This window comes from Streptomyces sp. NPDC048018, assembly GCF_043202995.1.
Classification (GTDB): Bacteria; Actinomycetota; Actinomycetes; order Streptomycetales; family Streptomycetaceae; genus Streptomyces.
In genome coordinates this window covers 627,408-685,078 of record NZ_JBIDBK010000003.1, presented here as the reverse complement: position 1 = coordinate 685,078, position 57,671 = coordinate 627,408, and the positions used below count along the sequence as shown (strand labels likewise).

At 75.0% G+C, this 57,671-nt stretch carries 43 protein-coding genes, 1 tRNA gene and 2 pseudogenes; 31 read left to right on the top strand and 15 right to left on the bottom strand.

Features of this window, described 5'->3' with window-relative positions; all coding sequences use genetic code 11:
* Positions 1 to 18: 18 nt before the first annotated feature.
* Positions 19 to 675 carry a TetR/AcrR family transcriptional regulator gene (locus tag ACGF1Z_RS14260; RefSeq protein ID WP_393003540.1) on the top strand — a complete coding sequence of 219 codons (657 nt, stop codon included), beginning with the start codon at positions 19 to 21 and terminating at the stop codon, positions 673 to 675.
* Positions 676 to 700: 25 nt separating this feature from the next.
* On the opposite strand, the gene ACGF1Z_RS14255 is transcribed toward ACGF1Z_RS14260, so the two are convergent.
* From ACGF1Z_RS14255 to ACGF1Z_RS14240, 4 genes are all read right to left on the bottom strand, one after another.
* Positions 701 to 1,069, bottom strand: a complete 369-nt coding sequence (locus ACGF1Z_RS14255) for a BlaI/MecI/CopY family transcriptional regulator (protein WP_393003538.1) — start codon at positions 1,067 to 1,069, stop codon at positions 701 to 703.
* Between the two features lie 255 nt (positions 1,070 to 1,324).
* Positions 1,325 to 2,149 carry an NUDIX hydrolase gene (locus ACGF1Z_RS14250; protein ID WP_393003536.1) on the bottom strand — a complete coding sequence of 275 codons (825 nt, stop codon included), beginning with the start codon at positions 2,147 to 2,149 and terminating at the stop codon, positions 1,325 to 1,327.
* Complete coding sequence (locus ACGF1Z_RS14245) at positions 2,146 to 2,877, bottom strand: hypothetical protein (RefSeq protein ID WP_393003534.1); 732 nt, start codon at positions 2,875 to 2,877, stop codon at positions 2,146 to 2,148. The genes ACGF1Z_RS14250 and ACGF1Z_RS14245 overlap by 4 nt, the downstream gene beginning before the upstream one ends.
* 214 nt (positions 2,878 to 3,091) lie before the next feature.
* Positions 3,092 to 3,610: a hypothetical protein gene (locus ACGF1Z_RS14240; RefSeq protein WP_393003532.1), complete on the bottom strand. Its 519-nt coding sequence runs from the start codon at positions 3,608 to 3,610 to the stop codon at positions 3,092 to 3,094.
* Positions 3,611 to 3,865: 255 nt separating this feature from the next.
* On the opposite strand from ACGF1Z_RS14240, the gene ACGF1Z_RS14235 reads away from it, so the two are divergent.
* From ACGF1Z_RS14235 to ACGF1Z_RS14215, 5 genes and pseudogenes are all read left to right on the top strand, one after another.
* Positions 3,866 to 4,267, top strand: coding sequence for a nuclear transport factor 2 family protein (locus ACGF1Z_RS14235; RefSeq protein WP_393003530.1), 402 nt, complete (start codon positions 3,866 to 3,868; stop codon positions 4,265 to 4,267).
* Between the two features lie 437 nt (positions 4,268 to 4,704).
* Positions 4,705 to 5,280, top strand: a complete 576-nt coding sequence (locus ACGF1Z_RS14230) for a DinB family protein (RefSeq protein ID WP_393003528.1) — start codon at positions 4,705 to 4,707, stop codon at positions 5,278 to 5,280.
* Between the two features lie 412 nt (positions 5,281 to 5,692).
* A pseudogene (locus tag ACGF1Z_RS14225) lies at positions 5,693 to 6,484 on the top strand (Tat pathway signal sequence domain protein); the annotation flags it as partial.
* Positions 6,458 to 7,186: a discoidin domain-containing protein gene (locus ACGF1Z_RS14220; protein WP_393004173.1), complete on the top strand. Its 729-nt coding sequence runs from the start codon at positions 6,458 to 6,460 to the stop codon at positions 7,184 to 7,186. The pseudogene ACGF1Z_RS14225 and the gene ACGF1Z_RS14220, both read left to right, overlap by 27 nt.
* Before the next feature lie 139 nt (positions 7,187 to 7,325).
* Positions 7,326 to 8,147, top strand: a complete 822-nt coding sequence (locus ACGF1Z_RS14215) for an arylamine N-acetyltransferase (protein ID WP_393003526.1) — start codon at positions 7,326 to 7,328, stop codon at positions 8,145 to 8,147.
* A gap of 7 nt (positions 8,148 to 8,154) precedes the next feature.
* Here the strand turns inward: ACGF1Z_RS14215 and ACGF1Z_RS14210 are convergent, their stop codons facing one another.
* Positions 8,155 to 8,673 carry a hypothetical protein gene (locus ACGF1Z_RS14210; protein ID WP_393003524.1) on the bottom strand — a complete coding sequence of 173 codons (519 nt, stop codon included), beginning with the start codon at positions 8,671 to 8,673 and terminating at the stop codon, positions 8,155 to 8,157.
* Positions 8,674 to 9,212: 539 nt separating this feature from the next.
* On the opposite strand from ACGF1Z_RS14210, the gene ACGF1Z_RS14205 reads away from it, so the two are divergent.
* The 18 genes from ACGF1Z_RS14205 (at position 9,213) to ACGF1Z_RS14120 (ending at position 35,838) form a co-directional block, all read left to right on the top strand.
* Complete coding sequence (locus ACGF1Z_RS14205; RefSeq protein ID WP_393003522.1) at positions 9,213 to 9,542, top strand: TfoX/Sxy family protein; 330 nt, start codon at positions 9,213 to 9,215, stop codon at positions 9,540 to 9,542.
* A gap of 450 nt (positions 9,543 to 9,992) precedes the next feature.
* Positions 9,993 to 10,077: transfer RNA gene (locus ACGF1Z_RS14200), tRNA-Leu, on the top strand.
* Positions 10,078 to 10,558: 481 nt separating this feature from the next.
* Positions 10,559 to 12,403, top strand: coding sequence for a non-ribosomal peptide synthetase (locus ACGF1Z_RS14195; RefSeq protein ID WP_393003520.1), 1,845 nt, complete (start codon positions 10,559 to 10,561; stop codon positions 12,401 to 12,403).
* Positions 12,400 to 13,860 carry a condensation domain-containing protein gene (locus ACGF1Z_RS14190; RefSeq protein ID WP_393003518.1) on the top strand — a complete coding sequence of 487 codons (1,461 nt, stop codon included), beginning with the start codon at positions 12,400 to 12,402 and terminating at the stop codon, positions 13,858 to 13,860. The genes ACGF1Z_RS14195 and ACGF1Z_RS14190 overlap by 4 nt, the downstream gene beginning before the upstream one ends.
* Positions 13,861 to 13,867: 7 nt before the next feature.
* Positions 13,868 to 14,905 (top strand): sugar phosphate isomerase/epimerase family protein, encoded by a 1,038-nt coding sequence (locus ACGF1Z_RS14185; RefSeq protein ID WP_393003516.1) that lies wholly within the window; start codon positions 13,868 to 13,870, stop codon positions 14,903 to 14,905.
* Positions 14,902 to 19,869, top strand: coding sequence for an amino acid adenylation domain-containing protein (locus tag ACGF1Z_RS14180; RefSeq protein ID WP_393003514.1), 4,968 nt, complete (start codon positions 14,902 to 14,904; stop codon positions 19,867 to 19,869). The genes ACGF1Z_RS14185 and ACGF1Z_RS14180 overlap by 4 nt, the downstream gene beginning before the upstream one ends.
* Entirely contained in the window at positions 19,866 to 23,363 is a 3,498-nt protein-coding gene (locus tag ACGF1Z_RS14175; RefSeq protein ID WP_393003512.1) for a thioester reductase domain-containing protein, read from the top strand. Before ACGF1Z_RS14180 ends, ACGF1Z_RS14175 begins: the two co-directional genes overlap by 4 nt.
* Positions 23,360 to 24,217, top strand: coding sequence for a 3-hydroxyacyl-CoA dehydrogenase family protein (locus ACGF1Z_RS14170; protein WP_393003510.1), 858 nt, complete (start codon positions 23,360 to 23,362; stop codon positions 24,215 to 24,217). The genes ACGF1Z_RS14175 and ACGF1Z_RS14170 overlap by 4 nt, the downstream gene beginning before the upstream one ends.
* Positions 24,214 to 24,468, top strand: coding sequence for an acyl carrier protein (locus ACGF1Z_RS14165; protein WP_393003508.1), 255 nt, complete (start codon positions 24,214 to 24,216; stop codon positions 24,466 to 24,468). The genes ACGF1Z_RS14170 and ACGF1Z_RS14165 overlap by 4 nt, the downstream gene beginning before the upstream one ends.
* Complete coding sequence (locus ACGF1Z_RS14160) at positions 24,465 to 25,586, top strand: acyl-CoA dehydrogenase family protein (RefSeq protein ID WP_393003506.1); 1,122 nt, start codon at positions 24,465 to 24,467, stop codon at positions 25,584 to 25,586. Before ACGF1Z_RS14165 ends, ACGF1Z_RS14160 begins: the two co-directional genes overlap by 4 nt.
* Complete coding sequence (locus tag ACGF1Z_RS14155) at positions 25,583 to 26,557, top strand: 3-oxoacyl-[acyl-carrier-protein] synthase III C-terminal domain-containing protein (protein WP_393003504.1); 975 nt, start codon at positions 25,583 to 25,585, stop codon at positions 26,555 to 26,557. The genes ACGF1Z_RS14160 and ACGF1Z_RS14155 overlap by 4 nt, the downstream gene beginning before the upstream one ends.
* Before the next feature lie 2 nt (positions 26,558 to 26,559).
* Complete coding sequence (locus ACGF1Z_RS14150) at positions 26,560 to 27,687, top strand: HAD-IIIC family phosphatase (RefSeq protein WP_393003502.1); 1,128 nt, start codon at positions 26,560 to 26,562, stop codon at positions 27,685 to 27,687.
* Positions 27,684 to 28,997, top strand: a complete 1,314-nt coding sequence (locus tag ACGF1Z_RS14145; RefSeq protein ID WP_393003500.1) for an MFS transporter — start codon at positions 27,684 to 27,686, stop codon at positions 28,995 to 28,997. The genes ACGF1Z_RS14150 and ACGF1Z_RS14145 overlap by 4 nt, the downstream gene beginning before the upstream one ends.
* Complete coding sequence (locus ACGF1Z_RS14140) at positions 28,994 to 29,815, top strand: thioesterase II family protein (protein ID WP_393003498.1); 822 nt, start codon at positions 28,994 to 28,996, stop codon at positions 29,813 to 29,815. The genes ACGF1Z_RS14145 and ACGF1Z_RS14140 overlap by 4 nt, the downstream gene beginning before the upstream one ends.
* Positions 29,812 to 30,009 carry an MbtH family NRPS accessory protein gene (locus tag ACGF1Z_RS14135; protein WP_393003496.1) on the top strand — a complete coding sequence of 66 codons (198 nt, stop codon included), beginning with the start codon at positions 29,812 to 29,814 and terminating at the stop codon, positions 30,007 to 30,009. The genes ACGF1Z_RS14140 and ACGF1Z_RS14135 overlap by 4 nt, the downstream gene beginning before the upstream one ends.
* Positions 30,006 to 31,259 carry a cytochrome P450 gene (locus tag ACGF1Z_RS14130; RefSeq protein ID WP_393003494.1) on the top strand — a complete coding sequence of 418 codons (1,254 nt, stop codon included), beginning with the start codon at positions 30,006 to 30,008 and terminating at the stop codon, positions 31,257 to 31,259. The genes ACGF1Z_RS14135 and ACGF1Z_RS14130 overlap by 4 nt, the downstream gene beginning before the upstream one ends.
* Positions 31,260 to 31,325: 66 nt before the next feature.
* Complete coding sequence (locus tag ACGF1Z_RS14125) at positions 31,326 to 34,601, top strand: amino acid adenylation domain-containing protein (RefSeq protein ID WP_393003492.1); 3,276 nt, start codon at positions 31,326 to 31,328, stop codon at positions 34,599 to 34,601.
* A 13-nt stretch (positions 34,602 to 34,614) separates the two neighbouring features.
* Entirely contained in the window at positions 34,615 to 35,838 is a 1,224-nt protein-coding gene (locus ACGF1Z_RS14120) for a condensation domain-containing protein (protein WP_393003490.1), read from the top strand.
* Positions 35,839 to 35,971: 133 nt separating this feature from the next.
* On the opposite strand, the gene ACGF1Z_RS14115 is transcribed toward ACGF1Z_RS14120, so the two are convergent.
* The gene (locus ACGF1Z_RS14115) at positions 35,972 to 36,976 is read right to left on the bottom strand and encodes an aldo/keto reductase (RefSeq protein ID WP_393003488.1); all 1,005 of its coding nucleotides are present in this window, start codon (positions 36,974 to 36,976) and stop codon (positions 35,972 to 35,974) included.
* A gap of 205 nt (positions 36,977 to 37,181) precedes the next feature.
* On the opposite strand from ACGF1Z_RS14115, the gene ACGF1Z_RS14110 reads away from it, so the two are divergent.
* Entirely contained in the window at positions 37,182 to 38,834 is a 1,653-nt protein-coding gene (locus tag ACGF1Z_RS14110) for a sigma-70 family RNA polymerase sigma factor (protein ID WP_393003486.1), read from the top strand.
* A gap of 247 nt (positions 38,835 to 39,081) precedes the next feature.
* A pseudogene (locus ACGF1Z_RS14105) lies at positions 39,082 to 39,669 on the top strand (DUF998 domain-containing protein); the annotation flags it as partial.
* Positions 39,670 to 39,724: 55 nt separating this feature from the next.
* On the opposite strand, the gene ACGF1Z_RS14100 reads toward ACGF1Z_RS14105, so the two are convergent.
* Positions 39,725 to 40,543 carry an SDR family NAD(P)-dependent oxidoreductase gene (locus tag ACGF1Z_RS14100; RefSeq protein WP_393003484.1) on the bottom strand — a complete coding sequence of 273 codons (819 nt, stop codon included), beginning with the start codon at positions 40,541 to 40,543 and terminating at the stop codon, positions 39,725 to 39,727.
* Between the two features lie 241 nt (positions 40,544 to 40,784).
* Here ACGF1Z_RS14100 and ACGF1Z_RS14095 point away from each other — a divergent pair, with 241 nt between their 5' ends.
* Entirely contained in the window at positions 40,785 to 42,206 is a 1,422-nt protein-coding gene (locus tag ACGF1Z_RS14095) for an amidase (protein WP_393003482.1), read from the top strand.
* Positions 42,207 to 42,395: 189 nt separating this feature from the next.
* On the opposite strand, the gene ACGF1Z_RS14090 is transcribed toward ACGF1Z_RS14095, so the two are convergent.
* Entirely contained in the window at positions 42,396 to 43,508 is a 1,113-nt protein-coding gene (locus ACGF1Z_RS14090) for an alpha/beta hydrolase (protein ID WP_393003480.1), read from the bottom strand.
* Between the two features lie 450 nt (positions 43,509 to 43,958).
* On the opposite strand from ACGF1Z_RS14090, the gene ACGF1Z_RS14085 reads away from it, so the two are divergent.
* Positions 43,959 to 45,356, top strand: a complete 1,398-nt coding sequence (locus ACGF1Z_RS14085) for an APC family permease (RefSeq protein ID WP_393003478.1) — start codon at positions 43,959 to 43,961, stop codon at positions 45,354 to 45,356.
* Positions 45,357 to 45,423: 67 nt separating this feature from the next.
* Here the strand turns inward: ACGF1Z_RS14085 and ACGF1Z_RS14080 are convergent, their stop codons facing one another.
* Positions 45,424 to 46,908 (bottom strand): MFS transporter, encoded by a 1,485-nt coding sequence (locus tag ACGF1Z_RS14080; RefSeq protein ID WP_393003476.1) that lies wholly within the window; start codon positions 46,906 to 46,908, stop codon positions 45,424 to 45,426.
* Positions 46,909 to 47,043: 135 nt separating this feature from the next.
* Between ACGF1Z_RS14080 and ACGF1Z_RS14075 the strand changes: the two genes are divergently transcribed.
* Positions 47,044 to 47,484 (top strand): MarR family winged helix-turn-helix transcriptional regulator, encoded by a 441-nt coding sequence (locus tag ACGF1Z_RS14075; protein ID WP_393003474.1) that lies wholly within the window; start codon positions 47,044 to 47,046, stop codon positions 47,482 to 47,484.
* 16 nt (positions 47,485 to 47,500) lie between these two features.
* Here the strand turns inward: ACGF1Z_RS14075 and ACGF1Z_RS14070 are convergent, their stop codons facing one another.
* Complete coding sequence (locus tag ACGF1Z_RS14070; protein WP_393003472.1) at positions 47,501 to 48,526, bottom strand: TolB family protein; 1,026 nt, start codon at positions 48,524 to 48,526, stop codon at positions 47,501 to 47,503.
* 113 nt (positions 48,527 to 48,639) lie between these two features.
* Positions 48,640 to 49,524 (bottom strand): alkaline phosphatase family protein, encoded by an 885-nt coding sequence (locus tag ACGF1Z_RS14065; protein WP_393003470.1) that lies wholly within the window; start codon positions 49,522 to 49,524, stop codon positions 48,640 to 48,642.
* 223 nt (positions 49,525 to 49,747) lie between these two features.
* Here ACGF1Z_RS14065 and ACGF1Z_RS14060 point away from each other — a divergent pair, with 223 nt between their 5' ends.
* Entirely contained in the window at positions 49,748 to 53,287 is a 3,540-nt protein-coding gene (locus ACGF1Z_RS14060) for a LamG-like jellyroll fold domain-containing protein (protein ID WP_393003468.1), read from the top strand.
* A gap of 78 nt (positions 53,288 to 53,365) precedes the next feature.
* Here ACGF1Z_RS14060 and ACGF1Z_RS14055 read toward each other — a convergent pair whose 3' ends face one another.
* The 4 genes from ACGF1Z_RS14055 to ACGF1Z_RS14040 form a co-directional block, all read right to left on the bottom strand.
* Positions 53,366 to 54,304, bottom strand: coding sequence for an alpha/beta fold hydrolase (locus ACGF1Z_RS14055; RefSeq protein ID WP_393003466.1), 939 nt, complete (start codon positions 54,302 to 54,304; stop codon positions 53,366 to 53,368).
* Positions 54,305 to 54,692: 388 nt separating this feature from the next.
* Positions 54,693 to 55,256, bottom strand: coding sequence for an SRPBCC family protein (locus ACGF1Z_RS14050; protein WP_393003464.1), 564 nt, complete (start codon positions 55,254 to 55,256; stop codon positions 54,693 to 54,695).
* Between the two features lie 115 nt (positions 55,257 to 55,371).
* Entirely contained in the window at positions 55,372 to 55,959 is a 588-nt protein-coding gene (thpR, locus tag ACGF1Z_RS14045; RefSeq protein WP_393003462.1) for an RNA 2',3'-cyclic phosphodiesterase, read from the bottom strand.
* Positions 55,960 to 56,127: 168 nt separating this feature from the next.
* Positions 56,128 to 56,496 carry an RNHCP domain-containing protein gene (locus tag ACGF1Z_RS14040; RefSeq protein WP_393003460.1) on the bottom strand — a complete coding sequence of 123 codons (369 nt, stop codon included), beginning with the start codon at positions 56,494 to 56,496 and terminating at the stop codon, positions 56,128 to 56,130.
* A 194-nt stretch (positions 56,497 to 56,690) separates the two neighbouring features.
* On the opposite strand from ACGF1Z_RS14040, the gene ACGF1Z_RS14035 reads away from it, so the two are divergent.
* Positions 56,691 to 57,587, top strand: coding sequence for a class I SAM-dependent methyltransferase (locus ACGF1Z_RS14035; RefSeq protein WP_393003458.1), 897 nt, complete (start codon positions 56,691 to 56,693; stop codon positions 57,585 to 57,587).
* Positions 57,588 to 57,671 lie beyond the last annotated feature (84 nt).

Sequence of the window (57,671 nt, the reverse complement as noted above, 5' to 3'; positions counted from 1 at the left end):
TCCAATAGTCTGTTCCGTGTGACGTCAACCCCCGGGAGCAAGCGGACCCGCAAACCGCCCGCCGAGCGCCGCGCCGAGATCCTGGACGCCGCCGCCCGTCTGGCGCTGGTGCACGGACTGGAACGGGTCACCACGCACCAGGTCGCCGCCGAGCTGGGGGTAAGGCCCGGTCTGATCGGCCACTACTTCGCCACGATCGACCTGCTGCTGTGCGAGGCCTTCGCCCGCGCCGTCACCCGGGAACGCGCCGCCCTGCTGCCGGCCTCCGACGAGGGACTGCCCCCGGTCCGCCGCCTGGCGCGCTTCCTCGCCCGCATCGGCGACGCGGACTTCGCCGACCTCGGCCGCCTCTGGCTCAACGCCCGCCATCTCGCGCGCTACCGCCCGAACCTGCGGGCCGTCGTCGCCGAACAGGAGGCGATCATGCGCGCGGAGCTCACCGGCCTCATCGAGGACGGCGTCCGCACCGGCGACTTCAGCACCGACGATCCGTCGGCCGCCTGTGTGGTCCTCCTCGTCACGATCGACGGCCTCGACTCCCACGCCAACGCAGACGGGGACGCCGTGTCCGTCCACCCGGTCCTCGACACGCTCACCTTCCGCGTCGCGGAACGCGAACTGGGCCTGCCGCCCGGCAGCCTGCGCCCCGAGCTCCAGGTGGCGCCGGGTCACTGACCCGGGACGTCGGGGCCCTGTCCGTTCAGCGCCCCGGTCGGGGGTCCACCGCGTGCAACGCCCCCTGGAGGGCGGCACGTTCGGCAGCGGTGAGACCGCGGACGAAATGGGTGAGGGCCGTCGGGCGGTCCTCGGCGGCGGACAGGCCGTCCTCCATCAGGGCGGCGGCATAGGTCTCACGGGTGGCCGCGGCCTCGTACACCCAGACGCGGCCCTCGCGGAAGCGGGTGAGATGGCCCTTGTGGAAGAGGATCGTCGTCACCGTGGTGACGGTCGTGTAGGCCACGTCCCGGTGCCGGTTGATGTCGTCGACGACCTCGCGCACGGTGGCCCCGCGGTGCCACCTCCAGAAGCGGTCCATGATCTCCGCCTCGAGGTCCCCCAGCCGCCGCATGCGCGCGTGTCCTCTCCGCCGACGCTGACTTCCCGCCCGCTCATCGTAGGTGCGCGGGCGGGGCCGGCGGCGTGGCGTGATCGCGCCATCGCGTGTTCCCGCAGGGCAGGCCGACTGGTGGCCCGCTCGGGCGTCCGGCCAGGATGTCTCTCGCGACGCGAACCCCCTGCACGGGGCGCGGCGTCGGAACGGCACGGACCGGGCGGTGCGCCGGAGGGTTCGGTTCGACGGGTCGATCCCCCCGCCCCGTTACCGCTACGGCGTACGCCCGGTCCTGTCGTGAGCGGCGCCTCCCCCGCCTCGGTCCGCGCGGGTGAAGTGGCGGTCGAGCAGCTGGGGGAGGTAGTCGGCGCACCGTGCGAGGACGGTCTCCGGCCGGTCCGGACCGGTCACGAACGCGATCGTGTCCAGTTCCGGTCCGATGCCGTGAGCCGACTCCGCGGCGGCGAGGCGGGCATGGTGGCGGCGTACCAGCCCGGCCGGCACCGGCGGGGCGAGGAAGTGGAATCCGAGGCTGCCGAAGCGGGCGCCGCGGGTGAGCGCGCTCAGCCGCAGTTCCGACTCGGCCGCGTGGACGCCGAGTTCCTCGGCCAGCTCCCGGACGGCGTGCGCGCGGAGCGCCGCCAGGTCCAGGGGGCGCCCCTCGGGCGGCGGCTCCGCCGCACCGCCCGGCAGGGTCCAGCGGCCCGGTGCGGCGGTGGCGGGGGAGCCGCGGCCCACCGTCAGGCCCTCCTCGGTCGGCAGCAGCACGGTCACGAAGACGGATCCCGGGACCTCTCCGGGCGGTCGGAGTCGGCGCAGGGCCCGGTGGCGGTAGGTCGTCCTGGCCCAGCGCACCGACACGCGACCGGGTGCCGGGCGGTCGAGGCCCAGGCTCGCCACGAGCGGGCCGTCGAAGGTCGCCGGGTTGCGCGCCGTCGTCTCCGCCCAGAGGCGGTCCACCGCGCGGCCCTCCGCGGCGGTCAGGGGCGGGGGCGGGTGCTCGACGAAGTCGACCCGGTCCGTGTCCACGAACGCGACGGCCGGCAGGGCGGGTTGTGTGGCGCGGCGGGTCACGGCGCGCTCCGGTCCGTCCGTCACGCCGCCGACTCCCACGCCGTCGTCAGGCCCTCCAGCCACGCGGGCGGGAGCTCGGCCGCGTCCCACTCCCCGCGCAGCGGGTCCGGCACCGTGGTCAGGCGTTCCAGGACGGCGATGCTCGTGGGGGAGTGGAGCAGGGAGTAGCGGCCGTGGATGGCGATCGGGCTGCCGGGGCCGTACTCGGCGTACATCCGCTCCACCCGGTCTCGGTGCGTCGTGGCGAACCCGGTGAGCCGGCCCGCGTATCCCGCCCGCTGACGGGCGCTCATCGTGCCGAGGACGGCCGTGAGGATCTGCTCGGAGACCTCCGGGTCGAGGTCGGAGACGGTCGTGAAGGACAGGTAGAGCGGCAGGACCACGACCTTCGCCCGCTCCAGCTCCATCCGGCCGACCCGGGGGTGCGGTTCCGTCTCCGCGCTCGGCTCTTCGGAGCGGACCGCCCGGCGCAGGGTCCGTTCGGCGAGGGCGCCGAGCTCGTCCGCGGCCGTGCCCGCGCCGTCGAGCCAGCCGGACGCGTAGGCCTCGCCCTTACCGGCGGGGGCGTTCCGCGCGAGGGTGTCGAGGTCCTCGTGGGCCAGGGTGAGCGCCCCGGCCTCGACGAGCCCGATGAGCTCCTCGGCGTCACCCGAGTACACCCCTGCCCGGGCGAGGAGCTGGACGAGAGTCCGCTTCGCGTTGAGGACGTCGGCCTCGTCCAGCCGCTGCCGGCCTTCCTCGGTGGCGTTCATGGGTCCTCCTTGTCGCATGTGCCGCGCCGTCGTGAGCCTACGTGCCGAGGGGGCCCGCTCGTGGCCGGGCACACGAGAAATCCCACGCGGGGGGCGGTTTCGCGCGGCAGATGCTGATGTGACTCAGCGTCCTGCTCGGCCCGCCCGGCCGAGTGGGACGCTCAGTGTGATGCGACGCTTCGACCCGTCCGGGGACCCGGCCGCAGCAGCCGTCTCAGTCGTCGGCGGCTACGAGGAGGGTGAGGGTGCCGAGGCGGCGGTCGATCAGGACGAGTTCGTGGAACTCGTTGTGGATGGGTCCGTAATCGTGGTGGGCATCCTCGGGGAGGGATCCAAGCGTGTACCGGCTCGTCGCCTGGTGGATGGGGACGTATACGGCCTCTTGCAGCTTCGCGTCCAGGTCGGGGGGAAGCGGGACCCCGCTGGTGGCCCATGTGTGGATCGTGGCTGCTGCGTCCGCCTCGTCGACGGCGGTGTACGTGCCGGGGGTGATCCGGTCGGACCACCACTGGCCGTGGCGCGGCTCGAGCCAGACGCCGGCTCCGTCGTAGGTGTCACGGAACTCGGGGTGGGCGATCAGGGTGGCCAGAAGGTCCTGGTCGACCGGTGACGCCGGTGGCAGGTGGAAGCGCTTGATGTGAACCCACCGGAAGCCGTGGCCCCACCCGTCGGGGAAGGCGAAGTCCCTGAAGTTGACGAAGGGGCTGTCCCAGTGGGTGAGTGCATGGCGCATACGAGCCAGGGTCGCTCAGTGGCCCGGATCAGCCAAAAGCGCAGACGAGCACGTCGTCGCCCCCTTCGAGGGCCGGCCGGGACGCTCAGCCGGGGCCACCTGGAACGCGCACAGGGGCCACCTGGAACGCGCACAGGGGCCAACCGCAACGCCAACGGGACAGATGGAGCGCTCCGTCACAGCTGGACATCCCTCCTCCCTCGCCCTACCCTCGCTCGTAACTATTCAATTAATTGAGTATTGCGAGGATGGATCATGCACCCGTTCCGTCAGGCCGTCGAGGCGCGTGACGAGGCCGCCATCGAGGCGCTGCTCGCCGACAACGTCGTCTTCACCAGCCCGGTCGCCTTCAAGCCGTACCCCGGCAAGGCCATCACCGCCGCGATCCTCCGCGGCGTGATGCGCGTCTTCGAGGACTTCACGTACGTCCGCGAGATCGCGAACCCCGACGGCCGCGACCATGCCCTCGTCTTCACCGCGACCGTCGACGGGCGGCAGATCCAGGGTTGCGACTTCCTCCACTTCGACGAGGAGGGCAGGATCGACGACTTCACCGTCATGGTCCGCCCGCTCTCCGCCGCCCAGGCCCTCGCCGCGGCCATGGGTGCCCAGTTCGAGCGGATCGCACAGGAGGCCGAAGCGGCGGCCGGGGCCTGAGCCCCGACGTCGACCGGGTCCGCAAGGGACCGCCGAAGGGTCGGGCGGAGCCGCCCTCGCCGCGGCCGTCATCCCTCCGGCGGCGGCCGGGCGCGCTGCCCTCGTCCGTCCGGTGGCGGCCGGGCCGGGCGCACCGCCCGTCGAGCGGTCGGAGGTCCCGCCGTCCGCGCCACCTCTCCTTCGGTGCGGACGGCGGTACGAACTACCCTCGGCGCTGCGCCGGTTGACGGGGCGAGGGGCGCCGGGCCCGGCTCCGTGCGATGAGGGGCCCGGAGTTAGTCCGCTGCAGTGTCGGCCTCCGGGCGCGGGCCCCGCCGCTCCTCCCAGGCCTCCGGGAGCAGGTCGATCTCGTCGTCGACATCACGCCCGTCGGCGAGGTGGACGTCGTTGAGATGTATGAGCAGGACGCGTCGGGGCCCATGGCAGGGTCGTGCCGCATGATCGACGAATTCGCGAAGGACACCCTGCACGGGAGACTGCGGCGGGACCGCCAGGCGCTGCTCTGGAAGCTCGACGGCCTGTCCGAATATGACGCCCGCCGCCCTCTGACGGCGACCGGGACCAACCTCCTCGGCCTGGTCAAACACGTGGCCACCGTCGAGGCCAGGTACTTCGGCGAGGTCTTCGGCCGCCCCTCCCCGGAACCGCTGCCCGGCTGGCAGGACTCGGACGGCAGTGACCTGTGGGCGACCGAGGACGAGACCCGTGACCAGATCACCGGGTTCTACCGGCGCACGTGGGAGCACTCGGACGCGACGATCGCCGGGCTTCCCCTCGACGCCCCCGGTCACGTGCCGTGGTGGACGGAGCCCTACGCCGACACCAACCTCTTCGCCGTCATGGTGCACGTGCTCGGGGAGTCCATCCGGCATGCCGGGCACGCCGACATCCTGCGCGAGGGCCTCGACGGTCGGACCGGTCTTCGGGCCGAACTGGAGACGCAGGTCGACGCGGAGGCCCGCGCGGCCCACTACGCGAAGATCGAGCAGGCCGCCAGGTCGGCCGCGCGATGACGGCCCGGAAGCCGTCTGACATGACGTGATGCCCCGGCGACGGGATGCCGGTCGTGGATGCGGGGCTGCCGAAGCGCCTGCTCTCGACGAACTCCGAGAGGCGCCCGGCTCGTTGCGGCACCCGTCCGCAGTTCCCTGCTCGTTCCCGCCGCGGCATGGCCGCTCCGTGGGGCGAGCGCGGGTGTGCCACGGCAGTGACGGATCGCCGGCGCTGGCGGTGCGGCCTGGACCTGCTGTCGGCGTTCGGCCGTCGTCCGTCGCCGTGCACCGCCGCCCCACGGCAGAAGCCGTAACGGCCTGCGGGGCCGCCAAGGAGGGAATGACTGTCAGGAACCTTTACTAACGACCGCTCGGCGGGCAGTATGGCGCGCACCATCGACATCGGTCCCAACTCCCCTTCCGGAGGCGGTACATGACACGCCGACGTGTGATGCCGGTCGCGTTCGCGGCCCTGGCGGCACTCGCCCTGACCCTGCTCGGCCTGGTCTCCCCCTCGTCCACCGCCGGAGCGGCCGCCGCCTGGACGCTCCGGTGGGCGCCGGACGTGGCCAGGGACGGCCTGGGTGCGTTCGAGACGATCGAGGACGACCGTGCGGGCTCCCACCCCGGGGGTGCGCCCCACATCAAGGTCGCCGGGGACGCCTACCGGTTCGACATGCATACGGCGGACCGGGACACGTCCACCGACCGGCAGCGTCAGGAGGTCACCGGCAACCGCACCGGGGCGTCCAGCTTCCTGGAGTGGCGCCCCGGCGAGACCTGGCGGGTGACGTACTCCATGTACATCCCCAGCTCGCTCATGGCCACCACGACCTTCACGCACATCATGCAGACCAAGCAGCCCGGGAACGGCACGTCCCCGATCACCGTCACCTCGCTGCGCCGCGTCGACGGCAGGCAGACCATCGAGCACAAGATCTTCGACGGCGACATCCTGGTCGGCCGGACCGACCTGGAGCCGCTGCAGAACAAGTGGATCGACATCGAGTACGAGATGAAGATCGGCGACGGCACGGCCGGGTCGGTGCGCTGGGTGGTCAAGAGCGGCGGCGCCACGGTCGTCGACGCCACCAAGACCGGCGTCGACACCTTCCTCGCCGACCGTGTCCGGCCCAAGTGGGGCATCTACCGCTCGCTGGGCGACACCTCCGGGTCCCTGCGGGACACCTACCTGCTCCTGAGGAACCTGCGGGCCTACCAGCTCACCGGCAGCGGCCCCGCCCCGGACACCCGGGCACCCACGGCCCCCGACGGCCTGCGCGTCACGGGCAGCACCGCCGGAAGCGTCTCCCTCGCCTGGAACGCCGCCACCGACGACGTCGGCGTCACCGGCTACGACGTCCACCGGGGCACCACCCTCGTCGGCACCGTCACCGGCACCGCCACCACCGTCACCGGGCTCGCCCCGAACACGGCGTACGGCTTCACCGTCAGGGCCCGCGACGCGGCGGGAAACCTCTCCGCCCCCTCCGCGGCCGTCACCGGCACCACGCAGTCCGGCGGCGCCGAGACCCTGCTCTCCCAGGGACGCCCGGCCACGGCCTCGTCCACGGAGGCCGCCGGCCTGGAACCGGGCAAGGCGGTCGACGGGTCCGGCAGCACCCGCTGGGCCTCCGCGGAGGGCGTCGACCCGCAGTGGCTCCGCGTCGACCTCGGCGCCCCCGCCGCCCTCTCGCGCGTCCGGCTCGACTGGGAGGCCGCCTACGCCGGCGCCTACCGCGTCCAGGGCTCCCTCGACGGCACCACCTGGACCGACCTCTACGCCACCACGACCGGAGACGGCGCCACCGACGACCTGGCGGTCTCCGGCACCGCCCGCTACGTCCGCGTCCACGGCACCAGGAGGGCCACCCCGTACGGCTACTCGCTCTGGGAGTTCAAGGTCTACGGGACCCCGGCGGCATAGCCCGCGGCCGCCGGACCGGACCCGTCCCGGCCACCCGCCCCGTGCGGGCGGCCGGGACGGAGGGCGTAGGACCCGCGAAGGCCACGGACCGTGCCTCGGGCCGAGGCGGGCCCCGCGGGCCGGTGCGTACGGTGGGGCCATGAGCATCGACCTCCACACCTACCTCACGCGCATCGGCCGGCCCGGCGACCCGCAGCCCACCCTGGACGTGCTGCGTTCCGTCCACCGCGCGCACATCGAAGGCATCCCCTTCGAGAACCTCGACCCCGTGCTGGGCGGCGCGCCCTCGCTCGCCCTGCCCGACCTGGAGGCCAAGCTCGTCCACGGCGCGCGCGGTGGCTACTGCTACGAGCACAACACCCTGCTCGCGGCGGCGCTCAGGGCCATCGGCTTCCGGGTCACCCTGCTCACCGCCCGCGTCCTCGTCGGGGCACGGGAGGGGGAGATCCGGCCGCGCACGCACATGCTCATGCTGACCGATGTGCCCGGACAGCCGGTGCCGTACGTGACCGACGCCGGCTTCGGCAGCATCGGCTCGCTCCTCGAACCGATCCCGCTGACCGCCGGCGTCGAACTCCACGACGCACCGCGCCGCCACCGTCTCGTGCACGAGCCCCACGAGGGGCCGCTGGAGCTGTGGAAGCTCCAGACGTACCTGGTGGCGCAAGGGGAGTGGGAGGACCAGTACGCCTTCACGGTCGAGCCGTTCGAGGCGCCCGACTACGAGGTCATCAACTGGCACATCGCCACCAACCCGCGCTCGCCCTTCGCCCGCGGTGTCTACGTCCAGCGCACCACCCGGGACACCCATCTCTCGCTCACCGGCCGCCGCTTCACCGAGACGGCCCCCGACGGATCCCTCACCGAGCGGGAGCTCGCGGACGGCACCGAGGTCCTCAAGGTCCTCCGGGACGAGTTCGGCATCCGTCTCCCGGACGGCACCCGCCTTCCGGAGGAGTGACGGTGCGTCAGGAGGCGGCGGCGCCGCCGGGGTCCGGGGCGGGGCCCTCGCCCCGGGGCACGGCCACGACCTGTACGTCGTCCTCGTAGACGATCCGTCCCGGGTCCGCCGACTCGACCCGTACGCACGGCACGCCGTGCTCGGCGAGCAGGTCCAGATAGCCGGGGACCCGGTCGAGGAGATGAGCGGCGGTGGCCTTGAGCCACGCCGCGGCACCGGGGTTGCGGGCGTCGTCGTAGACCGTGGGGTCGGTGGCGGAAGGGTCGGGATAGGCGGCGTCGTACCAGTCGTTCGCGGCCCGCCAGAACCGGTACTGCTCCTCGCTGAGCCGGCCTTCCCGGGCCAGGGTGTTGGCCAGGGCGAAGATCCCGGGGAAGTGTCCCCGCGGGCTGCGCACTGTTCCCTGGTAGCGCACGAAGGGCGCTCCCCCCGCGCTGCCGGTGCCGGTGCCGGGGTGGGGGCGGGTGTCGGGACCCGCGCCGGTGTCGGGGCCGGACTGCTGGGCGGGGCGGGGTGGCGACGGCATCGCAGCAGTATGGCAAGCGGCACGGGGAACGGGGAGGGCGGGCGCAGGGTCCGCCCGGGCGCGCCGCCCCGGGCCGCCGGGCCGCCGGGCCCCCTGGCCCCGGTGCGCCGCCCCGGGCCCACCGGGCCCCCGGGGCCCGGCCTCCGCCCTGCCCCCTCCGGGCCGTCGGCCCCTGCCCTTGCCCCTGCCCCTGGCCCCTGCCCCCTGCCTTGGCCCCTGGCCCTGCGCCCTCCGGGCCCCCGGCCCCCACCGGACCCCGGCCCCACCGGGCCCCCGTCCCCCACCGACCCCCGCGCCTTGCTCTCCGAGTCCCGGGCGCCCCGGGCGCCCCGGCGTTCGGCCCCCGCGCCCGTCCCTCGCCCCGCGCCCCGGCGCGCAGGCAGACCGGTTGCCCGGCCCCGCCGCCCCGACCCGCGCCGATTCGGCGCGCCCGCCCCTGCTCGTCCGGAGTGGCGGCCCCGGGCCGCGGTGGCCAGACTCGGGAGCACCACCGCCGCCCCGGGAGCAGCCCGTCAGGGCGCTGACCACGAGGACGTCCCATGGCATTCGACGAGGGTCTCGCGGAACGGGTCCGCACCTGTCTGGCCCGGGACGCGGCAGTCACGGAAAGGCGCATGTTCGGTGGGATCGCGTTCCTGTGCGCCGGGAACATGGCCGTGGGTGTGACCGGGGACGACCTGATGGTCCGCGTCGGTCCCGACGCCGCCGAGGACGCGCTCGCCCGGCCGGGGGCGCGGCCCGCCGACATGGCCGGACGCCCGATGCGGGGGTGGGTCGTCGTGACCGCGGTCGCGGTGGCCGAGGACGCCGCCCTCGCCGAGTGGGTCGGTCGGGGACGGGCCTTCGCGGCAGGCCTGCCGCCCAAGTAGCCGGGACGCCTGGGCCCCGGGGTGGGGCTGCCGCCTGAGTTTCGCCCCGGGGCATTCCGGCTGCCGGGGGACGCACGGGGCCCATTGCGGGCCGCCGCCCAAGCGGCAGAGGCGCAAGAGAGTCTGGGCAGACCTGCCGCCCAGTGGCCCTGCCCCATGGGGGCGGGGGCAGACCCGCCGCCCCAGTGCCCTGCCCCTTGGGGGCCGGGGCGCACTGCCGCCCCCGTGGCCCTGAGGCGTGACGCGGGCCGGTCGTGGCGGGTCGGTCCGGTCGGCTCGGGACGGGTCGGTCCGGTCGGCGCCGGGCGGGTGCGCCGGGTGGCCGCTCCCGATGCCTGCCCCAGGCCGTCCGCACCGCGCTGACCACGGGAAACGATGTGAACTCCAGCGCGAACGCCTGGTAGATTGATCCCTGTCGCCGCGGGCAGCCCCGCGGAGGACGACACGCCTGTCCGGGTGGCGGAATGGCAGACGCGCTAGCTTGAGGTGCTAGTGCCCTTTATCGGGCGTGGGGGTTCAAGTCCCCCCTCGGACACGACAGGTTCACCAGCGAGTGGTGGTCGGGAGCATCCCGGCCACCACTTCGCGTTTCCGGGCCCTTGCCCGATGGGTGGCCGAATGCCCGCACTTCGCCGAAAGGCGGCGGCCGGGCGGTGAACGGGCGCCGTCCGGGACGGTATTCGCTCCCGGGAAAGCCCGCGTGAACATGACTTATTTCCTGACCGGCGGGGGAGGACCTTCGTCCTCTTGACATCCGGACCTTATGACAGAGGGTGCGGATCGAGGGGGTGGAGCCTCCCCGGCGGTGCCATCGGGTCCGACCCCGTCTGACCGGCAGTCTGCGCGCCGGGCCGCCGCCCGGCCCGGAAATGAAAACGAATTCAGACATCACGCACCGCTCATGAAAAGAATGAAACCTCCTTCTTGAATTCATGATTCAATTCCTGTCCGGAAAACGTCCATTGACTCTGCCTCACCCGCTGTGATGAGAATGATCAAAGTTCGCGTGGCGGAGAGTGACAGTCGGAGGGGGAGTCGTGGATCGACGTTCTGGCGCGCCATTCATTTCTGTTCATGGGACTGTTTCCGGGCATGCGGCCCGGCGGCCGGGGGACGTCGCGGTGGTCGACGCGGACGGCACCTCGCTGACCTACGCCGAGCTCTGGCGGCGGGCCGGCTGGACGGCCGCCGCGCTGGCAGCGCAAGGGGTCCGCCCCGGGGACCGGGTGGCGGTCGCCCTTCCGAGGTCCGCCCGGCTCGTGATCGCCCTGCTGGGGGTGGCCCGGCTGGGTGCCGCCTATGTGCCGCTCGACTCCCACGCGCCGCGGGCCCGCCTCGAACTCCTCGTCGACGAGGCCCGGCCCGTCGCCGTCGTGACCGGTGACGACCCGTCCGGACTTCCGGTGGGTCCGGTCCGGGTCGGGGTGCCGGCCGCCGCGCCGGACGCCCCGGTCCCCGACGCCCCCGACGTCGACGCGGACACCCCTCTCTATGTCGGCTACACGTCGGGGTCCACGGGCCGGCCCAAGGGGGCCGTGATCACCCACGGCGCCGTGCGCTCGTTCACGTACGCCCCCGACTACTGCCCGGTCCGGCCCGGCGACCGGGTCGCGGCGCTGGCCAATCCCGCCTTCGACGCCACGACGTTCGAGGTGTGGAACACCCTCGCCGCCGGGGCGACGATCGTGGTGCTCCCTGATGTCATGACCCTGCCCATGCAGGAGTGGGCGGAGCTGCTCGGCGGTGCCTCGGTCACCAGCATGTTCCTCACCACCTCGCTCTTCGACAGCATCGCCCGCGAGGCCCCCGACGCCTTCCACACCGTTGACAACGTTCTCGTCGGCGGCGAGGCGCTCGACATCGAACGGGCGCGCCGGGTCCTCGACCACAAGCCGCCCCGGCGGCTCGTGCACGTCTACGGCCCCACCGAGACCACCACCTTCGCCACCGCCTTCCTCTGTACCGGCGAGAACCTGACCGGCCGCAGCCGCGTCCCGCTCGGCGCCCCCGTCCAGGAGACCCGGCTGCGCGTCCTGGACGAGCAGCGGCGCCCGGTGGCGCCCGGCGGGACGGGCGAGCTCTACATCTCCGGGCCGCAGGTGGCCGCCGGCTACCTCGACGCCCCCGAGCTCACCGCCGAACGCTTCGTGGTGCTCGACGACGGCGACCGCGCCTACCGCAGCGGCGACCTCGTCCGTCTGCTCGACGACGGCGAACTGGAGTTCGCCGGGAGGATCGACCGGCAGGTGAAGCTGCGCGGCTTCCGGATCGAACCGGCCGAGATCGAGCAGGCGCTCCTCGCCACCGGCCTCGTCTCCGCCGCCGTCGTCGAGAAGACCGGCGAAGCCGCGGGCGGCGCCCTCGTCGCCTTCGTCCTGCCGGCCGACCCCGCGCACACCGCAGGGCTCACCGCGCGCCTGGCCGAGCTGCTCGGTGAGCGCCTGCCCGGCTACATGGTGCCGGCCCGCTGGCTCGTCGTGGCCGACATCCCGCTCAACGCCAACGGCAAGACCGACCGCAGACGCCTCCTGGAGATCGCGGAGGAAGCGGGGGCACCCGTGCCGGGCGTGGCGCAGCCCGCCGCCGAGCCCGCGGACGCGGACGACCCGTCCTCTTCCGGCGGCGCAGGTCCGCTCGCCGAGCTGTACGCCGTCCTGGCCGAACTCCTGCGCCTCGACCGGGTCGGACCCGACGACAACTTCCTCGAACTCGGCGGCAACTCGATCCTCGCCCTCCAGGCCACCTCGCGCCTGCGGGCCCGGGGCGGCGCCGACCTCAACCCCGCCGACCTGCTCTTCGCCGAGACCCTCGCCGAGCTGGCCGGTCCCGCGGCGGCCGGTCCCGCGGACACCGCCCGATGAGTACCGGCACCGGCCGGCCGCCCGTGCTCGAACGCCGCGAGACCGGAGCGGCCCCGCTGTCGAGCGCGCAGGAGGGCCTCTGGTTCATCCACCAGGCGCGGCCCGCCTCGACCGCGTACCACGTGCCCCTGGTCCTGCCCTGCCCCGAGCCGCTGCACCTCCCCGCGCTGCGGTGCGCCGTGGAGACGCTGGTCGCCCGGCACGGCATCCTGCGTACCCGCTTCCCGGTACGCGACGGCGCGCCCGTCCAGGTCGTCGACACGTCCACGACCGTGACCGTCACGGCCACCGATCTGTCGGGCGTGCCCGGTGCGACGGAGCGCGCCCACCGGGAGGCCCGCGAAAGGGCTGCCGAACCGTTCCTCCTCGACCGGGAGCCGCCGTTGCGCGTCGCCCTGTGGCAGGGACTGCCCGAGGGTGACCTGCTCCTCGTCTGTCTCCACCACATCGCCGTCGACGGCTGGTCGCTCGCCCTGCTCTTCGACGAGCTGTGGACCGTGTACGACGCCGCCCTGGCCGGAACCCCGCACGGACTCCCCGAACCCGAGCTCCAGTACACGGACTTCGCCCGCTGGGAGCGAGAGGTCCACGCGACCCGAGGGCACCGCGAGCGCGTCGCCGCGCGCGCCGAGCGGCTCCGCGGGTTCCCCACCGGGCTCCGGCTCGGCGCGCCCGCCGCCCTGAAGGACCAGCACCGGGCAGAACCCGCGGAAGGCGCCGGGGACGAGGGCGAGGAGACGGGCTTCGAGCTGGACGCCGACCTCGCGGACCGCGTGCGGCGGCGGGCCCGGGAGGCCCGCATCACCCCGTACCTCCTCTTCCTCACCGTCTTCCAGGAGACCGTACGGCGCTGGAGCGGCGAACAGCGCTTCCTGCTGGGCACGATCCTCGTCAACCGGCCCGACCCGCGACTCGACCGCACCGCCGGGTTCTTCGTCAACACGGTGCCGCTGCACTGCGACAACCGGCCGGGCCGGACCGTCACGGAGGCCTGGGGCGACATGCGCGCCGAGTTCCGCGACCTGCTGCGCCACGCGGACGTCACGCTGGGACAGCTCGCCACCGCCCTCGGCGCCGCCGACCGGACCGGCAGTCCGCTCGTCCAGGTGGGCTTCGTCATGCTCAACACCCCTCCCCGGGTGGGCGGCAGAGAACTCCCGGTGTCCTCCCTGGCCCTGCCCACCCAGGCCGCCGCCCTCGACCTCACGGTGGTCGTCGAGGACTCCGGCACCCGTTTCACCGGCACCATCGGCCATGCCACCGCGCACTACGACCGGGCCACGGCGGAGGGGGTACGCGACACCTTCCTCGGCCTGCTCGGAGCGGCCCTCGACGCGCCCGACGCCGTGCTCGCCCGGCTGCGCGTCCCGGGCACGCGGCCGGCCGGCCCGGCCGGGCCCCCGATCGACCTCGTGGCGGATCACCGCAGGCGCACCGCGCCGACGGCAGGGAAGTGAGAGCGCGATGACGGACACCGACGTGACCTGGACGCCCAGCATCGGCCTGCTCGCCAACCAGGCGTTCGGCGGCAGCCGTTGGAAGGGCGTCGACGCCTGGCGGGCGGCCGCAGAGGCCGGGGCCGAGTGGATCAGCGTCACCGAAGAGGCCCACGGCATGCCCGAGGAGCGGCGCCGGCAGCTGCGCGAGGACGCGGAGAAGGCCGGGACGCCCATCCTCATCACCGGCTGCCACGCCTTCGGCCTGAGCGACCCGCGCGACGCCGTGCGGGAGTTCAACCTGGAGTGGGCCAAGCGGCAGCTCGACCTCACCGTCGAGCTCGGCGCCCGCCGCATGAAGGTGCTGCTCGGCGAATGGGTCTGGCGCGGTATGTGGCCCAACGCCCTGCAGTGGCAGCTGGAGGTCGACACCCTGCGGGAGTTGTGCGCCTACGCCGAGCGCCGCAGGACCGTGCTCAGCATCGAGCTCGAACCGCTGGAGAACTCCTTCGTCAACGACCCCCACAGCCTCGCCCGGATGCTCGCGGACGTCGGCTCCCCGGCCCTGCTCGCGAACGTGGACACCTCCCACATGGTCGTCCGGGGCACTCCCGCGAGCGAGCTCGGGCAACTGGCCGGACGCGTCGACAGCATCGACTTCTCCGACTCCAACGGGAAGTTCCACGAGCACCTGGCGCCCGGCACGGGCGTCGCCGACCTGGCCGCCTTCGCCGGTGAACTCGTCGCCGACGTCCGGGGCCGCGACGCACTCCTCGCCGTCGAGGTCGGCCCGTTCAACGAGCCCGACCGTGCCTACGACCTGGTGCGGGCGTCCGTGACGGCCACCCGCGAGCTGTTCGCCGACGCCGGGGCCCCGCGGCCCCGCCGGGACGGGGGGAGCGGCCCCCGGACCGACGGCGACGACGGCGCCCGCGAGGCGGACGGCGACGGCGTCCGGCCGGGGGAAGGCGACCGCGCCCGCCCGCGGGACGGCGAGGGCGACGGCGCCCGGCACCGGGACGGCGAGGGCGACGGCGCCCGACGGCCGGACGGCGGCCGGGAATGAGCGACGTCACCTTCCTCGGCCTGGTCGCCGAGCGGCTCGCCGCGGCGCCGGAATCCTCCGGCGTGCGCTGCGGGGACACCCTCACCTCCTGGTCCCGAATCGACGCCTGGGCCTGGTCGGTGGCCGCCCGGCTGCGCGCCGAGGGCATCGGACGGGGCGACATCGTGCCCGTCGTCACCACCCGCGGCGCCGGTCTCGTCGCCGCCTGGCTCGGCGTACTGCGCGCCGGCGCCGCCTATCTGCCGGTCGACATCGACCTGCCCGCCGGCCGCGTCGCCTTCCTCGGCGAAGACAGCGCCGCACGCACCGCCCTCGTCGACGCGGGCGGCCTCGCCACGGCACGCGGCCTCGGCGCGGACGTGACACCGATCGACGTCGACGGCCTGCGCGGCACCCACGCAGAGCCCTTCGACACGGACCTCACGGGAGCGGACGCGGGCTGCGTCCTCTACACCTCCGGCAGCACCGGCCGCCCCAAGGGCGTGCTGGTCGACCACGACGCGCTGCTGCACAGCGCCCTGCGCTGGGGCTGGTTCGAACAGCTCACCCCGGCCGACTCCCTGCTCTGCAGCGTCTCGGTCGCCTTCGACGCGGCGACGATGGTGATCGGCACCGCGCTGATCACCGCGGCGCGGCTGATCCTCGCCACCGACGCGCAGCGACGCGACCCGGCGCTGCTGGGCCCCGAGCTGATCGACGTCGACCTCGCCACCATGACGCCGAGCTCGCTGAAGGCGGCCGTCGCCGGCCTGGCACCGGGCACCGCGACCCGGCTCCGCTCGGTGTCCTGCGGCGGCGAGCGGCTCACCCGGGAGCTCGCCGCCGAGTTCCGCGACCGGCTCGGCTGCACCGTCCACAACGTCTGGGGCGTGACCGAGGTCCCCGCCACGACGACCACCGGCCTCGTCGACCCCGACGCACCGGGCGAGCCGGGGATCGGCGTCCCGCTGCCCGGCACCCGGGTCTACGTCCTCGACGCCGACCTCGAACCGGTGCCGGACGGGGCGCCCGGCGAACTCTTCATCGCCGGCGCGGGCATCGGCACCGGCTACCTGGGCCGCCCCGCCCTGAGCGCCGCCCGCTTCCTGCCGGACCCGTGGGCGGACGTTCCCGGGGCGCGCATGTACCGCACCGGGGACCGCGGCCTTCGGCGGCCCGACGGCGGTCTCGTGTACCTCGGCCGCGAGGACCACCAGGTCAAGATCCGCGGCAACCGCGTCGAGACCGGCGAGATACGCGCACTCCTGGAACGATGTCCCGGAGTGCGCGCCGCGGCCGTGGCCCTGGAGGGCCCGGACCGGCTGGTCGGCTACCTCGAAGCGGAGCCCGGCACCCCGCCCGCACGCGCCGACGTCCTCGCGGAACTGCGCCGCTGGCTGCCCGCGGCCGTCCTGCCCGCCGCGCTGTGGCTGGTGGACGCCCTGCCCCTCAACACCAACGGCAAGGTCGACCTGCGGGCCCTGCGGGAGCTGCCCGACACGGCGCGGCGGCCGCTGCCGGGCGGCGACGGCCCCGCCGTCGTACGGCAGGAGGGCCTCGACCGGGCGGCGACCCTGTTCCTGGAGCACCTCCCCGAGCCGCCGCCCGCCGGACTCGCCCCCGACGCCGACTTCTTCATGCTCGGCGGGGCCTCGATGGGCGCCGCGCGCCTCGTCGCCGCCGCCTCCCGTGAGCGGGGCGCGGAACTCCCCCTGCGCGACTTCCTCGCCGACCCCACGCCGGCCGGTCTCGCCCGCCTGCTCACCGCGTCCGCCGGGGCGGCCCGGCAGCCCGAACCGGTGGCGGCCGAGGGCGCACCGCACCCGGCCAACCCGGTGCAGCGCCGCCTGTGGTTCCTCAACCAGGTGCCCCAACTGCGCACCGCCTACCTGGTGCCCTGCGTGCTCGCCGTCCGCGGCCCCGGCCTCGACCGGAAGCTGCTCGCCGACGCGCTCCAGCACGTCCTCGACCGGCACCCCCTGCTCCGGGCCCGCTTCACCCTCGACGCCGAGGGGGGCGAGGTCACCTACACGACCGGGCGGCCCGGCCCCGCGGTGACCCGCCTGGACCTGACGGGCACCGGGCCCGAGGCCGCGCGGCGGGTGCGCGAGCGGACGGAGGACCTGTGCCGCACCCCGTTCGACCTGGCCGCGGAAGCCCCGGTGCGGGCGGAGGTCATCGGCACGGACGACGGGGCCGTCGTCGTGCTCTGCGCCCATCACATCGCGGTGGACGCCCAGTCGCTGCGGGTCCTGACGACGGAGCTCGGCGCGGTGTACCGGGCCCGGGTCCAGGGCGCGGAGCCCCGGCTGCCCGCCCCGGTCCCGCACCTCCACGCCGCCGCCACGGCCGACCCGGAGACCGTGCGGACCGCGACCGAGCGCCTGCGCGGCGCGCCCGTCGACGTCGACCTGCCCCACGACCGACCGCGCGGGCCCGTCCAGGACACCGCCGGCGCCACGTGTCCGGTGCCGCTCGACGGGGTCCGTCCCGGCCTGCTGCGGGAGCTCGCCCGGTCCGAGGGGGTCACCCCCTTCATGGTGGCGGCCGCCGTACTGGCGGTCGGCCTCGGCCGGCGGTCCGGGCAGCGGGACTTCCTCTTCGCCACGCCGTGGGGCGGGCGCGACAGCGCGGCCGCCGACCAGGTGTCCATGCTGGTCAACACCGTCGTGGTACGGGTCGACACCCGTGGCGCCGGCTCCTGGCGGGAACTGCTGCGGCAGGTGCGCGCCGCGTCCCTCGCGGCCTTCCGGGACGCCGACGCGCCGTTCGACGCCCTGGCCTCCGCGCTGCATCCGGGCCGGGACCTGAGCCGCCCGCCGCTGACCCCGGTGCAGATCAGCGTCGGCGAGGGCGAGCCCGCCGCGCCGGAGCTCGGCCCCGGTCTGCGCTGTTCCTGGCTGCCGTCCGGCCACCGGCACACCAAGTACGAACTGACCCTCGACCTCCAGGACCGGCCGGAGGGCCCGCGCCTCGCGCTCGACTACGCCTCGGCCCTGTTCGACGCCGACACGGTGCGCGGTCTCGCCGGTGACCTGCGCGACTGTCTCACGGAGCTGGAGCGGGCCGCCGACGGGCCGCTGTGGCCCGGCGACCCGGTCGCCGGCACCGGCCCCACCGCGCACCCACCGCTCTCCCTCGTCGCCGGCCCGCTGCCCGGGCGCCCCGAGGACACGGCGGTGGTCCACCAGGGCGTGCGCGTGCCGCGGGCCACGCTCGACGCCTGGGCCGGGTCGATCGCCGCCCGGCTGCGGGCGCGCGGCATCGGCGCCGGCGACGTGGTGCCCGTCGTGGTCTCCCGGGGGCCGCTGGCCCTCGCGGCCTGGCTGGGCGTGCTCCGCGCGGGCGCCGCGTACTGCCCCGTCGCCGTCGACCAGCCCGCCGCGCGGCTCGCCTTCCTGATCGAGGACACGGCGGCCCGGGCCGCCGTCGTCGACGGGACGGGCGCCCTGGCCCTGGGCGCCTGCGGGGCCACCGTGCCGCTGGTCCCGGCCGACGGCCCCGGCGACGAGGACGCCCCGGGCGAGCCCGTACCGGTCGCTCCCGGCGACCTCGCCTACGTGCTGTACACCTCGGGGACCACCGGACGGCCCAAGGGGGTCCGGGTCACCCACGGCAACCTCGCCGCCTACCTGTCCGGACTGCACGCCACCCACCCCGAACTCGCCTCCCGCCGGACCCTGTTGGCGACGCCCCTGGACACCGACTTCGCGGTCACCGTCCTGCACGGCGCCCTCGCGACCGGCGGCAGCGTCGTCGTCGCCGACCAGCGGCAGGCGCTCGACGGCGCCGCGCTCGCCCGGCTGCTGCGCGAACACCGCGTGGAGGTCGTCAAGTTCACCCCGTCGCATCTCGGCGCCCTGCTGCGCACCCCGCTGCGGGACGCGCTCGCCGGGCTGCGCGCGATCGTGCTCGGAGGCGAGGCCGTCCCGGCACCGCTCGCCAGGGAACTGCTCGCCCTGTGCGCCCCGGACGCGCTCGTCCTCAACCACTACGGGCCCACCGAGACCACGGTCGGCGTCCTCACCCACCGCATCGGCCCCGACGCGAGCGGGGCGCCGCCCGCCGGGCGGCCGCTGCCCGGGGTCACGGCCCTGATCCTCGACGAGGAACACCGTCCGGTGCCCGCCGGCGGGACCGGGATCCTGTGGATCGGCGGACCGCAGGTCACCGCGGGCTACCTCAACCGGCCGGAGACGACCCGCGAGGCCTTCCGCACCGAACCCTCCGGCGAACGCCGTTACCGCACGGGCGACCTGGCCTTCGCCGACGCCGACGGCCGCATCCACCTGCGCGGGCGGGCCGACGACCAGGTCAAGGTGCGCGGCTTCCGCGTCGAGCCGGGCGAGCTGCGGCACACGCTGCTCGGGCTGCCGGGCGTCCGGCAGGCCGAGGTCCTCGGCCACGACGGTGAACTGGCCGCCTTCGTCGTCCTCGACGGGACGCTCACCGACCGGGCCGCCGTCCGCGAGCGGCTGGGCGCACTCCTGCCCGCCCCGCTCGTCCCCGACCGGCTCCTCGCCCTCGACCGCATCCCGGTCGCCCGTACGGGCAAGGCCGACCGGGCGGCCCTGCGCGCCCTGCTGGGCGCCGAGCCCGCCCCCCGGGCGGAGCCCCAAGCGGGCCCGGCAGACCCGGGAGACAGCCTCGTCGAGCAGGTCCGGCAGGCCTGGCAGGACCTGCTCCGGGTCCCCGAAGTGCCCCTGGAACAAGCCTTCTTCGAAGCCGGCGGCAGCTCGTTGCTGCTCATCCGGCTCCTGGAGCGGCTGCGGGCCCTGACCGCCCGGCCGCTGGAGGTCGGCGACCTGTTCCGGCACGCCACCGTGCGGTCACAGGCCGCCCTGCTCCGAGGACCCTCCTCCCCTCCGGCGCCGATCCCCGCCCAGGCGACCCCTGGCGGCGGGGGAGGCGACCGGAGCCGACTTGCCGCACGGCGCCGGCGGACCACACCGCAGCGCACCAGCAACCGGAAGGCGAGCGAATGACCAGCGAGACCGACATCGCGATCGTCGGTGTGGGCGCCCGGTTCCCCGACGCCCGGGGCCCGGCGGAGTTCTGGCGCAATCTGGCCGAAGGCCACGTGTCCCTGCGCGAGTTCACCGACGACGAGCTGCGCGAGGCCGCCGTGGACCCGTCGCTCCACGACTCGCCCGACTACGTCCGCGTCGGGGTCCGGCTGCCCGGCCTCACCGACTTCGACCCCGGGTTCTTCGGGATCGCCCCGGCCGAGGCCGAGCTGATCGACCCGCACCAGCGGATCTTCCTGGAGGTGTGCTGGGAGGCCCTGGAGCACGCCGGACATCCACCGCGCGACGAGGGTCCGCTCGTCGGCGTGTACGCGGGCGCCAGCTTCAGCACCTACGCCATGGCCCTCTATCTGGCCAAGGTGCGCGAGCACGGCTTCGCCGCCGTCGCCGACGGCGACATCCGCCGCGGCAGCCTCTTCGACTTCATGCCTGCCCGGGTCGCCCACCGGCTCGGCCTGCGCGGGCCCGCCATCGCCGTGCAGACAGCCTGCTCCTCCTCCCTCACCGCCGTGCACCAGGCCGTCAACGCGCTGCTCGCCGGCGACTGCGACATCGCGCTCGCCGGCGGCAGCGGAGGCGCGGTGCCCGAGGCCGGCTACCTCCACGAACCCGGCGGCATCGCCTCCGAGGACGGCTACTGCCGCTCCTTCGACGCCAAGTCCAGCGGTACGGCCACGGGCGCGGGCGTCGGCGTGGTCGTGCTGCGTCGCCTCCAGGACGCCCTGGCCGACGGCGACCACATCTGGGCGGTCGTCGAGGGCAGCGCCGTCGACAACGACGGCGCCGACCGGCCCGGGTTCACGGCGCCGAGCCCGCGCGGCGTCGCCGACGTGGTCCGGGCCGCCCTCGACGCGGCCGGCACCGACCCGGACCGGCTCGCCTACGTCGAGGCGCACGGCTCCGGCACGCCCCTCGGCGACCACGTGGAACTCCTCGGCCTGGCCGAGGCGCTGCGCAGCCCGAGCGGCCGCACCGGCTTCGCCGGACTCGGCTCCGTCAAGGCCAACGTCGGGCACTGCGGCGCCGCCGCGGGCATCGCGGGCCTCGTCAAGGCCGTGCACGTCGCGCACACCGGACAGCTGCCGCCGCACCCGCAGTTCACCGGCCCCCGCGATCCCGGGGTCCTCGCCGGCAGCTCCCTGCGGATCGACACCGAGCCGCGGCGCAGCGAGGACCCGGAGCGCAGGGTCCTGGTCCACTCGATGGGGCAGGGCGGCACCAACGCGGCCGTCGTCCTACGCGCCCCCGCCCCGGCGCCGGCCGGCGCCGCGCGGCCCGGCGCCGCCCCCGCGGTCGTCCGCCTGACGGTGTCGGCCCGGACACGTACCGCACTCGACGCGCTGAGCCGGCAGCTCGCCGACACCCTCGACGAGGCGGCGCACCCGGTCACCGACATCGCCCACACCCTGCGGGTCGGGCGCCGGCACTTCGAGCACCGCCGGGTCGTCGCCGCGGCCCCCGGACAGCTGGCCGCCGCCCTGCGGCTGCCGCGCCCGCCCCGGGCCCGCACGGTGCTGGCCCGCCCGCTCACCGCGCTCGTGGTCACCACCGCGCCGACGCCCCGGGCCGCGGCCGTGACCGAGAGGCTGCTCACGGCCCTCGGGCCGGGCGCGCGCACGGCGCCGGAGGTGCCGGCCACGGTGCCCCCCGACACCTACCTGGTCGTCGTGGGTCCCGGCACGCCCGGCCCCGGCCGGCACGTGACCGGTGAGACCGACGACGAGGCCGAGGCCGTCGACGCGGCGCTCACCGCCGCCTGGGTCGAGGGCGTCGACGTCGACTGGGCCGCGGTCGCCGACCCCGGCGCCCGCCGGGTGCCGCTGCCCACCTACGCCTTCGAACGGCGCCGCCTGTGGGCCCTCGACCGGCTCGGAGACGTCCTGCGCGGCCGCCCCGGGGAGCCGAACGCGCCGCGCGCGGAACGGCACCCGGGAGTGGCGGCGGACCCCCGGCCCGCCCGGCTCGGCGCCCCGGTGCCCGCCGCCGACGCCCTGGAGGCCGAACTCGTCACGCTGTGGGAGGAGCTGTTCGGCATCGCCCCGGTGGGCGTGGCCGACGAGTTCGACACGCTCGGCGGCACCTCGCTGCTCGCCACCCGGATGGCCCTGGAGATCGGCCGGCGCCATGACGTCCGGCTCAACCTGCACCGGGTCGGCGGCACCCGCGCCACCGTCCGCCGGGTCGCCGAGGCCGTCCGCAGCGGGCTGTCCGGACGGGGCACCGGCGGCGAGGACCTGGACGGCGACGGCGCCCTCATCGACGCCGACCTGGAGCTGCCGCTCGGCGACGCCGTGCCGCAGCGTCCCGGCGACGCCGTGCTGCTCACCGGCGCCACCGGCTTCATCGGCGCCTTCCTGCTGCGCGAGCTGTGCGCGACGGACGAGGGCCCCGTCTACTGCCTGGTCCGGGCCCGCGACCAGGCGGAGGCCTGGCGGCGGCTGCGCGCGACGGCCGCCGCCTACGCACTGCCCGAGCCCGATCCGGCCCGCGTCCGGGTCGTCGTCGGCGACCTCACCGAGGGAGCCGCCGTCCTCGACCGCGTGCCCGAGGCCGCCGCACGCGTGGGACGCGTGGTGCACTGCGCCGCCCGGGTCGTGTTCACCGAGCCCTACCGCTCCCTGCGCGAGGCCAACGTCCTCGCCACCGCCGAACTGCTGCGCTGGATGCGCGCGAACGGCGTCCCGGACCTCACGTACGTCTCCAGCCTCGCCGCCGCCACCCCGACCGGCGCACCGCGCCGCGTCGTCAGGGAGGAACGCGGCCAGCCCCTGTCGGCGGAGTCCGGTGGCTACGGCGCGAGCAAGTGGGTCTGCGAGCGGCTCGTCGAGCGGGCCGAGCGGGACGGCCTGCGGGTCCGCGTCTTCCGGCCCGGGCTCGTCCTCGGCGACTCGCGGACCGGGGCCTGCAACCCGAAGGACATGACCTGGCGGATGCTCGCCGGCAGCCTGGCCACCGGCCTGCGCCCCGCCGACGACCGGCCCCTGTTCCTCGCCCCGGTGGACGCCGTGGCCCGCGCCGTCGTGTCCCTGGCGCGCCGCCCCGACACCCTGGGCCGCGCCTACCACCTGGTGGACGCGCAGCCGATGACGCTGCGGACCCTGATCGGCGGGCTCGCCGCCGAGGGCCTGACCACCACGGAGGCACCCGTACGGACGTGGCACGCGGCCGTGGCCGGACTCGCCCTGGACAGCGGCGACGAGACCCTCGCGGCCATCGCCCTGATCCGTACCGAGGACACGGCGGAGAACGGCACCTCCCACGGCGCACCCGGCGACGACGCGCACGTCACCGTCGAGGCCGCCGGGTGGCGGGACTGGCTGGCCGTCGAGGGCAGGACCGCCGCCGTGACCCCGCAGGCGCTGGCCCGGAGCCTGCGCCGGCTCGCCGATCTGCCGGAGTACCGGCCGACGATCGGCGCCAGGCTGACCGAGCTGAAGGGAGAGGGACGATGAGCGAGCGGAAGCTTGCGGTGATCGGCGCGGGCACCATGGGCACGGGCCTGGCCACCCTGGCCGTGGGCCACGGCCTCACGGTCACGCTCGTGGACGACAGCGACGCGGCCAGGGAGCGCGCCGCCGACGTGGTGCGGCAGAACCTGCGGATGGCGCAGATGCTGGGCAAGCTGCCCGGCGGGGCGCCCGTGGACGAACTCCTCGTGCTCGACGCCGACCCGAAGGCCGCGGCCGGCGCGGACGCGGTCGTGGAGTGCGTCGTCGAACGGCCCGGTACCAAGGCCGAGGTGCTCGCCGCGGTGTCGGCGGCCGTCGCACCGGGCACCCCGCTGCTGACCAACACCTCGGCCATCCCCGTGGACGAGCTGGCCACGGCCGCCGTCCGGCCCGCCGACGTGCTGGGCGCGCACTTCATGAACCCGCCCCATCTCATCGAGGGCGTGGAGGTGGTACGCGGCCCGCGCACCGCCCCCGGGGTCCTGGAGCGGGCGCTCGACCTGCTGACCGCCCTGGGCCGCAAGCCGGTCGTGGTCGGCGACGGGCCCGGGTTCGTGATCAACCGCGTCCTCCAGCGCATGATCAACGAGGCCGCCGCCATCGTCCAGGAGGGCCTGGCCACGCCGGAGGAGGTCGACGCGCTCTTCACGAGCTGCCTCGGCCACCGCACCGGACCGCTCGCGACCGGTGACCTGATCGGTCTCGACAACGTCGTGGACACCCTCCACGTCCTGCACGAGCGCACCGGAGACGACGGGTACCGCCCCTGCCGGCTCCTCCTGGAGAAGGTCGAACAGGGCCGGTTCGGACGCAAGACCGGATCGGGCTTCCACGCATACGGAACGGGGATCGCATGAGCGCCGACACCACCACGCGGATCGAGACCGAGGTCCTCGGCTTCGTCAGGGAACGCACCGGGCTCGAACTGGGCGCGACCGACGACCTGTTCGCCACCGGAGCGGTCACCTCCCTGTTCGCGATGCACCTGGTGACCCATGTGGAGCAGACGTACGGCGTGAGCGTCACCGGCCCCCTGCTCAAGCTGGACAACTTCCGCTCGGCGTCCGCCGTCGCGGCACTCGTCACCGGCCTCAGGCAGGAGCCGTGACCACCGCCGCCGCACCGGCGGACGAGAGCCCCGAGGAGCTGCTGACCCGCCTCGTGGCCCCGCACGCCGACACTTGGGACCGGGCCGGCGCCATCCCGGACCAGGTCGTCCGGGCCCTGGCCGCCGCCGGCGTGCTGTGCGCCGAAGTGCCCGGGAAATGGGGCGGCCTCGGCCTCGACCCGCTCGCCCACGGCAGGCTGACCGCACACGCGGGCACCCTGTGCGCCTCCGTCCGCTCCCTCATGACCTCCCAGTCCATGGTCGCCTGGGCGCTGACCCGTTGGGGCGACACGGAGCAGCAGGAGCGATTCCTGCCGCGGCTCGCCGCCGGTGCCACGGCCGCCGTCGCCTTCAGCGAGGCCGGGGCCGGCAGCGACCTCTCCGCGATGCGCACCACCGTCGCCGACCACGGCGGCACCGTGCGCGTCGACGGCACCAAGGTCTGGACGACCGGCGGCACCTACGCCGACCTCGTCCTCGTCTTCGGCCGCCACGGCGACGGCACCGCCATGGTCCTGGTCCCGACGGACACCCCGGGGCTCACCGTCACACGCCGCCCCGACCCCAGCGGCTGCCGGGCCGCCGGCCACGCCGACCTCCGCTTCGACGGGGTCGTGCTCGACCGGTCCCACCTGCTGCCGGGCGCCGGAGCACCCCTGAGCTTCGTCGGCCAGTCGGTGCTCGCCGCCGGCCGGCTGTCGATCGCCTGGGGCTGCCTCGGGATGATCCGCTCCTGCCTGCGCGAGGCCGTGCGGCACGCCCGGGTCCGCGAACAGTTCGGACAGCCGCTGTACCGGCACCAGTTGGTCGCCCGGCACCTCGGCGAGACGCGCGCCGCCGAACAGTCCGTGCTGCGTCTGTGCGAGCACGCCGCGCGCAGCTGGGCCGAGGGAGTGCCCGAGATGTTCGACGCGGCGCTCGTCGCCAAGCACGTCGGCGCGACCGCCGCGGCCGCCGCCGCCTCGGCCGCCGCCCAGGTGCTCGCCTCGGCCGGGGCGCGGGACGGGCACCCGGTCGCCCGTGCCCTCCGCGACGCCAAGCTCATGGAGATCATCGAGGGCAGCAACGAGATCTGCCAGCTGCAACTGGCCGAACAGGCCCTGGGGGTGTACGCATGACCGCCGCCGACGCACGGATCGGCCTCGGCCGCATCCACTGCGTGCTGCCCGAGCGCCTCGTGGCCCCCGACGATCTGCCCGAGGCCCCCGAACTGGACGCCGCCGGACGGGACTTCCTCGCCTCCAGCGGCATCGGCACCGTCGGCGTCATCGAGGAGAGCGCGGGCGTGCTCGCCGCCCGCGCCACCGCCGAGTTCGTCACCGCGCACGACGCCCGCCCCGACGTCCTGCTGCACGTCGGCGCCCGCTCGCCCGACGTGCTGCTCGGCTCCGACGCCTGCCACGCCCAGGCCGCCGCCGGCCTCGCGGGCACCTTCGCCTTCACCCTCGACGGCCTCGGCTGCACCGGCTCCAGCGCCGCCTGGGGGCTCGCCGCCGATCTGCTGCGCGCCGACCCGGCCCGCCGTCAGGTGCTCGTCACCCACGCCAGCCGGCCGACGGGCGTCGACCGCATCAGGCCCCCGGTGACCGTCACCGGGGACGGCGCGTTCGCCCTCACCGTCGAGCGCGGCGGCCGCCCCGTACTGCGGGCCCACCGCGCCGAGACGGACGGCACCTTCCACGACCTCTTCCGCGTCGACTACAAGCAGGCGCCCTGGTACGAGTGGCGCGAGGAGTGCGCCTCGCCCGACCGCTACCGCTTCGAACTCGCCCTGCACAGCCGGGAACGCCTCGGCCGCCTGGTCGACGAGGTGCTCGCCGACGCGGGTGTGCCGCGCGGCTCGGTCGCCACCGTCCTCATGCAGAACGTCACCGCCTCCGCCTTCGACTTCTACGAGGCGCTGCTCGGACTCCCCGTCCACGGCGTGTGCCGCGACAACCTGGCCCGGTACGGGCATCTCGGCGCCATGGACGTCGTGCTCAACCTCCGGGACCTGCTCGCCAAGGGCGAAGTCGCCCCGGGCGGACTCGTCCTGGTGCTCAACAACAGCCCCGTGGCCGCCTGGGCCGCGACACTGTGGGAGGTGTGACCGTGCCGGTGACCGACACGGCGGACAGGGACCGCGGGACGACGGCCGCCGCGGCCCCGCCGGTGAAGTGCCTCGTCTGGGATCTCGACGGGACCCTGTGGCAGGGCACCGTCCTGGAGGGCGACCTGCCCGTGCTGCGGCCAGGCGTGCGCGAGCTGCTCGACACGCTGGACCGGCGGGGCATCCTGCACGCCGTCGCCAGCCGCAACGACCACGACCAGGCCTGGCCGCACCTCGAACGCCTCGGCGTGGCCGAGTACTTCGTCTGTGCCCGGATCGGCTGGGGCCGCAAGCCCGACGCCGTGAAGGACATCGCGGAACGCCTCAACTTCGCCACCGCGGCCCTCGCCTTCGTCGACGACACGGAGCACGAGCGGGCCGAGATGGCCGCCCGCCTCCCCGAGGTACGGGTCTACCCGCCCGAGGATCTCGAACATCTGGCCGAGCGACCGGAGTTCACCCCCGGCGTCGTCACCGCCGACGCGGCCGGGCGACGCCGCATGTACCAGGCCGGCATGGCCAGGGACCGGGCACGGGAGGCGTTCGACGGGCCCGACGAGGAGTTCCTCCGGTCCCTGGAGATCGAGATGCACATCGCCCGGGCCACCGAGGACGACCTGCACCGCCTGTCCGAACTGACCCTGCGCACCAGCCAGATGAACGCCACCGGCGTCCACTACGCGCACGACGACCTCGTCCGCCTCATCGCCGAACCGGGCCACGAGGTCCTCTCCGTCACCATGAAGGACCGCTTCGGGTCCCACGGCGCCGTCGGCGTCGTCCTGCTGCGCACCGACACCCCCCGGTGGCACCTCAAACTGCTCGCCACCTCCTGCCGGGTCGTGTCCTTCGGCGCGGGCTCGCTCATCCTGCGCAACCTGCTCGACCAGGCGGCCCGCAACGGCACCGGCATCGTCGCCGACTTCCGGCCCACGGACCGCAACCGGGTGATGGAGATCGCCTACCGGTTCGCCGGCTTCGAGGACGCGCCCGCCGAGGCGACGCGGGGGCTGCCGCCCGCCGGGGACGGCGTCCAGCGCCTGCACGCCGCCCCGGACCGGCAGCCCGCCGAGCGGGCCGTCACCGTCCGGGCCGTCCGGCTCGGACCCGACGCCGAGGAGAACGCGTGAACGCACCGGCGCCCGGAGACGACACCCGGGTCCGCACCGACACCGACCCCGCCTTCGGACCCCAGGGCTGGGGCGACTACCGCCGGCTCTGGGCGTCCTCCGCCGTGTCCGCGCTCGGCGACGGCATGCGGCTCACCGCCCTGCCGCTGCTCGCCGTCTCGTACACCACCGATCCGCAGCTCCTGGCCCTGGTCACGGTGGCCGGCACCCTGCCGCTGCTCGCCTCCCCGCTCGCCGGCATCGCCGCCGACCGGTGGAACCGCAAACGGCTGCTCGTCACCGTCGACCTGATCCGCTTCGTGCTCGTCGGCCTGCTCGGCCTCGCCGTCCTCGCCGACGTCGTCGGCCTGGCGCTGATCTGCGGGGTCGCCCTGCTGCTCGGCGTGTGCGAGGTGTTCTTCGTCGTCACCGCCCAGTCCTTCCTGCCCCAGGTGGTGCGCAAGGACCGGATGACCGCCGCCTACGGGCGGCAGCACGCCGCGCAGCTGGTCTGCCGCGACTCCGTGGGCCAGCCCGTCGGCGGTCTGCTCTTCGCCGTCGGCATGGCCCTGCCCTTCGTGCTCGACGCCGCCAGCTTCCTCGGCGGCGTCCTGCTGCTGCTCGCGGTGCGCCCGGCGGCCACACCGCGCACCGCGACCCCCGGCGCGACCCCGGGCTGGGGCGCCATGATCAAGGACGGCTACCGCTACCTGCGCGGCGAGCGGCTGCTGCTCACCCTCGCCGGAATGCTCGGCACCATCAACTTCTTCGTCGCCGGCATGAGCGCCGTCCTGGTCCTGTACGTGCTCGACCGGCTCGGTCTGCACCCGGGTGCCTACGGCTTCTTCCTGGCCGCCGGTGCCCTCGGCGGCGTGCTGGGCGGCACCCTCGCGTCCCGCGTCCGCACCCGGTTCGGGCTCTTCCCGGGGGCGCTCGCCGGTCTCGTCCTCACCGGTGCCTCCGCGTTCCTGCTCGGGATCACCGCGACGCCCGTGCTCGCCGGAGCGGCGTTCCTGCTGATGACCTTCGGCGCCGTCATCTACCAGACCCTGACGGTCTCCTTCCGGCAGACGGCCGTCCCCCCCGAGGTCCTCGGCCGCGTGAACGGCGTCTACCGCCTCTTCGGCACCGGCACGGCCCCGCTCGGCGCGCTGCTCGCCGGCTTCGTCGCCGACCACTTCGGCGTACGGACCCCCTTCCTGCTCGCCGGTGCCGCCCTGCTGCTGCTCGCGGCCCTCGCCTGGCGCCCGGTCACCGGCATGGCGGCGGCCCAGGAGCGCAGGGAGCAGGAGGCGGAACGGCGGGAGCGCGGAACGGAGGCCGGCGGATGAGGGAGCTGCCCGGAGGCTGGTACGACATGGCACCGGCGGCGTCCGGTGCGCCGGCCGGACCGTACGCGCTGCTCTTCCCCTTCGCCGGCGGCAACATCCACTCCCTGCGCGAGTGGGTCGCCGAGCTCGGCCCCGGGTGGCGCCCCCTGGTTGCCCAGTACCCGCTGCGGGGCCGCCGGCTGCGCACCCCGATGCCGGCCGCCCTCACCGATCTCGCCGTCGAACTCGCCGACGCCTTCCTGGAGTTCGCTCCCGGTGAGCGCCCGTTGCTGCTCGGCCACAGCCTCGGCGCCCACCTCGCCCACGCGGCCGCCGTGCGGCTGGAGGAGCGGGGCGTCGTGCCCCGGCTTCTGGTGGCCGCCGCCTCCCGGACGGCCGACGGCGCCGTCCGCCCCGGGGAGGTACCCCTGCACCTGCGCTCCGACCCCGACCTCATCGAGGCGCTCGGGCTGGACGGCACCGTGCCCGAGGCGCTGGCCGACCCCCGCTTCGCCGCACTGTTCCTGCCGGTGATCCGCGCCGACCTGCGACTCGGCCACGACCACCTGGCCGCCGGCTACGCCCGTACGGTGCGCTGCCCGGTCCTCGCGGTCGGCGGCACCGAGGACCCGCTCGCCCGGCCCGACGACGTGTCCGCCTGGTCGAAGACCGCAGCCGGTGACTTCGCCCTCGAACTCGTCCCGGGCGGCCACTTCTTCCAGCAGGCGGGCGGCACCGGCCTGCGCGGGCACTTCGACCGGGCGCGCACCGACACCGGCGGACCCCCCTCGGTCCCGGCCGCCCCCCACCCCGACGACCACAGCGGAGACCTTCGATGACACGGACAGCCCCGCACCGCGTACTCGTGAACGACGAGGAGCAGCACGCCATCGTGCCCGCCCACTTCACCGCCCCCGACGGCTGGCACGAGGCCGGCTTCGAGGGGGACGCCGAGGCCTGCGAGCGCTGGGTGGACGCGCACTGGCCCGACATCCGCCCGCGCAGCGTCAGGGAAGCCACAGGCCGCTCATGAGCACCCCCACCGTCCTCCCGGCCGAGGCCCTGGCAGGCGTCGACCTCACCGACCCGCGCCGCCACGCCGCACAGGACCTCGGCCCGGTCTTCGCCCGGCTGCGCACCGAGGCGCCGCTCGCCTGGCACCCGGCCCCGCCCGGCGCGGCACGCGGCTTCTGGGTGGTCAGCCGGCACGCGGACGCGATCGACGTCCTGCGCGACACGGCCGGATTCTCCTCCGCGCGCGGCAACATGCTCACCACGCTGCTCGCCGACGGCGACTCGGCGGGCAACCGCATGCTCGTCGTCAGCGACGCGCCGTGGCACACCGAGCTGCGGGCCGAGATGCGCAAGGCCTTCACTCCCCGCGCGCTCGCCGAGATCGCCGAGCGGATCCGCGCCACCGCCCGCCGCGTGGTGCGGGAGGCCGCGGCACGCGGCGCGGCGGGTGAGCCGGTGGACATGGCCGACGACATCGCCGCCCACATCCCGCTCTCCGCGATCTGCGACCTGCTGGGCGTGCCGGAGCAGGACCGGGCCTTCATCCTCCGGCAGACCAGCGTGGCGCTCGGCTCCCACGAGCCGGTGCCCGCCACCCTGGAGGCCCGCCTCGCCCAGGCCGAGATCCTCATGTTCTTCGCGAAGCTGGCCCGCAGGCGGGGCAGCGGCCCCGCGCTCGACGCCGTCTCGCTGCTCGCCCGCGCGGAGGTCGGGGCGCGCCGGCTCAGCGAGGACGAACTCGTCCTCAACTGCTACAGCCTGATCCTCGGCGGCGACGAGACCACCCGCCTCTCCATGGTCGGCGGCGTCCAGGCCCTCGCCCACCACCCCGAGCAGTGGCGCCGGCTGCGGAACGGCGACGTGGGGACCGACAGCGCGGTGGAGGAGATCCTGCGCTGGACCTCGCCGCTGCTGCACGCCGGGCGGACCGCCACCCGCGACGTCGACCTGCACGGACGTACCGTCGCCGCCGGTGACGTGGTCAGCGTGTGGCTGGGCTCGGCCAACCGCGACGAGCGGGTGTTCTCCGCGCCCGACACCTTCGACCCCGCCCGCACCCCGAACCGCCACGTCACCTTCGCGCACGGCCCGCACTTCTGCCTCGGCGCCCACCTGGCCCGGATCGAACTCGACGCCCTGCTCGGCGCGTTGCGCGAGTCGGTCGCGGAGATCGAGCCGGCCGGGCCACCGAGCCCGGTCTACTCGGCCTTCGTCTCCGGACCGGCCCACCTCCCCGTCGTCCTGCGCCCCGGCGCGGCCCGCGACTAGCGCCCCCACCCGTCACGACTCGGCCGCCCGGCCACCGCTCGGGCCTCAAGGAAGGGCACGTCCGTCATGCCAGACCACTCCCTGCACGGTGTCTTCGACGCCGTGGTGACCCGTTCGCCCGAGCGCACCGCCCTGATCGCCGGCCGGGAGCGGATCGGCTACGCGGAGCTGCGGCGGCGCGCCGACGCCCTCGCCGCCCGGCTCGCCCACCGGGGCATCGGGCCGGAGGACCGGGTGGCGATCCACCTGGAGCGCTCGGCGGAGCTGATCGTCGCCATGCTGGGAGTGCTCAAGGCGGGCGCCGCGTTCGTGCCCGTGGCCCCGGAGTACCCGCGCGAGCGCATCGACTTCATGCTGCGCGACAGCGGCGCCGTCGCGGTCGTGGCTGACCCCGGGGCGGCACCGCCCGGCGGCGTGCCCGTGGTGCCGGTCGACGGTGCCACCGACGCCGGAGAGGGGGCGTTCGCACCCGTGGACGTACCGGCGGACGGCGCCGCGTACGTGATCTACACCTCCGGGTCCACCGGGCGCCCCAAGGGCGTGGTCGTCACCCACGCCAACGCCCTCGGGCTCGTCCAAGGGCAGGACTACGTCCGCTTCGGCCCGCGGGAGACCTTCCTCCAGCTCTCGCCGACCTCCTTCGACGCCTCGGCCTTCGAGATCTGGGGCGCGCTCCTGCACGGGTCGTGCCTCGTGCTCCCGGGCAGCACCTACCAGGCCGTCGAGGCCCTCCCGGAGGTCGTGCGCGAGCACGCCGTCAGCACCCTCTTCCTCACTCCGGCCCTCTTCCACGAACTCGTCCGGGGCAAGGTCGAGGTCTTCGACGGCGTCGGCCAGGTCGTCGTCGGCGGCGACGTCCTCTCGCCCTCCCGGTCCGGGGAGTTCCTGCGCCACGCCGCGGGGCAGGACCGCCGCGCCGTCCTGGTCAACGGCTACGGGCCGACCGAGACCACCACCTTCGCCACCACCCGCTCCGTCACCCCGGGCGACACGTCCGGTGACCGGCTGCCGGTCGGACGACCGCTGGCCGGCGTGCGCGTGTACGTCCTGGACGAGGAGCTGCGGCCGGTGCCGGACGGCGAGCAGGGCCAGCTCTTCGTCGCGGGCAGCGGCGTGACCAGAGGCTACGCAGGACGGCCGGGCGCCACCGCGGCCGCCTTCCTGCCCGACCCCTGGGGCGAGGTCCCCGGAGCGCGCATGTACCGCACGGGCGACCTCGGCAGGCTGCTCCCGGACGGCGCCGTCGAGTACCTCGGACGCACCGACGACCAGGTCAAGGTGCGCGGCTTCCGCATCGAGCCGAAGGAGGTCGAACTGGCGCTGCTCGGACTGCCCGACGTGCGCGAGGCCGCCGTCGTCGCCGAGGAGCAGGCCGACGGGGGGAAGCAGCTCGTCGCGTACGTGGTCGCGGACGCCGGCGCGGAACGGGACCCGGCCCGGCTCCGGGCCGCCCTCGGCGAGCGCCTGCCGGCCCATCTCGTGCCGTCCCGCGTGGTGTTCACCGCCGAACTGCTCCTCGGCCCCTCGGGGAAGCTGGACCGCCGCGCCCTGACCGTCCAGGAGCCCGCCCCGGCAGCGCCGGGCGCAGGGGACACCCAGGGCAGCACCTACGCCCCGGGCAGCACCCACACCCCGGACGCCCCCGGGCATCTGGACGCGCCTACCGCGCCGACCGCGCCGGCCGAGCCGGCCGAGCGGGGCGGCGAGGTGCCCACCGGCCGCAACCAGGCGATCCTGGCCGAGGTCTGGGCGAAGGTCCTCGGCGTGCCCCGAGTCGGCCCCGACGACGACTTCTTCGCGCTCGGCGGCGACTCCATGCTCGCCATCCGCGCCGTCGCAGACGCCGAGGAACTCGGCGTGACGGTGTCCCTGGGCGCCATGTTCCACAACCCCGTCCTGCGCGAGGTGTGCCCGCCCGACCCGGAGCCCGCACCCGCCGGCCCGGCGGCGGAGCCCGTATGCCGGGAGCTCCCGGCCGAGGCACCGTCGAGCGGCGTTCCGGCCGTGCTCCCTCCCGACGGGGCCGAGGCGTCCTACCCCGCGACCCGGCTCCAACTCGGCCTGATATTCGAGGCGGTGGCGAGCGCGGACCAGTCGCTGTACCACGACGTCATGGCCCACCGCGTCGGCGCCCGGCTGGACGAGGCGGCCCTGCGCACGGCCCTCGACCGGACGGCCCGCACCCACGAGGTGCTGCGCACCCGCTTCGACATCGGCGCGGAGGGCGGCCCCCGCCAGGTGGTCGAGCGCACCCCGGCCCTGCCCCTGACGACCGTGGACCTGCGGGGCCTCGACGAGGACGCGTTCGACCGCGAGCTGGAGCGGCTCGCCGCCGAGGCCGGCCGGCCCTTCGACGTGGAGCGGGCCCCGCTGATGCGCGTGTACGCCGCCGCCCGCGACGCGGACTCCTTCTGGCTGGTCTACGGCTTCCACCACGCGATCATGGACGGCTGGAGCGACACCGTCTTCCTGACCGACCTGATGGACGCCTACGCCCGGGCCCTGGCCGGCGAGGACCCGGAACCGCGCCCACCGGCCCTGCGGTACGAGGAGTTCGTCCGCCTGGAGGAGCGCGCACGGGAGTCCGCGGCCACGCGCGCGTTCTGGCGCGGACGCACCGCGGACCTCCGGCCGACCCTTCTGGCCAGGCCCGGGGTCGCGCCGAGCGCCGGGCGCCTGCGGATCGCACGGTCCGTGCCGGCCGGTCTCCGCGAGGCGCTCACCGCGGCCGCGGCGCGCCTGCGGGTGCCGCTGAAGAGCCTGGTGGTGGCCGCGCATCTCGCGGTGGTCGGCGAACTCGCCGGCACCGAACGTCCCGTCGCCGGCCTGCCGGTCAACGGCCGCCCCGAGGCCGCGGGGGCCGACCGGCTCGTGGGCCTCTTCCTCAACATCCTCCCGGTCTCCGCCCGGCTGACCGGGGCGACCTGGGAGGACCTCGCCCGTCAGGCCTTCGACGCCGAACGCGGCGCCCTCGAACACCGGCGCTTCCCCCTCCAGGAGATCCGCGACCAGGCGGGCGGCCCGCTCTTCGACGTCATCCTCAACTTCGCCCACTTCCACCTGTGGGCCGGCCTGTCCGACGGCGGCACCGGCGGACCGGCCGGGCCGGGCCGCCCCGGCGGCGCGGCCGGCCGGATCACGGTCGACGGCACCCGCATGTGGGACAAGACGAGTTACCCCCTCGTCGTGGACGTCGTGCTCGACGCGGTGGACGACGACCTCCGCATCGACGTCACCGGCGACACCGGCCAGTGGGACGACGCCGGCCTCGAACGGGTCTGGTCCCTGCACCGCGACGCCCTCGCGGCACTCGCGGCCGACCCGAGCCGACCGGTGGCCTGAGGTGCGGCCCGACGTGACGGAGCGGCGGAGCGCGCCGCTGAGCCCGGCCCAACTGGCCATCTGGATGCACGAGCAGGTCTCCGCCGAACCCACCCTCTACATCGAGCACGCCTGTTACGAGATCCTCGGCGCCCTCGACGAGGACGCCTTCGCCGCCACCGTGGAGCAGGCGATCGCCGCCCACCCGGCGTTCACCGCCGCGCTACGGATGCGGGACCGGCTCCCCGAGATGGTGTACGGCGCCCACACCATCGCGGTGGAGCGGTGGACGGTCGGCGCGGACGAGCTGGACGGCACGGTGGAACGCGAGTCGCTCACCGGGCCGTCCCTGGGCGGCGGGCCGATGAGCCGCTGTCTGCTGCTCTCGGTCTCGCCGGGGCGGCGCGTGCTGCTCCTGGTCTGGCACCACCTGGTGGCGGACGGCGCGTCGCTCCGGGTGTTCCTGCGCACCCTGGAGGCGCTCCGGTCCGGCGCCGCCCCCGCCGCGGCGGTCCTTCCGGAGACCCCTGCCGCCCCGGCGGACACGGCCGCCCGAGCCCGCGCGGTCGCCGAACGGGTCGGCATGCTCCCGGTGCGGGCCCTGCCGGCCCTGGAGGACGGGCCGGGGCGGTCCCGGCACCTCGTCCTCACCGAGCGCGCGGGAGCGGTGCCGGGCCTGGCCCGCGCCGCGACCGCGGCCCGGGTCACCGTGCCGATGCTGCTCACCGGCGCCTACCAGCGGGCGGTGGGGGAGGTGCTCGGCCTGGAGGAGTTCCTGCTCGGCTGTGTCGCGGCGGGCCGTGGGACGCCGGGCTCCGAGGACCTCGTCGGCTGCTTCGTGAACACCATCCTGCTGCGCGCCGACGGGCGTCCCGGCCGTCCGGACCGCGAGCTGCTCCGCACGAGCGGCCGGGAGCTGACCACCGCGCTGGCCGACCAGGACGTCCCCTTCGGCGCCGTCGCCGGTCAGCTGCTGCGTGAGGCGCGGCCGCGCCCCCGGTACTTCCCGCAGATCTACCTCAGCATGGACGGCCCGCACCCCCTGCACCTGCCGGGGCTGGACTGCCGGCGGGTGCGCGTCCACCATCCGCAGGCCAAGTTCGAGGTGGCCCTCATCGTCGAGTTCGACCCCGACGGTGTCCAGGGAGTCCTCCAGTACCGCACCTCCGCCCTCACCGACGCCACGGCCCGGCGCCTCCTGGACGCCTTCACCGCCCACGTACGCCGACTGGCGGGCGGGCGGCCGGCGCCGTCCTGAGACGTGCGGCACCGCGGGCGGGTACGGGTCCCCCCGGGACACCGCGGGCGGGTACGGGTGCGCCCCCGGCACACCGGGGCGCGGCACCGTCACCCGACGGGCCCGGGGCCCGGCCGGGGGAGCGCCCGGGCGGTCAGGCGCCGGCCTCCTCCAGGCGGGCCAGCTGCCCGGCGGAGAGCGTGACACCGAGCGCCGGAAGGGCCGCCTCGTACTGCTCCAGGGTCCGCGGGCCGATCAGCGGGATCGCCCGCGGCGCGGTCTGGTGCAGCAGCCAGGCCAGCACCAGCTGGTTGGGCGTCACGCCCACCTCGGCCGCCACGGCGCCGAGCACCTCCAGCCGCGCCTCGGCGTCGGGACCCGCGTACCGTTCCATCATCCAGTGGTCGCGGCGCTTGGCCGGGTCGTCGTAGATGCCGCGCAGGATCGGCGAGTACGCGACGAGCGCCAGGTCCTCATGGGCGCGCAGGTAGTCCAGCTGCTCGTGGTCCACGACCGAGGCCGCGTCGAGACCGGTGCGCGGCCGCAGGTACGAGTGCTGCTGCTGCAGGGCGACCGGCGCGGGCCAGCCGTGGCGCTCGCACAGGGCCCGGATGCGCTCCAGACGCCAGGTCCGCACGTTGGACCAGCCGATGTACCGGGCCTTGCCCGCCCGGACGATGCCGGCCAGCGCCTCCAGGGTCTCCTCCAGCGGTGTGGCCCGGTCGTCCACGTGGATGTAGAAGAGGTCCACGTGGTCGGTGCCGAGGCGGCGCAGGCTGTCGTCGATCGACGCGTACAGCGTCTTCGCCCCCGCCCCGTCGTAGCGGGCCAGGTCCCAGTCCGCACCGCCCCCGTCCCGCCGGGCCTCCTCCGCGTTCACCACGAGGCCCGCCGCCTTCGTCGCGAGGAACACCCCGTCGCGCCGCCTGCCCCGCGCCATCCAGCGCCCGAGCACCTCCTCGCTCTCGCCCCCGTCGCTGCCGGGCCGCTCCCACCAGCAGTAGCAGTTGGCGGTGTCCAGGAAGGTGCCGCCGGCCTCGGTGAACCGGTCGAGCATCGCGACCGAGGTCGCCTCGTCGGTCCGCGTGCCCATCAGCATGCATCCGAGACCGATCGGGCTGACCCGCTCCCCGGTCCGGCCCAGTTCGACGTGCTGCATGGAAGTCCCCCTCGCGCTCGGCTCGTTGACGGACCCCACGCTAGGTGGTGGAGTGCACGCGAAGGCAAGCCGGACGGCGCCCCGCCGGCACGTTCGAACGGTTCTCGAAAACTTCTTCGCCGATTTCCGTTATCGTGCGCCCACCGCTCGATCTCCCAGATGTTGGGCATCGGCAACAGGCAGGACGAACAGCATGACGCAGGGGATGGCAGAACCGAACGGCACCGAGCTCGTCAGGGCCGCCCAGAGCGGCGACGCGGCGGCGCAGGACCGGCTCGTCGCCGCCTGGCTGCCGCTCGTCTACAACATCGTGGGCCGGGCGATGAACGGCCACCACGACGTGGACGACGTCGTCCAGGAGACCATGCTGCGCGCGCTCGACGGGCTCGGCGGTCTGCGCTCCCCGGACAGCTTTCGGTCCTGGCTCGTCGCCATCGCCATGAACACCCTCCGCGCCCACTGGCACCGGCAGCAGGCCGGCGTGGCCAACGGCGTCCTGGACGACGCCCGCGACCTCGCCCAGCCGGGCGCGGACTTCGTCGACCTCGCCGTCGCCCGGCTGCAGCTGTCCGGCCAGCGGCGCGAGACCGCCGAGGCCACGCGCTGGATGGAGCCCGAGGACGCCGCCCTGCTGTCCCTGTGGTGGCTGGAGTGCGCCGGCGAGCTCACCCGCCACGAGGTCGCGGCCGCGCTGGAACTGTCCCCCGAGCACACCGCGGTCCGGGTGCAGCGCATGAAGGAGCGTCTGGAGACCTGCCGCGTGGTCGTCCGGGCCCTGGCGGCCCGGCCCCTGTGCCCCACGCTCGGCTCCGGACTCGGTACCTGGGACGGCCGGCCCTCCCCGCTGTGGCGCAAGCGCATAGCCCGGCACGCCCACGGCTGTCCGCACTGCGCCGGCCTGTGGCAGGGCCTCGTACCCGCCGAGGGGCTGCTCGTCGGTCTGCTCCTCGTCCCGCCGGCGGCGCTGCTCCTCGGCGGTGTCCGCGAGAGCGCGGGACTCACGCCGCAGCTCGCCGCCGCGGCCGCGCCCCGCCCGGCCGGGCCCCGGCCCGGTGCCGCGCGCGCCCGGCACGCCGCCAAGCCGGGCGGGCAGGCCGCCGCGGGCGGCACCCGGGGCGCCCGCCGCAGGGAGGAGCAGCGCAGGCGGGGACGCCGCCGGGCCGTCGCCGCCGCGGGCCTCGCCGTGGTGGCCGTCGCCGGCGGGACCTTCCACTTCCTCACCGGTCCCCAGGGCGGCGACCCGGACGCGGTCGACGTGACACAGGCGGCGGCCCCCGACACGAGCACCCCGGACGCACGGCCGCAGACCACCACGACCTCGCCGTCCGCCTCGCCCTCCGCCACGCCGAGCCGCTCCACCCGGCCGACCCCGCCGCCCAGGCCGACGCCCACCCGCACGACGAGGAAGCCGTCCCCGCCGCGCACGACGACCCCGGCGCCCCGCCCGGAGCCCACCGCCACCGGCGGCGGGTCCGGCGACACCTCCGACGCCCGCGAGGTCGTCGACCTGGTCAACGCCGAGCGGGCGCGTGCCGGCTGCGGGCCGGTGACCGAGAACTCCCTGCTGACCCGCGCCGCGCAGGGCCACTCCGACGACATGGCCGCCCGCGACTTCTTCGACCACACCAACCCCGACGGCGACGGCCCCGGCGAGCGCGTCACCGCCGCCGGGTACCGCTGGTCGACGTACGGCGAGAACATCGCGAAGGGCCAGCGCACCCCGGCCGAGGTGATGGACTCCTGGATGAACAGTCCCGGCCACCGCGCGAACATCCTCAACTGCGCCTTCCGCGAGATCGGCATCGGCATCCACACGTCCGGCGGGCCCTACTGGACGCAGGTCTTCGGCGCCCGGTGAGCCCGGACGGCGGCGGCTCCGGGGCCGCGGCGGTCCCGTTCCCCGGCCCGCGGAACGGCCCGCCGCCAGGCGGCGTCACTTCCCCGGCCGGCGGCCGGCTCCGTCCCCGGGCCGGTGTGCGTCCCCGGGCCCGCGGCGAGGCCGTCCCTGCCGTTCCCGGTCGACGCGGGCGCCGTTTCCCGGCCCGCGGCGAGCGCGCGCGGCGTGCTGCGTCGCCGACCGGCGATCACGCGCCTACGGTGATCCGATGCGACCCGTTCCGATGTGGGCCCTCGTGCCGTCGGGCTGCGCCCCCGTGGTGCTGGTCGGCGGATGGACGACCGCGGCCGCGCTCCAGGGGGCGTCCTACGACTCCGTCCGGCAGACGATCAGTGTCCTGGCGGCGTACGGCGCCGCCGGGTTCTGGGTGATGACCGGTGCGCTCGTCGCCCTGGGCGTGTGCCATCTCGGCACCGCGTGGGGGCTGCACGCCGCCGCCCCCGCGGGCCGCGCGGCGCTCGCCGCCGGAGGCCTGACGGCCCTGGTCGTGGCGCTGTTCCCCACCCCGAGCAGCGGCGGCTCCCTGCGGCACGGCTCCATCGCCGCCACGGGCTTCACCCTGCTCGCCCTGTGGCCGGTCCTGGCCACGGCCCGGGGCGCCCGTCGCCCCGCCCCCTGGGCGCTGCGGCGCGGGCCCGCCCTCGCGGCCACGGGTTCGATGGGCGTCGCGGCGCTGTGGTTCGTCTTCGAGGCGGACGCCCGCGGCGCCGCGGGCGTCGCCGAACGCCTGGTGACCGGCATGCAGTCGCTGTGGCCGCTGGTCGTGGTCGTCTCCTGCCTGTGGCAGCAGCGGCGGGTGAGCGGCGCGGCGCACCGTAGCGCGCCGGCCGCCGCGCCGGAGGCCGGCGCCCTCAGGCCTGCGGGGCGCGCGGCTCCAGGTGGAACGCGAAGCCCAGGGTGCCCGGGTCGAGGGCGGTCGCGCCGCCGTCGACGGTGAGGACCGCCCCGTTGACGAAGGAGGCGGCGGGGGAGAGGAGCCAGGCGATCGCCTCGGCCACCTCGCGCGGTGCGCCGGGCCGTCCGGCCGGCAGCACCCGGGTGACCTCCTCGTACGCCGCGTCGAGGCCTCCCTCACCGAGGCCCGCCTCCTCGGCGAAGCGGTTCATCCGGCGGTCCGCCATGTCGGTGCGCACCCAGCTCGGGCAGACGGTGTTGGCGCGCAGCCCGGCACCCCCGTAGTCGACGGCGAGCGAGCGGCACAGCTGAAGGAGCGCGGCCTTGGAGGTGGAGTAGGCGGCGCTGCCGACTCCGTTGCGCAGCGCCGAGACCGAGGCGACCGCGACGACGGCCCCCTGGGCCTCGAGGAGGTGCGGAAGCGCGGTCCGCAGCAGGTGGAAGGGGCCGGTGAGGTTGGTCCGCATGACCTCGTCCCAGTCCTCCGGGGTCACCTCGCCCACCCCGCCGCCGCGGCCGATCCCCGCGTTGAGGACGAGGCCGTCCAGCCGCCCGTGCGCGTCGAGCGTCGCGTCGACGAGGGCGCGTACGGCGTCGGGTTCGCCGATGTCCGAGGGGACGGCGAGCGCGCCGGTCTCGGCGGCGACCAGGTGCAGGGGTTCCGGGCGGCGCCCGGAGACCACCACCCGGTGCCCCGCCGCCGTCAGCAGCCGGGCGGTCGCGGCGCCGATGCCGGTTCCGCCGCCGGTCACGAGGTACACGCGCTGGTCCGCCATGCTCGTCGAGCCTCCCCTGGGTAGCCGGTCGCGCGGGGTCCGCACCGCCGGGGCCGGACCTCCGTTGCCGTTCGCGGGCGGCGATCGCCCGGGTGTACCCGGGTGTCTCCGCCGATCCGTGGTGATCTCCGGTGATCATAGGAAGCGGATCGCAGGATGCGCGCGAACCCCTCGCGTGTTACTCGACGGTAGGCAATGATGGGGACCCACTCTTCACACGGCGGCGGGGGCTGAGACAGCGGTGACGACTTCCGAGGAACTGGCGAAGGTGCACGCCTTCCGGGACGACGCCCTGGGGGAGCACGACGCCGTCGGGCTCGCCGCGGCGATCCGGCGCCGCGAGGTCGGCGCCGCCGAGGTCGCCCGTGACGCGGCCGCGCGCGTGCGCGCGGTGGAGGACCGGCTGCACGCGGTGCAGGTGCACCGTGACGCCCCCGCACCGTACGAGGAGGGGCCGGCGGGCGGCGCCCTCGCCGGCGTGCCGACCTTCGTCAAGGACAACACCGACTACCGCGGCCTGCCCACCGGCCACGGCAGCGCCGCCTTCACGCCGAGGGCGGCGCGCCGGCACGCGCCCTTCGCCCGGCAGCTCCTGAGCAGCGGCGTCACCGTCCTCGGCAAGACCCGGCTGCCCGAGTTCGGCTTCAGCCCGACCACGGAGTACGAGAGCGCCGAGCCGGTGCGCAACCCGTGGAACACCGGCTACTCGGCGGGCGGTTCGTCCGGCGGCAGCGCGGCCCTGGTCGCCGCCGGCGCGGTGCCGATCGCGCACGCCAACGACGGCGGCGGCTCCATCCGGATCCCCGCCGCCTGCTGCGGACTCGTCGGCCTCAAGCCGACCCGCGGCCGGGTCGTCCCCAACGCGCAGAGCCGCCAACTCCCGCTGGACCTCGTCTCGGACGGCGTCGTGAGCCGCTCCGTACGGGACACCGCGGCCTTCCTCGCCGCCGCCGAGACGCACTGGCGCAACCCGAAGCTGCCGCCGCTCGGGCTGGTCGAGGGCCCCTCGGAGCGGCGGCTGCGGATCGGCCTCCTGCTGGACTCGCCGAACGGCGTCCGCTCCGACGCCGTCACCCGCGCGGCCGTCACGGAGACCGCGCAGCGGCTGGAGGGCCTCGGTCACACCGTCCAGCCGGTGGAACTGGCCATCGACCCCCGCTTCACCGACGACTTCCTCACCTACTGGGGAATGCTGTCCTTCCTCCTCGGCGTCACGGGCCGCACGCTCGGCACCGGCTTCGACCGGCACCGCATGGACGGCCTCAGCCGTGGGCTGCGCGAGACGTACCTGGAGAACTGGCGGGCCACCCCGGGCGTGGTGCGGCGGCTGAAGCGCACGGTGGAGGCGTACGCGGCGGGCTTCCGCGGCCTCGACCTCATCCTCTCGCCCGTGCTCGCCCACACCACGCCGGAGCTCGGCCGGCTCAGCCCGGACGTCCCGTACGCGACGCTGGTCGAGCGGATCCTCGCGTACGTCGCGTTCACCCCGGTCAACAACGTGGTCGGCACACCGTCGCTGTCGCTGCCGGCGGAGCGCACGACGGAGGACGGGATGCCCGTCGGTGTCATGTTCTCCGCGCGTCCCGGCGACGAACGCACCCTCCTGGAGATCGCGTTCGCGCTGGAGGCCGAGACCCCGTTCCGGCGCATCCAGGACGTGTGACCACGGTCCGGACCCGGTCGGGGCGAGGAGCGGGTGGCGCGGCGGCCCACCGGGCACCAGCACGGACCCGGCGGCCGCCGGCAGCGCCGTCCCCCGGCGCTCACGAAGCCGCCGGAGGCCCGTCCGCGCCGGGGGTGGGCGGGGTGCGGGGCGGACCGGCCCGGGCGTGCAGGCGGTCGCCGATCCGGGTCAGCGCGGGCTGAGGGCCAGCCGCAGGGCGCCCGCGGCCTCGGCGGTGGCCTCCCGGAAGCGGTGGCCGATGCCCAGGAAGTTCACGTATCCGTGGACGAGGTCGGGCTGGCGGCTCAGCGCGACCGTCACCCCGGCCTCGGACAGGCGGCGCGCATAGGCCTCGCCCTCGTCCCGGAGCGGGTCGAAGCCCGCCGTGGCGATGTAGACGGGCGGAAGGCCGGAGAGGTCGTCGGCGAGCAGGGGCGAGAGCCGGGGGTCCGCGCGGTCGACGCCCTCGGGGGCGTAGTGGCCGGAGAACCAGTCCATGTGCGCGCTGGTGAGGAAGAAGCCGTCGGCGAAGAGCTGCCGGGAACGCCGGTGCCGGGTGGCGTCGGTCGCGGGATAGAACAGGAGCTGGAAGGCGGGTGCCGGTCCGCCGCGCCGGGTCGCCAGCTGCGCCGTGACGGCCGCCAGGTTCCCGCCCGCGCTGTCCCCGCCGACGGCGATCCGCGCCGGGTCGACCCCGAGGTCCCCGGCCTTGGCGTGGGCGAAGTCGAAGGCGGCGAGGGCGTCGTCGACCGCCGAGGGGAAGACGTGCTCCGGGGCCAGCCGGTACTCCACGGACAGCACGCGGACGCCCGCCCGCTGGGCGAGGAAGCGCGCCGTGTTGTCGTGGCTGGCCCGGCTGCCGACGACCCAGCCGCCGCCGTGGAAGAAGACCAGGAGCCCTGACGGTCCGTCGAGTCCGGCCGGTGTGTACAGGGTCGCGGGCAGGTCTCCGTACGCGACGGGTATCGCCACGTCGCGCGTGCCCACCGGTTCGATCGGCGGGCCGCTCACCAGGTGCCGCCCGACGTCGAGGGCCGCCCGGGAGTGCGCGACTCCGCGCGGGCTGACCAGTTGCTCGCCGGAGAGCCGCTGCAGCCGCAGCAGGAGCTGCGCGTCGAGGGCGAGTTCCTGGCCGTCCCGCCGCACGGGCGCGCCCGCGAGCAGTCGCCGCAGGGGCCGGGGCAGCGCGTACGCCCCCCGTACGACCGCGGCCTGGACCCGTACCTGGAACGGAATCGTCATCGCGCCCTCCTGGGCCGTGGTCGTGGAGGACTCCCCGCGCAGGAAGGAGTCCCCGCGCATTATGGGACCGGACGGCGACCGGTGGCGACCCTCCGGCGGGGCGCCATGCGGGCGGGGCGGCGGGCGACCGCCGGTCTCCCGGGCTTCGCGGGTGCGCCGGGCGGTCCGGGCAGGCATGCGCCCGAGCGAGGACGGGGCCTCGTCTCGAAGGGTGGACGGCGGGGCGACCCCAGGGGGGCGACGGGTAAAGCGCGGGAAAAGTCCTCCCCGGGCGGCTGCGGTTCCCGCACGGAGCGTTTTCCGGCGTCTTGACGCGTCCTTGATGCCCTGCCGCCTCGCCCCGGCCGGTCGGAACGACGGATTCCGCAGCGGGCGGGGCATTGACCTGCGGTTCCGTGCGGGCTTCCATTCAGGCCCGGGAGCCACGGACCCCCCTCATGATCACCGGCCGCCTCGGAGGCGATACCGCTCCCGCCAGGAACCACCGCACGCACCGATCGGAACCGCCTGATGACCGACACCCTCAGCGCACCGCACGCGCTGGCCCCGCAGACCGGCCCCGTGCCGCAGAAGCTCAAGCGCTCGATCGGTGTCGTGGGCGGCACCCTGCTCACGCTGTCGTGCGTGACACCCGCCTCGACCCTCTTCGTGGTCGTCCCGGACCTGTTCGGGTCGGTCGGCACGTTCACCGCCCTGACCATCGCCATCGGGTCGCTGCTCTGTATCGGCGTGGCGTTCTGCTACTCCGAGCTGGGCACCCTCATCCCCAGCGCGGGCGGCGAGTACGCCATCGTCTCCACCCTCACGGGCCGGCTCGCCGGCTGGCTGGTCTTCGTGCTGTCGCTGCTGGTCGTGATGATCGTGCCACCGGTGATCGCCATGGGCACCGCGGACTACCTCGCGCCCCTGGTGCACATCCCCGCCCCGATCGCGGGCGCCGGCGTGATGCTCCTCGCCACGCTCGCGGGCCTGCTCGACCTGCGGGCCAACGCCTGGATCACCGGCATCTTCCTCGTCCTCGAGGTCGTCGCCGCCGGCATCGTCGCCGTCCTCGGCTTCGCCCACGCCCAGCGAGGCGTCGGCTCCCTGGCGCACGGCGAGGTCGCGGCCGGGGGCGGCACGCACTCCCTCGTCACGGGAGCGCTGGTCGTCTCCGGCCTGGCCATCGCCCTCTTCGTCACCCAGGGCTTCTCGACGGCCGTCTACCTCTCCGAGGAGCTGGAGAACCCGCGCCGGAACGTGGCCCGCACGGTGCTCGCCACCCTGGCCATCTCCACGGCCGTCATCCTGGTCCCCGTCGTCGCCATCACCCTCGGCGCGGGCGACCTGGAGACCCTCACCGGCGGCGACATCAGCGGCATGATCGGCGCCTGGTCCAACTCCGCCGTCGGCACCTTCATCAGCCTCTGCGTCGCGCTGGCCATCATCAACGCCGGCATCGTCATGGTCATCCAGAACTCCCGGGTGCTCTTCGCCTCCGCCCGCGACAAGGCCTGGCCGGAGCCGGTCAACAACGCCCTCTCCCGGCTGGGCCGCTTCGGCTCCCCGTGGGTGGCCACCCTGGTCGTGGGCGTGCCCGGCGCGGCTCTGTGCTTCGTCAACCTGGACACCCTCTACGGCGTCACCGGTGTCTCCGTCACCGGCATGTACCTGCTGGTCGCGGTGGCCGCGCTGTTCAGCCGCCGGGGCGCGCACCGCGAGGTCGGGGCCTGGCGCATGCCGCTGTGGCCGGCCGTCCCGGTGCTGCTCATCGGCGTCCTCGCCTACGTCCTGTACATGCAGGACACCGAGTACCTGCTGTGGACCGGCGGCATCACGGCGGTGGCGACCCTCTACTGGGCCCTCTACCTCCGTCCGCGTCAGGACACCCGCTGGCTGGTCAGCATCCCGGAGGACGAGCAGGTCTGACCGGACCCGGACACGACCGGGGGCCGGGACGGTCTGAGACCGCCCCGGCCCCCGGTCGTGCGCCGTGTCAGGCCGCGGGCTCGGCCGTCTTCGCGACGACCGGGGCGGCCGGCGCCGTGGCGGGCGCCTCCTGACGGGTGCGCAGCCCGAAACGGGCGATGACCGCGACGAGGGCGAAGGCCACGGCGCCCACGCCGAACGTGAGCGTGAAGCCGGACTCCGCGGGCAGGGCCGGGACGCCGGCCGGCAGGTGCTCGATGGTCTTCGAGGCCAGGATCGTCGTGACCACGGCACTGCCGATCGCGCTGCCGGTGGAGCGGGAGATCGAGTTGATGCCGTTGGCTATGCCGCTCTGGTGGTGCGGAACGCTCGCCATGATCACGGCGGGCATCGCCGCGTAGCCGAAGCTGACGGCCGCGCCGACGACGACCCCGGCGCCGATCACGGAAGCCGTGTGCCCGTGGTCCAGGACGAGCCAGCCGAAGCCGACGGCGCCCAGGACCGCGGCGAGGGCCAGTGCCGTCCGCGGACCGCGATGGCGGACGAGCTGCCCGCCGACGGGGGAGGCGAGCAGCGACACGATGGCGCCGGGCAGCAGGAACTCCACCGAGGCGCGCAGGATGGACGCGCCGAAGCCGTAACCCGTCAGCGCCTCGGGCATCTGGACCAGGTACGAGACCCCGAGGAAGTTGGCGAACATCCCGAAGCCGACGAGCACACCGGCGAGGTTGGCCATGAGCACCGGCCGGTGCACGAACATGCGCATGTCGACGAGCGGTTCGCGGACCCTGAGCTCGGTGAGGACCCAGACGACGGTCATGACGGCGGCACCGGCGAAGCTGCCCAGCGTGCGCGCGGAGGTCCAGCCCCACTCGTGGCCCTGAGAGATGGGCAGCAGGAGCAGCAGCAGGGTGAGGCCGAGGGTCAGGGCGCCCAGGAAGTCCGTGCGCCCGCCGGTCTTGTGGCGGGTCGCGGGGACCAGGAAGACCACGGCGAGGAGGGCGAGGGCGGCGAAGCCGGTCGCCATCCAGAAGGCGGAGCGGTAGTCGGCGTCCGAGCCGGAGGTGAGCAGGCCGGTGGCGACGAGCGCGAGGCCACTGCCGAACGCCAGGGTGCCGCTGACCAGGGACATCGCACCGGGCAGCTTCTGCGGGCGGACCTCCTCGCGCAGCACGGACAGGGCGAGCGGGAAGATCGCGGTGGCGGCGCCCTGGAGGACGCGGCCGAGGATGAGCAGCGGGAGTGAGGTCGCGAGGGCCGCGACGACCGATCCGGCGACCATCACGCCGAGGACGGCCACGAGGGTGGGCTTCTTGCCGTGCTGGTCGCCGAAGCGGCCGAGGAGCGGCGTGAAGACGGCGGCGGACAGCAGCGTGGCGGTGGTCACCCAGCTGACGTTCGCGGCCGAGGTGCCGAGGTCGGCACGGATGAGGCCGAGGATCGGGACCGGCAGGGTCTGCATCATCGACACGACCATGGCGGCCAGGCTGAGCGCGAAGACGATGACCGTCTCGCGGCGCTGCCCGGTGGAGGGCGGAGGGGTGTTGCTCATGAGGGGCGGACCTTCTCGGTGCTTCAGGGCCTAGATGTTTGACTTCATCAAGTACTTCGCCGACGTTAGGCGGAGATACTTGAGGCAGTCAAGTAAACAATTGATAATGTGAAGCACCTTGAGTACGCTCCAGGCATGAGCGCGACCACCCCGGAGACCCCGACCAAGCCGCAGCTCCTGGAGCTGCTCGCCGCGATCGGCACGGCCCAGTGGCGCGACTTCGCGGCCGCCGCCACCCGCCACGGACTCACCCCCACGCAGGCCAAGCTCCTGGCGCAGCTCGACGGCCCGCTGCCCATGCGCGCCCTTGCCGCCCTCCTGGTGTGCGACGCGTCCAACGTGACCGGGATCGTCGACCGCCTGGAGGCCCGCGGACTCGTCCGCCGCGAGCCCGCGCCCGCGGACCGGCGCGTGAAGAACGTGGTCGTGACCGACGAGGGCCGCGAGACCGTGCGCCGCCTCCGTGAGGAGATGCAGACGACCCACGGCGCCCTCGACACCCTCACCCCGGCCGAGAGCGGCACGCTCTACGCCCTCCTGGAGCGCCTGCGCCCGGGCATGGAGAACGCCGGCTGAGGCCGGACCGGGACGCTCAGCCGAGGAACGCGGGGGCGAGCCCCGCGTTCAGCAGGCGGGTCGCGGTCCCCGAGCCGTCGGCCGGGACGGTGTACAGGTCCGCGCCGTAGTCACCCGGCAGCGCGTAGGCGACCGTGCGCGCGTCCAGCCAGACCGCCTGGTCGTCGACGCTGCGCGGCTCGGCGAGCGGCGTCTCCCGCATCGTCGCCAGGTCCAGGGCGTACAGCCGCCAGGGCTTGTCGGCGGGCGCGCCCGCCACCCGCTTCTTGTAGACGACGCGGGTCTCGTCCGGTGACAGCGAGGGACACTCGACGTTCGCGTGGAGCGTGGTCACGGTCCGCTCCGCGAGATCGCCCCGTACGAGGTAGGTCCGGCCGCCCGTCGCCATCGTCGCGTAGAAGTGCCGGTCGTCGCGCGCGTAGGTGACGCCCCAGAAATTGATGTCCGTGGCGCGGTGCTCCCTGCCGTCCTTCCGTACCCGGAACTCCTCGAGGGACTTGGTGAGACGGCCCGTCCTGGTGTCGAGGACCGCCGTGCGCGTGGAGAAGTCCGCGCCCGCGTACGAGTCGCCGCCGACGAACACCGTCCAGGCGACGAACCGCCCCGAGGGCGAGACCCTGGCCCGGGTGGGGACACCGGGCAGCGGATAGTGTGCTCGCTCCCCGAGCCCGGCGTCGAGGACCACCGCCCGGTAGGTGTCGTCCACCGCCCCGTGCTCCGCCTGCAGGCAGATCCCGGTGCCGCCGGCCGCGTGGAAGCGCAGGCACCGGACGCCGGAGGAGGTGCGCGGACCCGTCGGGGCGGCGGCCGGGACGGTGACCAGCTCGTCGCGATGCGGCCCCCAGGCCATGTTGCGGAAGACGATCCGGCGGCCGGCCCCGGCGGCGAGCGACACCCGGCCGGCCGTGACCGCCGGGCCGCCGGCCTGGGGGCGGTCCTTCTCCGCGGCCCGGTCCGCGGCGTGCAGCAGCGAGGCGGTGGCCACGCCGCCGAGCACGACGAACGCCGTGAGCAGGACGAGCAGTTTGGCGCGCAGGGTCATACGGGCCTTTCCTCGGAGACGTGGGGGGTGGTCGCGCCCGGCGCCCGGGACCGGGTCCCGGGCGCCGGGCGCGGCCGTCGAGGCGGTGGCCGCCTGCGTCGGACAGGGACGCGTCAGGAGGTCCAGATGCCCGTGACCGGCGTCGAGTTGGCGGCCTGGCCGGCGTGCGCCGTGCCGTACATGTCCTCCAGCGTGCGCAGCAGGTTGTAGTGGTTGTACGTCGTGGAGGACGTCGCGCCGGGAGTCACCTGCTGGCCGTAGAAGACGGTCGGGATCTTGTTGCCGGCGAGCCGGTTGTCCTCGTCGAAGGTGACGACGAGCAGGCTGTTGTGGGTCTTCGCCCAGGTCGCGTAGGCGCCGAGGTTGTTCTTCAGCCAGGTGTCACCGGTGCCGACCGAGCAGTCGTGCATGTCGCTGCACAGGTTCGGGACGACGAAGGACACCTGCGGCAGCTTGGTGAAGTCGGTCGGGAACTGCGCGAAGGTGTACGCCGACGAGGTCGGGACGTTGGAGAAGCCGAACCAGGGGTTGTGCTTGCGGGCGTACTTGCCGCTGCTGCACGTGGTCGAACCCTGGCTGGGCAGCGTCTCGTTGTAGCTCGCCCAGGTCCTGCCCGCGGCGATCAGCTCCGAGGCCAGGTTGGGCGCGGAGGAGAAGCCGGGCGTGTAGCAGCTGTCGTCGGTGATGCCCTGGGTGGAGCCGGAGAACAGCGCGAAGTAGTTCGGCTGGCTCGGGTGGGTCTCGGCGTACGACTGGGTCAGGTTGGCGCCGCCGGACTTCAGCGAGTTGATGTACGGCGCGCTGGAGCTGCCGATGACCTGGCTGTAGGCGTGGTTCTCGAAGACGACGACCACCACGTGGTCGGGCGTGGGGACGGTCGCCGCGGCCTGCGCCGCCGACGACGTACCGCCGAATCCGGCCCAGAGGCCGATCGACGCGGCCGCGAGGCCGAGGGCGGAAAGAAGAGCGGTGCGGCGATGTGAGGGAGCGCCGGGCACGGCTACCTCCGGTTGAGGGAGTGACAGGGGGCGGTGCAGCCGAAGGTTAGGCGTGAACATGCCATCGTTGAAGGTGCCCTCACGTAAAGACCGGGGAAACGTCTCGCGTCGCCCGCGGGCCTCGCGACACTCCGGCCCGGAGCAATCCGTCCGAAGCACGGGCAGAGCGGATTCCCCAAGGGGCCGGTGACCAGCACGATCTGACGCCTGATTGGCTCGGATCATGATGAGAACACGATCGCGGCCCCGGCTACGCGCCGGGGCGCTCCTCGCCGTGCTGACCTCCCTCGGCCCCCTCCTCGGCCTCGCCGCCGCCCCGCCCGCCACCGCGAGCGGAACGGCGCTGTCCGACGCCAACCGCATCGGCACCCAGCAGATCCTCTTCCGCTCGGGAACGGCCGGCTACGGCTGCTTCCGGATCCCCACGCTGGTGCGCACGAAGGCGGGCACGCTGCTCGCGTTCGCCGAGGCGCGCACCTCGCCCTCCTGCGCCGACCGAGGCCCCATCGACACGGTCGTCCGCCGCTCGACCAACGACGGGCGCACCTGGGGCCCGATCCGCGTCGTGCTGTCCGGCAGCGAGACCGACCCCGAGGCTCCGTACGTCCGCGGCAACGCCTCGCCGATCGCCGATCTCCAGACCGGGGACGTCTTCCTCCTCTCCAACTCGGAGAAGGCCGTTCCCACGACCGGCGAGTACCGCAGGTCGTGGGTCCAGAAGAGCTCCGACGACGGCCTCAGCTGGGGCGCCCCGCAGCCCGCCCCGCGCCTCACCGCGACCGGCACCGGCTGGTTCGGCACCGGCCCGAGCCACGGCATCCAGTTGCAGGAGGGTCCGCACGCCGGACGCCTCCTCGTCGGCGCCTACGAACGGCCCACCGGCACCGACGCCCGCGTCGGCGTCCTCTACAGCGACGACCACGGGGCGACCTGGCAGCGCAGCTCCACCGTCAACTCGTACGCCGAGGACGCCCAGGGCAACCCCACCGCCAAGCCCGGTGAGCCCGCGGTGGCCGAACTCCCCGGCGGCGAGGTGTACATCAGCGCCCGCAGCCCCTACGCCGCCGGACACCGGATGCACACCGTCAGCGCCGACGGCGGCGCCACCGTGCCCGCGCTCGGTCTCACCGCCGGCTGGACCGGCCCCGACGTGAACGGCTCGGTCCTCGCCCCGGCCCGGACCTACCGCCAGACGCCCGGCGATCTGCTGCTCATGTCCGCCCCGGCGCACCCGGCCAACCGCCAGGAGATGCGGATCCGCTACTCCACCGACAAGGGCACGACCTGGACGGACGCGCCCGGCGGCCTGGTGAGCACCACCGCGACGGACCGGGCGGGCTACTCCGACCTCGCCGAGCTGTCCGAGGGCGAGTTCGGCCTGCTCCACGAGGGCGGCCCCACCTTCTCCGCCGAGAACATCCACTTCACCCGCTTCCGCGCCGCCGACCTCCAGCTCCCGGCCTCGGTCACCCACCAGGGCTCCGCGCTGCCGCAGGCCACCCCGGCCGCCGGCCGGACCACCCCCGACACGACGGCCGAGGCCAACGACGGCTACCTCCCGCCCGGCGCCGTCCTCGGCCCCGGCGCCGTCCAGCCGGCCACCGCCCCCTCGACCTCCTTCGGACAGGGCCTCGTCCTCGACGGCGTCGACGGCCACGCCGACCTCCCGTACACCCCGTCGCTCGACCCGGGCGCGGGCGACGTCACGTACTCCCTCTTCTTCAGGTACGACAGCACCGCGAACACCCCGCAGCAGGCGCTGTTCTGGGCCTACGGCGTGGGCTCGGCCAAGCCACAGGTGTGGGTGCGCGCACAGCCGGGACAGAACCGGATCCACGCCTGGGTACAGGGCACCGGCGGCACCGCCACGGCCACCCTGGACGGACCCGACCCGGCCCGGCCCGCCTTCGGCGACGGCCGGTGGCACCACCTCACGCTGGTCCGCGGCGGCGGTACGGTCACCCTCGACGTCGACGGCCGGGCCGGCGTCCAGCAGGGCCAGGTCTCCGGCGCGCTCTCCGGACCGCGCACCGACGCCGCCGGGCTCGGCATCCGCCTCGGCGACAAGCCCGTCGAGGACCCGCCCGGCGCGCCCGCCGACGGCTTCACCGGCGCCCTCGACGAGTTCCGGCTCTACCGGACCGCGCTCTCCGCCGACCAGCGCGCCCAGCTCCGGGGGGCCGGAGCAGCGGGTGTGGCCGCCGACCGGCTCGCCGCGCACCTGCCGTTCCAGGTCGTCGACACCGCGGACACGGCCGCGCTGCGCACCACCCGCATCCAGGACGACGTGTCCGGCCACTGCGCCGACGGCACCCTCCTCGGCACCACGTCCTCCGAGAGCGCCGTCACCGGCGGCCGGATCGGCAGCGGCGCCCTCGTCGTCGACGCCGGACTGCCCGGCGTGGAGGTGCCGTTCGTCCCCGCCCTCGACAACGGTACCGGCGACTTCACCTTCGCGCTGTGGTTCCGCTACGCCGCCACGAGCGCCACCAAGGACGCCGCCCTGATGTGGGCGTACGGCTCCACCTCCGGCAGGCCCTCCCTCTGGGTGCGCGCGAAGCCCGGCCTCGACAAGCTGACCGTACGGGCCGAGACCGCCGGCGGAGCGGTGGAGGCGGACCTCCCCGACCCCCAGCAGGCCGGCGAGACCGACCGCAGGGCCTTCGGCGACAACCGGTGGCACCTGCTCACCCTCACCCGGACCACCGGCCAGGCCCCCGGCTCCCGTCTGACGATGGGCGTCGACGGCACCGATCCGGGCGCCACCGGGGCACACGTCGTCACCACCGACGGCCTCACGGGCTCCTTCACGGACGGCGTCGTCAACCCCGAGGGCTTCCGGATCGGCTCCAAGCCCACCGGCACCGACGTCCTGACCGGCGCACTCGACGACTTCCGCTACTACCGGCGCGCCCTGAGCACCGCCGACGTCGCCGACATCCTGGACACCCCGGCCGGCGGCTGGGCCGCTCCCAAGGATCCCGACCTGTGGTGGTCCATGGAGCCGGGCAACACCGAACAGCACCTCGTGGCGCGCCCCGTCGACGACGCGACCACCCGGGCCACGCCCGACGCGGGCGCGCACTGCGGGCACGGGTACGTACGCGGCGGGGCGACGCCCACGTCCACCGGCGCGAAGTACGGCCGGGCCCTCGCCCTCGACGGCGTCGACGACGCCGTCGAACTGCCCTACGGCGACGCCAAGGCCCTCGGCGCCGGCGACTTCACCCTCTCCACCTGGGTGCGCTTCGCGTCCGCCGACAACACCACCCCCGTCCTCGCCTGGGCCTACGGCGTGGGCGGCGGCGAGCGCCAGCTGTGGATCCGCGCCGTACCCGCGCAGAACAAGGTCACGGCGCTGCTCCAAACGGACGCGGCGACCACCACGCTGGACGTCGTCGCCCCGCAGGGCACCCTCTTCGGCGACGACACCTGGCGCCTGGTGGTCCTGCGCCGCCAGGGCGGCAGCCTGACCCTGTCCGTCGACGGCACCGCCGCCACGAAGCAGGCCCCGGCCGGTTCCGTGACCTACGACGACGGCTTCGACGTCCGCGGCTTCCTCCTCGGTGCCCGCCCCGACGGCGGCACCGCGGACCGGCTGCACGGCTCGCTGGACGAGTTCCGGCTCGTCCGCCGCGCCCTCTCGGACGCCGAGCTGACCGCACTGCGCTCGGCCGCCACCCCGGTCCCGGCGGACCCGGGCACCGCCGTCCGGCTGGCCTTCGACACCGTCACGGCCCAGGGCTCCTACGCCCGCATGTGACCCGCCCCGCCGCCGCGTGAGCCGCCGGCACGGCACGTGGTCGGCGCCGCCCCGTCACGGGCCGGCGCCGACCACGCGTCAGGACACCCCGGGCGCGCGGGGCATCCCGTCGACACCGCGGGCCCCGCCTGTCGGGCGGTCCGTCGCGGGATCTGCCGGGTCGTCCGTCGCGGGGGCCGTCGTGTGGTCGAGGACCGCCGGGACGATCACGGCCCAGTCGGCTCGCTCGACCCCGTGCCCCGCGTCCTCCAGGACGAGCAGGCTTCCCCCGGGAATCCGTTCCGCGAGCGCCTCGCCGTGCGGCAGCGGGAACAGCGGATCGGCAGTCCCGTGGATCACCAGCGTCGGCACGCCGATCGACGCGAGGGACCCCTTCGGGGGTGCGCCCTCCGGGAGCGCGTCGTGGTTCTGCAGGGCGGCGACGTCACGCGCACGCCCGACGTCCCGGCGCACCAGGCTCCGGGCGGCACCCTCGTCGAACGGCCGCCGGCCCCCGGCGAGCACCCGCGCGGACGCGACCAGGTACTCGACCACCGAGTCCGCGTCGTCCCAGTCGACGTGCGCCTCCGCGGCGAACCGCAGGAACGCCTCCGTCGGCGGGGGGAGCTCGCGGTCGACACCGGGAACGGCGGCGGACGTGCTGATCAGGACCAGGGACAGGATCCGGTCCGCGTGCGCGAGCGCGAGCACCTGCGCGAGGCCCCCTCCGGCCGAGACCCCCACGACGTGGGCGGCGGGGATCTTGTAGGCGTCCAGCACCCGCACGGCGTCCTCGGCGAGGTCCGCCCCGGTGTAGCCGGGCCGCCCCGGCTCGTAGGTGACCGAGCGGCCGGTGTCGCGATGGTCGTAACGGATCACGAAACGCCCGCCGTCGGCCAGCAACCGGCAGAAGTCCGCCTCCCACCAGAGCATCGAGGCCCCCGTGCCCATGACGAGCAGGAGGGGCGCATCGGACGGATCTCCGAAGGACTCGGTGCACAAGATGACACCCTCGGCCCGGACTTCGCGCTCGGCCATCTCGACGGCTCCTCTGGGGGTTCGGCTTTCCGGGACGTGGAGCGGGCGGGCGGTCGCGCCGGACACCGGTCCGCTCGTCCGGGAGCGGGCCCGGGCAGGGCCCCGGCCGTCGGGGCGGTCCCTCGGGGCGCTCCCTCGGGCGGCTCCGCAGAAGCCGACTCGGCCGGACCGGTTCGCTCGGGCCGCTCGCCCGCCCGTGACCGGCGTCGCGGCACTGGGGGCGCGGGGCCGAGACCGCGGCTTCCCTGCCCGACCGTACCGCTGGCCCCGGCGTTCGCGGCGCAGCCGGCACCGACCGGGCGGAGCTGTCGGCGCGCCGCCGGGCCGGGCCCGCGACCGCGTCGCGGCGCCGTCCCACGGCATGGCCGGACGAGGTCCTGCGGCCCGGTCACGCGCGAGGCGCGTCGCCCGGGTCGTCCGGGAGCGGGCCCGGATAGGGACCCGGCCGCTCGGGCGGTTCCGGCGGGTCGGCGGGCGGCGGCTCGCCCGTGCTCTCCGCCGGACGGAGCCGTCCGCGCCAGCCGGGGTCCGAGGCGGAGCCCTCCTCGACGAAGCGCCGGAAGCGCTCCAGATCGTCCCGGACCCGGTCCTGCAGCATGCCGAGCGCGGCACCGGCCTTCTCCACGATTCCCTGCGGCTCGACGTCCATGGCCAGGCTCACCTGGGTGTGCAGGTCGTCGAGGCGCCGGAACGTCACGACGCCCATCTGCTGCACGTCGCCGCCCACCGTGCGCCACGAGATCCGCTCGTCGGGCAGCTGGTCGACGATCTCGGTGTCGAACTCCCGGGACACGCCGCCCACCCGGGTGCGCCAGTGACAGCGGCGGGCGTCGATCTGCCGGACCTCGTCGACCCCGTCCATGAATCGGGGGAACTCCTCGAACCGGGTCCACTGACCGTAGACCGCGCTCAGCGGGGCGGCCACCTTGATCGTCTCGTGCACCGTGCTCATCGGCTCCGTCTCCCTTCCGTTCGCTGCGACTACCCGGACTCGCCACCCGCACGCGTCGTGCGGAACCGCCCGCGCGGGGTGGTGCGCCGTGCCGCGCACCACGGGTCCGCCCCGTTCAGCCGCCCGCGCCCTCGAACGGCCACGACGCGATGTCCCGGTAGCGGATGGGGGCCGGGCCGCGGCCGAAGTTGCTGCCGACCAGGTGCAGGCGGGCCGTGGGCCAGCGGCGGCCGGCGAAGCCGGCCAGACCAGCGGCCGCGTCGGCTATGGCGGACCCGTCGCCGCGGCGGGCGCGGGCCAGCGTCAGGTGCGGGCGCAGCGGACGCCCCTCGAAGGGGATGCCGCACTCCTTCACCAGGGCCCGGACGTCCGCCGCGAGGAGGTGCAGGCCGTCGAGGTCGCCGTCGACGCCGCTCCACAGCACGCGCTCGTCGAAGTGGCCGCCGCCGCGCAGGGCCAGGTCCAGGGGGTGACGGGTCGCCGCGAGGGCGGCGAGCGGGTCCCGCAGCGGCGGGACGGCCGCGACGGGGAGTTCGCCGAGGAAGGCAAGGGTGATGTGCCAGTCCTCGATGCGGTTCCAGCGCAGCCCGGGGTACGCGGAGTAGGCGGGGCGCAGCGCGGCCGCCAGCTCGTCCTTCGCCTCGTCGGGCGGGGCGAGGGCGATGAACACACGGATGGTCGCGTCGAAGGACTGATCACTCACAGGGGCTTTCGTACCTCATCTGGCCCCGCCCGGTCACGTCCGGGCGGGGGCCCCGCCGGCGGATGCGCGCGGCGCCCCTCCGAAGGCACCCGTCCCCCCGGCCCGGCCGACCGGCGCGGCCGGGCCACGGGAGGAGCACGGCGGCCCCGGTCCCGTGGCCCGGAGCGCTCACAGCGTCAGCAGGACGCGGTGGGCGAGATCCGTGCTCCGCCCCCTCAGGGGCCTGAGTGCCAGACGCAGAAGGGAGAGCGGATCGTCGTCACCGGCGATGCGCTTGGCGCTGAGCTCGCCGCAGCTCGGACAGGGGTGGATGAGCATCCACTCACCGTCCGCCCGGGCGGACGGCGACAGGGCCTCCATGCGTCCCGGGCAGGCGGAGGCCCGGTCGCCGGGTACGCGGGCGTCGACGTGGAAGCTGACCAGGCACTGCGGGCAGTGGTTGCGGTGGGCGGTGCCCGGTGCGTCCAGGGATACGTCCAGACGGCAGCCGGCGCACCGGACGACACCCGAGCGCCGCTCGCCCTGAGCGTGGAGCACGCCCTTGTGGCGTTGCCGCCGGGTTCTCCGCGGCTCCGCCCGGAGCGAGCGGGCCGCCTTTCCACGGCTCTCCCCCGGGGCATCACGGGTCCGCGGGCGGCGGCGCGGGCATGGCACCCGTCCGGCGCGCCGGGCACCGGTGCGCCGTCGACAGAACGTCACCGCCCCGACACACTGGGCACGGAGGTGTGCTCATGACCCAGGCAGACCGGTTCGACGGCATGCGGGCCGCCGTGCACGAGACGTACGGTCCCGCCGACCTCAGCGCCGTGCCCGTCTTCGCGGGCGGCTTCATCAACTTCGGCTACTGGCGCCCCGAGGACCTCGACGGCCCGCCCGGCGTGGACGACAGGATCCGCAGCCAGCAGGACCTCTACCGGCGGGTGCTCGACACGGCCGGCCCGCTCGGCGGGGCGAGCCTGCTGGAGGTCGGGTGCGGCCTCGGAATGGGGTGTGCCCTGGCGCTGGAGGAGTACGGGCCGGCCACGGTCACCGGGATGGACATCCACCCGCAACAGCTGGAGCGGGCGCGCCGGGCGAACGCCCGCCTGCTGGAGGGCGACGGCTCCGACCGGCTGCGGCTGGTGCGCGGTTCCGCCGAGCGGATGCCTTTCGACGACGCCGAGTTCGACCTCGTCTGCAGCGTGGAGGCCGCCCAGCACTTCGACGACCTGGCGCTGTTCGCCGCGGAGACCGCACGGGTGCTGAGGCCCGGCGGGCGGGCCGCCGTGACCAGCTTCTTCGCTCCGGACCCCGCTGCCGCCCCCCGGCTCGCGGAGCTGCTCGACACCTTCGCGGACGGCCTGGACATCGCCCGCCCGCCCTCCGAACTGACCGAGGCCCTGACCCGCTCGGGGATGACCGACGTGCGCTGCGAGTCCATCGGCGCCTCGGTCTGGCCGGGCTGGGACCACTGGCTGTCCGCCCAGTGGAAGCCCGGCACCTGGCCGAGGAACTTCCGCCGTGCCTGGGAGCAGGGTCTCCTCGACTACTACGTCATCACCGGCACGCGTTCCCCGTCCTCCCGGCACCGGCGGAACACGCCCGCACCGGGCGTCCGTTCGCCGGGACGGTCCACCCCGAGAGAGTGACCGACGCGCGGGGCCTCCCGGGTCCACCCCGGGCCGCCCGCAGGTCCGGGCCGGCGGAGCGGGCGGGGTGCTGCGCCGTTCGGT

Bases quoted from the DNA above. Each gene is read 5' to 3' on its own strand.
- ACGF1Z_RS14080 (WP_393003476.1), bottom strand. From the start codon at position 46,908: ATGAGCAACACCCCTCCGCCCTCCACCGGGCAGCGCCGCGAGACGGTC.
- ACGF1Z_RS14090 (WP_393003480.1), bottom strand. From the start codon at position 43,508: ATGCGCGGGGACTCCTTCCTGCGCGGGGAGTCCTCCACGACCACGGCC.
- ACGF1Z_RS14190 (WP_393003518.1), top strand. From the start codon at position 12,400: ATGAGTACCGGCACCGGCCGGCCGCCCGTGCTCGAACGCCGCGAGACC.
- ACGF1Z_RS14170 (WP_393003510.1), top strand. From the start codon at position 23,360: ATGAGCGAGCGGAAGCTTGCGGTGATCGGCGCGGGCACCATGGGCACG.
- ACGF1Z_RS14155 (WP_393003504.1), top strand. From the start codon at position 25,583: ATGACCGCCGCCGACGCACGGATCGGCCTCGGCCGCATCCACTGCGTG.
- ACGF1Z_RS14035 (WP_393003458.1), top strand. From the start codon at position 56,691: ATGACCCAGGCAGACCGGTTCGACGGCATGCGGGCCGCCGTGCACGAG.
- ACGF1Z_RS14175 (WP_393003512.1), top strand. From the start codon at position 19,866: ATGACCAGCGAGACCGACATCGCGATCGTCGGTGTGGGCGCCCGGTTC.
- ACGF1Z_RS14075 (WP_393003474.1), top strand. From the start codon at position 47,044: ATGAGCGCGACCACCCCGGAGACCCCGACCAAGCCGCAGCTCCTGGAG.
- ACGF1Z_RS14100 (WP_393003484.1), bottom strand. From the start codon at position 40,543: ATGGCGGACCAGCGCGTGTACCTCGTGACCGGCGGCGGAACCGGCATC.
- ACGF1Z_RS14205 (WP_393003522.1), top strand. From the start codon at position 9,213: ATGGCATTCGACGAGGGTCTCGCGGAACGGGTCCGCACCTGTCTGGCC.
- ACGF1Z_RS14235 (WP_393003530.1), top strand. From the start codon at position 3,866: ATGCACCCGTTCCGTCAGGCCGTCGAGGCGCGTGACGAGGCCGCCATC.
- ACGF1Z_RS14135 (WP_393003496.1), top strand. From the start codon at position 29,812: ATGACACGGACAGCCCCGCACCGCGTACTCGTGAACGACGAGGAGCAG.
- ACGF1Z_RS14125 (WP_393003492.1), top strand. From the start codon at position 31,326: ATGCCAGACCACTCCCTGCACGGTGTCTTCGACGCCGTGGTGACCCGT.
- ACGF1Z_RS14165 (WP_393003508.1), top strand. From the start codon at position 24,214: ATGAGCGCCGACACCACCACGCGGATCGAGACCGAGGTCCTCGGCTTC.
- ACGF1Z_RS14085 (WP_393003478.1), top strand. From the start codon at position 43,959: ATGACCGACACCCTCAGCGCACCGCACGCGCTGGCCCCGCAGACCGGC.
- ACGF1Z_RS14115 (WP_393003488.1), bottom strand. From the start codon at position 36,976: ATGCAGCACGTCGAACTGGGCCGGACCGGGGAGCGGGTCAGCCCGATC.
- ACGF1Z_RS14055 (WP_393003466.1), bottom strand. From the start codon at position 54,304: ATGGCCGAGCGCGAAGTCCGGGCCGAGGGTGTCATCTTGTGCACCGAG.
- ACGF1Z_RS14245 (WP_393003534.1), bottom strand. From the start codon at position 2,877: ATGAACGCCACCGAGGAAGGCCGGCAGCGGCTGGACGAGGCCGACGTC.
- ACGF1Z_RS14230 (WP_393003528.1), top strand. From the start codon at position 4,705: ATGATCGACGAATTCGCGAAGGACACCCTGCACGGGAGACTGCGGCGG.
- ACGF1Z_RS14060 (WP_393003468.1), top strand. From the start codon at position 49,748: ATGATGAGAACACGATCGCGGCCCCGGCTACGCGCCGGGGCGCTCCTC.
- ACGF1Z_RS14070 (WP_393003472.1), bottom strand. From the start codon at position 48,526: ATGACCCTGCGCGCCAAACTGCTCGTCCTGCTCACGGCGTTCGTCGTG.
- ACGF1Z_RS14185 (WP_393003516.1), top strand. From the start codon at position 13,868: ATGACGGACACCGACGTGACCTGGACGCCCAGCATCGGCCTGCTCGCC.
- ACGF1Z_RS14180 (WP_393003514.1), top strand. From the start codon at position 14,902: ATGAGCGACGTCACCTTCCTCGGCCTGGTCGCCGAGCGGCTCGCCGCG.
- ACGF1Z_RS14130 (WP_393003494.1), top strand. From the start codon at position 30,006: ATGAGCACCCCCACCGTCCTCCCGGCCGAGGCCCTGGCAGGCGTCGAC.
- ACGF1Z_RS14140 (WP_393003498.1), top strand. From the start codon at position 28,994: ATGAGGGAGCTGCCCGGAGGCTGGTACGACATGGCACCGGCGGCGTCC.
- ACGF1Z_RS14050 (WP_393003464.1), bottom strand. From the start codon at position 55,256: ATGAGCACGGTGCACGAGACGATCAAGGTGGCCGCCCCGCTGAGCGCG.
- ACGF1Z_RS14255 (WP_393003538.1), bottom strand. From the start codon at position 1,069: ATGCGGCGGCTGGGGGACCTCGAGGCGGAGATCATGGACCGCTTCTGG.
- ACGF1Z_RS14210 (WP_393003524.1), bottom strand. From the start codon at position 8,673: ATGCCGTCGCCACCCCGCCCCGCCCAGCAGTCCGGCCCCGACACCGGC.
- ACGF1Z_RS14215 (WP_393003526.1), top strand. From the start codon at position 7,326: ATGAGCATCGACCTCCACACCTACCTCACGCGCATCGGCCGGCCCGGC.
- ACGF1Z_RS14110 (WP_393003486.1), top strand. From the start codon at position 37,182: ATGGCAGAACCGAACGGCACCGAGCTCGTCAGGGCCGCCCAGAGCGGC.
- ACGF1Z_RS14240 (WP_393003532.1), bottom strand. From the start codon at position 3,610: ATGCGCCATGCACTCACCCACTGGGACAGCCCCTTCGTCAACTTCAGG.